This is a genomic window from [Clostridium] ammoniilyticum (genome assembly GCF_025566905.1).
GTDB classification, from domain to species: domain Bacteria; phylum Bacillota_I; class Bacilli_A; order Erysipelotrichales; family Coprobacillaceae; genus Faecalibacillus; species Faecalibacillus intestinalis.
The window spans coordinates 57,672-115,342 of the sequence record NZ_JAOQJR010000005.1 but is presented as its reverse complement, the minus strand read 5'-3'; the positions used below and the strand labels follow the sequence as shown (position 1 = coordinate 115,342).

General features: G+C 31.5%; 61 protein-coding genes, 1 pseudogene and 1 riboswitch (2 of these 63 cut by a window edge). Of the genes and pseudogenes, 42 read left to right on the top strand and 20 right to left on the bottom strand.

Features of this window, described 5'->3' with window-relative positions; translation table 11 throughout:
- The 5 genes in view from csm4 to OCV55_RS06545 are tightly spaced (at most 2 nt apart) and all read right to left on the bottom strand, a layout consistent with a single transcriptional unit that may run on beyond the window.
- Positions 1-407 carry the beginning of a type III-A CRISPR-associated RAMP protein Csm4 gene (gene csm4, locus OCV55_RS06565; RefSeq protein WP_022002451.1) on the bottom strand. It extends 550 nt beyond the left edge of the window, so 407 of the gene's 957 nt are visible here — the first part of the coding sequence; it begins with the start codon at positions 405-407; its stop codon lies beyond the left edge, outside the window.
- Complete coding sequence (gene csm3, locus OCV55_RS06560; RefSeq protein ID WP_022002450.1) at positions 394-1,026, bottom strand: type III-A CRISPR-associated RAMP protein Csm3; 633 nt, start codon at positions 1,024-1,026, stop codon at positions 394-396. The genes csm4 and csm3 overlap by 14 nt, the downstream gene beginning before the upstream one ends.
- 2 nt (positions 1,027-1,028) lie before the next feature.
- A complete protein-coding gene (gene csm2, locus OCV55_RS06555) occupies positions 1,029-1,487 on the bottom strand; it encodes a type III-A CRISPR-associated protein Csm2 (protein WP_022002449.1) in 459 nt (152 codons plus the stop codon).
- Positions 1,488-3,815 carry a type III-A CRISPR-associated protein Cas10/Csm1 gene (cas10, locus tag OCV55_RS06550; protein ID WP_117828340.1) on the bottom strand — a complete coding sequence of 776 codons (2,328 nt, stop codon included), beginning with the start codon at positions 3,813-3,815 and terminating at the stop codon, positions 1,488-1,490.
- 1 nt (position 3,816) lies between these two features.
- A complete protein-coding gene (locus OCV55_RS06545; protein WP_147580152.1) occupies positions 3,817-5,028 on the bottom strand; it encodes a CRISPR-associated DxTHG motif protein in 1,212 nt (403 codons plus the stop codon).
- Positions 5,029-5,216: 188 nt separating this feature from the next.
- On the opposite strand from OCV55_RS06545, the gene OCV55_RS06540 reads away from it, so the two are divergent.
- Positions 5,217-6,149 (top strand): PD-(D/E)XK nuclease family transposase, encoded by a 933-nt coding sequence (locus OCV55_RS06540; RefSeq protein ID WP_022002446.1) that lies wholly within the window; start codon positions 5,217-5,219, stop codon positions 6,147-6,149.
- Positions 6,150-6,202: 53 nt separating this feature from the next.
- Positions 6,203-6,748, top strand: coding sequence for a flavin reductase family protein (locus OCV55_RS06535; RefSeq protein ID WP_032091052.1), 546 nt, complete (start codon positions 6,203-6,205; stop codon positions 6,746-6,748).
- Between the two features lie 23 nt (positions 6,749-6,771).
- On the opposite strand, the gene OCV55_RS06530 is transcribed toward OCV55_RS06535, so the two are convergent.
- A complete protein-coding gene (locus tag OCV55_RS06530) occupies positions 6,772-7,536 on the bottom strand; it encodes a zinc dependent phospholipase C family protein (protein ID WP_147580151.1) in 765 nt (254 codons plus the stop codon).
- Positions 7,536-7,883: a Spx/MgsR family RNA polymerase-binding regulatory protein gene (locus OCV55_RS06525; protein ID WP_032091050.1), complete on the bottom strand. Its 348-nt coding sequence runs from the start codon at positions 7,881-7,883 to the stop codon at positions 7,536-7,538. Before OCV55_RS06525 ends, OCV55_RS06530 begins: the two co-directional genes overlap by 1 nt.
- Before the next feature lie 100 nt (positions 7,884-7,983).
- Positions 7,984-8,157, top strand: a riboswitch (Lysine riboswitch).
- Between the two features lie 87 nt (positions 8,158-8,244).
- Between OCV55_RS06525 and OCV55_RS06520 the strand changes: the two genes are divergently transcribed.
- From OCV55_RS06520 to lysA, 4 genes are read left to right on the top strand one after another with little or no spacing between them, the layout of a single operon-like run.
- Positions 8,245-8,721, top strand: coding sequence for an ACT domain-containing protein (locus tag OCV55_RS06520; RefSeq protein WP_032091049.1), 477 nt, complete (start codon positions 8,245-8,247; stop codon positions 8,719-8,721).
- 2 nt (positions 8,722-8,723) lie between these two features.
- Complete coding sequence (gene dapA / locus OCV55_RS06515) at positions 8,724-9,617, top strand: 4-hydroxy-tetrahydrodipicolinate synthase (RefSeq protein WP_032091048.1); 894 nt, start codon at positions 8,724-8,726, stop codon at positions 9,615-9,617.
- Position 9,618: 1 nt separating this feature from the next.
- On the top strand, positions 9,619-10,362 hold the full coding sequence (gene dapB / locus OCV55_RS06510) for a 4-hydroxy-tetrahydrodipicolinate reductase (RefSeq protein ID WP_032091257.1): 744 nt from the start codon (positions 9,619-9,621) through the stop codon (positions 10,360-10,362).
- An 11-nt stretch (positions 10,363-10,373) separates the two neighbouring features.
- Positions 10,374-11,672, top strand: coding sequence for a diaminopimelate decarboxylase (gene lysA / locus OCV55_RS06505; protein WP_147580150.1), 1,299 nt, complete (start codon positions 10,374-10,376; stop codon positions 11,670-11,672).
- A 190-nt stretch (positions 11,673-11,862) separates the two neighbouring features.
- Here lysA and OCV55_RS06500 read toward each other — a convergent pair whose 3' ends face one another.
- Positions 11,863-12,882: a LacI family DNA-binding transcriptional regulator gene (locus OCV55_RS06500; protein WP_147580149.1), complete on the bottom strand. Its 1,020-nt coding sequence runs from the start codon at positions 12,880-12,882 to the stop codon at positions 11,863-11,865.
- A gap of 179 nt (positions 12,883-13,061) precedes the next feature.
- Here OCV55_RS06500 and rpe point away from each other — a divergent pair, with 179 nt between their 5' ends.
- The 5 genes from rpe (at position 13,062) to OCV55_RS06475 (ending at position 16,029) form a co-directional block, all read left to right on the top strand.
- Positions 13,062-13,715 carry a ribulose-phosphate 3-epimerase gene (gene rpe / locus OCV55_RS06495; protein ID WP_032091045.1) on the top strand — a complete coding sequence of 218 codons (654 nt, stop codon included), beginning with the start codon at positions 13,062-13,064 and terminating at the stop codon, positions 13,713-13,715.
- Positions 13,716-13,726: 11 nt separating this feature from the next.
- Positions 13,727-14,026: a PTS sugar transporter subunit IIB gene (locus tag OCV55_RS06490; protein WP_032091044.1), complete on the top strand. Its 300-nt coding sequence runs from the start codon at positions 13,727-13,729 to the stop codon at positions 14,024-14,026.
- Position 14,027: 1 nt separating this feature from the next.
- Positions 14,028-14,957, top strand: coding sequence for a DUF7916 family protein (locus OCV55_RS06485; protein ID WP_081919020.1), 930 nt, complete (start codon positions 14,028-14,030; stop codon positions 14,955-14,957).
- A 13-nt stretch (positions 14,958-14,970) separates the two neighbouring features.
- On the top strand, positions 14,971-15,426 hold the full coding sequence (gene rpiB / locus OCV55_RS06480) for a ribose 5-phosphate isomerase B (protein ID WP_032091042.1): 456 nt from the start codon (positions 14,971-14,973) through the stop codon (positions 15,424-15,426).
- 99 nt (positions 15,427-15,525) lie between these two features.
- Positions 15,526-16,029, top strand: a complete 504-nt coding sequence (locus OCV55_RS06475) for a VOC family protein (protein WP_147580148.1) — start codon at positions 15,526-15,528, stop codon at positions 16,027-16,029.
- 10 nt (positions 16,030-16,039) lie between these two features.
- On the opposite strand, the gene OCV55_RS06470 is transcribed toward OCV55_RS06475, so the two are convergent.
- Together OCV55_RS06470 and OCV55_RS06465 are read right to left on the bottom strand one after the other, a co-directional pair.
- A complete protein-coding gene (locus OCV55_RS06470) occupies positions 16,040-16,813 on the bottom strand; it encodes a MurR/RpiR family transcriptional regulator (protein WP_032091040.1) in 774 nt (257 codons plus the stop codon).
- Positions 16,814-16,920: 107 nt separating this feature from the next.
- The gene (locus tag OCV55_RS06465; RefSeq protein WP_267309854.1) at positions 16,921-17,679 is read right to left on the bottom strand and encodes an alpha/beta hydrolase; all 759 of its coding nucleotides are present in this window, start codon (positions 17,677-17,679) and stop codon (positions 16,921-16,923) included.
- A gap of 321 nt (positions 17,680-18,000) precedes the next feature.
- On the opposite strand from OCV55_RS06465, the gene OCV55_RS06460 reads away from it, so the two are divergent.
- The 9 genes from OCV55_RS06460 (at position 18,001) to OCV55_RS06420 (ending at position 27,842) form a co-directional block, all read left to right on the top strand.
- Positions 18,001-18,939 (top strand): DUF7916 family protein, encoded by a 939-nt coding sequence (locus OCV55_RS06460; RefSeq protein WP_267309847.1) that lies wholly within the window; start codon positions 18,001-18,003, stop codon positions 18,937-18,939.
- A gap of 111 nt (positions 18,940-19,050) precedes the next feature.
- A complete protein-coding gene (locus OCV55_RS06455) occupies positions 19,051-19,845 on the top strand; it encodes an HAD family hydrolase (RefSeq protein WP_267309846.1) in 795 nt (264 codons plus the stop codon).
- Positions 19,846-20,868 carry a Gfo/Idh/MocA family oxidoreductase gene (locus OCV55_RS06450; RefSeq protein WP_032091038.1) on the top strand — a complete coding sequence of 341 codons (1,023 nt, stop codon included), beginning with the start codon at positions 19,846-19,848 and terminating at the stop codon, positions 20,866-20,868. It abuts the gene before it with no gap.
- A 1-nt stretch (position 20,869) separates the two neighbouring features.
- On the top strand, positions 20,870-21,865 hold the full coding sequence (locus OCV55_RS06445; protein WP_147580145.1) for a Gfo/Idh/MocA family protein: 996 nt from the start codon (positions 20,870-20,872) through the stop codon (positions 21,863-21,865).
- Positions 21,858-22,595: an HAD family hydrolase gene (locus OCV55_RS06440; protein WP_267309845.1), complete on the top strand. Its 738-nt coding sequence runs from the start codon at positions 21,858-21,860 to the stop codon at positions 22,593-22,595. Before OCV55_RS06445 ends, OCV55_RS06440 begins: the two co-directional genes overlap by 8 nt.
- A gap of 3 nt (positions 22,596-22,598) precedes the next feature.
- The gene (locus OCV55_RS06435) at positions 22,599-24,065 is read left to right on the top strand and encodes a glycoside hydrolase family 1 protein (RefSeq protein ID WP_147580143.1); all 1,467 of its coding nucleotides are present in this window, start codon (positions 22,599-22,601) and stop codon (positions 24,063-24,065) included.
- A 214-nt stretch (positions 24,066-24,279) separates the two neighbouring features.
- On the top strand, positions 24,280-25,749 hold the full coding sequence (locus tag OCV55_RS06430) for a glycoside hydrolase family 1 protein (RefSeq protein ID WP_147580142.1): 1,470 nt from the start codon (positions 24,280-24,282) through the stop codon (positions 25,747-25,749).
- A complete protein-coding gene (locus OCV55_RS06425) occupies positions 25,749-26,375 on the top strand; it encodes a DUF4867 family protein (RefSeq protein ID WP_032091033.1) in 627 nt (208 codons plus the stop codon). The genes OCV55_RS06430 and OCV55_RS06425 overlap by 1 nt, the downstream gene beginning before the upstream one ends.
- Positions 26,376-26,387: 12 nt before the next feature.
- Complete coding sequence (locus OCV55_RS06420) at positions 26,388-27,842, top strand: glycoside hydrolase family 1 protein (RefSeq protein ID WP_147580141.1); 1,455 nt, start codon at positions 26,388-26,390, stop codon at positions 27,840-27,842.
- Positions 27,843-27,870: 28 nt separating this feature from the next.
- Here OCV55_RS06420 and OCV55_RS06415 read toward each other — a convergent pair whose 3' ends face one another.
- The 3 genes from OCV55_RS06415 to OCV55_RS06405 all read right to left on the bottom strand — a co-directional run bounded on the left by OCV55_RS06415 (position 27,871) and on the right by OCV55_RS06405 (position 30,339).
- Positions 27,871-28,074, bottom strand: coding sequence for a hypothetical protein (locus OCV55_RS06415; protein ID WP_147580140.1), 204 nt, complete (start codon positions 28,072-28,074; stop codon positions 27,871-27,873).
- 2 nt (positions 28,075-28,076) lie between these two features.
- The gene (locus tag OCV55_RS06410) at positions 28,077-28,340 is read right to left on the bottom strand and encodes a hypothetical protein (protein ID WP_147580139.1); all 264 of its coding nucleotides are present in this window, start codon (positions 28,338-28,340) and stop codon (positions 28,077-28,079) included.
- A 97-nt stretch (positions 28,341-28,437) separates the two neighbouring features.
- Positions 28,438-30,339, bottom strand: coding sequence for a BglG family transcription antiterminator (locus OCV55_RS06405; RefSeq protein WP_147580138.1), 1,902 nt, complete (start codon positions 30,337-30,339; stop codon positions 28,438-28,440).
- Between the two features lie 238 nt (positions 30,340-30,577).
- Between OCV55_RS06405 and OCV55_RS06400 the strand changes: the two genes are divergently transcribed.
- The 6 genes from OCV55_RS06400 to OCV55_RS06375 all read left to right on the top strand — a co-directional run bounded on the left by OCV55_RS06400 (position 30,578) and on the right by OCV55_RS06375 (position 37,173).
- Positions 30,578-31,606: a PTS transporter subunit EIIC gene (locus OCV55_RS06400; RefSeq protein WP_267309844.1), complete on the top strand. Its 1,029-nt coding sequence runs from the start codon at positions 30,578-30,580 to the stop codon at positions 31,604-31,606.
- Between the two features lie 201 nt (positions 31,607-31,807).
- Positions 31,808-32,047, top strand: coding sequence for a DUF6061 family protein (locus tag OCV55_RS06395; protein ID WP_006859036.1), 240 nt, complete (start codon positions 31,808-31,810; stop codon positions 32,045-32,047).
- A 249-nt stretch (positions 32,048-32,296) separates the two neighbouring features.
- Positions 32,297-32,986 carry a response regulator transcription factor gene (locus OCV55_RS06390; RefSeq protein WP_009265522.1) on the top strand — a complete coding sequence of 230 codons (690 nt, stop codon included), beginning with the start codon at positions 32,297-32,299 and terminating at the stop codon, positions 32,984-32,986.
- Entirely contained in the window at positions 32,983-34,014 is a 1,032-nt protein-coding gene (locus tag OCV55_RS06385; protein WP_006859034.1) for a sensor histidine kinase, read from the top strand. The genes OCV55_RS06390 and OCV55_RS06385 overlap by 4 nt, the downstream gene beginning before the upstream one ends.
- A gap of 151 nt (positions 34,015-34,165) precedes the next feature.
- A complete protein-coding gene (locus OCV55_RS06380) occupies positions 34,166-34,831 on the top strand; it encodes an ABC transporter ATP-binding protein (RefSeq protein ID WP_006859033.1) in 666 nt (221 codons plus the stop codon).
- Between the two features lie 14 nt (positions 34,832-34,845).
- Entirely contained in the window at positions 34,846-37,173 is a 2,328-nt protein-coding gene (locus tag OCV55_RS06375; RefSeq protein ID WP_006859032.1) for an ABC transporter permease, read from the top strand.
- A 195-nt stretch (positions 37,174-37,368) separates the two neighbouring features.
- Here the strand turns inward: OCV55_RS06375 and OCV55_RS06370 are convergent, their stop codons facing one another.
- The 4 genes from OCV55_RS06370 to OCV55_RS06355 all read right to left on the bottom strand — a co-directional run bounded on the left by OCV55_RS06370 (position 37,369) and on the right by OCV55_RS06355 (position 40,789).
- On the bottom strand, positions 37,369-38,076 hold the full coding sequence (locus tag OCV55_RS06370; protein ID WP_008394183.1) for a DUF6040 family protein: 708 nt from the start codon (positions 38,074-38,076) through the stop codon (positions 37,369-37,371).
- The gene (locus tag OCV55_RS06365; RefSeq protein WP_147580137.1) at positions 38,054-39,775 is read right to left on the bottom strand and encodes a MobA/MobL family protein; all 1,722 of its coding nucleotides are present in this window, start codon (positions 39,773-39,775) and stop codon (positions 38,054-38,056) included. Before OCV55_RS06365 ends, OCV55_RS06370 begins: the two co-directional genes overlap by 23 nt.
- A gap of 328 nt (positions 39,776-40,103) precedes the next feature.
- Positions 40,104-40,418 carry a hypothetical protein gene (locus tag OCV55_RS06360; RefSeq protein WP_005608351.1) on the bottom strand — a complete coding sequence of 105 codons (315 nt, stop codon included), beginning with the start codon at positions 40,416-40,418 and terminating at the stop codon, positions 40,104-40,106.
- 140 nt (positions 40,419-40,558) lie between these two features.
- Positions 40,559-40,789, bottom strand: a complete 231-nt coding sequence (locus OCV55_RS06355; protein ID WP_004843519.1) for a helix-turn-helix domain-containing protein — start codon at positions 40,787-40,789, stop codon at positions 40,559-40,561.
- A gap of 171 nt (positions 40,790-40,960) precedes the next feature.
- Here OCV55_RS06355 and OCV55_RS06350 point away from each other — a divergent pair, with 171 nt between their 5' ends.
- The 7 genes and pseudogenes from OCV55_RS06350 (at position 40,961) to OCV55_RS06320 (ending at position 46,881) form a co-directional block, all read left to right on the top strand.
- The gene (locus tag OCV55_RS06350; RefSeq protein ID WP_147580136.1) at positions 40,961-41,590 is read left to right on the top strand and encodes a helix-turn-helix domain-containing protein; all 630 of its coding nucleotides are present in this window, start codon (positions 40,961-40,963) and stop codon (positions 41,588-41,590) included.
- Between the two features lie 86 nt (positions 41,591-41,676).
- The gene (locus OCV55_RS06345; protein ID WP_004843517.1) at positions 41,677-42,972 is read left to right on the top strand and encodes a tyrosine-type recombinase/integrase; all 1,296 of its coding nucleotides are present in this window, start codon (positions 41,677-41,679) and stop codon (positions 42,970-42,972) included.
- A 127-nt stretch (positions 42,973-43,099) separates the two neighbouring features.
- Positions 43,100-43,498, top strand: a pseudogene (locus OCV55_RS06340) (PTS sugar transporter subunit IIC); the annotation flags it as partial.
- An 80-nt stretch (positions 43,499-43,578) separates the two neighbouring features.
- Entirely contained in the window at positions 43,579-43,998 is a 420-nt protein-coding gene (locus OCV55_RS06335) for a zinc ribbon domain-containing protein (RefSeq protein WP_147580135.1), read from the top strand.
- A gap of 12 nt (positions 43,999-44,010) precedes the next feature.
- The gene (locus tag OCV55_RS06330) at positions 44,011-44,484 is read left to right on the top strand and encodes a zinc ribbon domain-containing protein (RefSeq protein ID WP_032091028.1); all 474 of its coding nucleotides are present in this window, start codon (positions 44,011-44,013) and stop codon (positions 44,482-44,484) included.
- Positions 44,485-44,519: 35 nt separating this feature from the next.
- Positions 44,520-45,452: a type I phosphomannose isomerase catalytic subunit gene (locus OCV55_RS06325; protein WP_147580134.1), complete on the top strand. Its 933-nt coding sequence runs from the start codon at positions 44,520-44,522 to the stop codon at positions 45,450-45,452.
- Positions 45,453-45,462: 10 nt separating this feature from the next.
- A complete protein-coding gene (locus OCV55_RS06320) occupies positions 45,463-46,881 on the top strand; it encodes a glycoside hydrolase family 1 protein (RefSeq protein ID WP_147580133.1) in 1,419 nt (472 codons plus the stop codon).
- A gap of 32 nt (positions 46,882-46,913) precedes the next feature.
- Here the strand turns inward: OCV55_RS06320 and OCV55_RS06315 are convergent, their stop codons facing one another.
- Positions 46,914-47,204, bottom strand: coding sequence for a hypothetical protein (locus OCV55_RS06315; protein ID WP_032091025.1), 291 nt, complete (start codon positions 47,202-47,204; stop codon positions 46,914-46,916).
- Between the two features lie 95 nt (positions 47,205-47,299).
- On the opposite strand from OCV55_RS06315, the gene OCV55_RS06310 reads away from it, so the two are divergent.
- The 5 genes from OCV55_RS06310 (at position 47,300) to hypB (OCV55_RS06290) (ending at position 52,558) form a co-directional block, all read left to right on the top strand.
- Positions 47,300-47,899, top strand: a complete 600-nt coding sequence (locus tag OCV55_RS06310) for a pyridoxamine 5'-phosphate oxidase family protein (RefSeq protein ID WP_267309842.1) — start codon at positions 47,300-47,302, stop codon at positions 47,897-47,899.
- Between the two features lie 184 nt (positions 47,900-48,083).
- Complete coding sequence (locus OCV55_RS06305; RefSeq protein ID WP_267309841.1) at positions 48,084-50,891, top strand: FAD-dependent oxidoreductase; 2,808 nt, start codon at positions 48,084-48,086, stop codon at positions 50,889-50,891.
- 1 nt (position 50,892) lies between these two features.
- Positions 50,893-51,252 (top strand): hydrogenase maturation nickel metallochaperone HypA, encoded by a 360-nt coding sequence (locus tag OCV55_RS06300; RefSeq protein WP_147580132.1) that lies wholly within the window; start codon positions 50,893-50,895, stop codon positions 51,250-51,252.
- The gene (hypB, locus tag OCV55_RS06295; protein ID WP_394802856.1) at positions 51,233-51,895 is read left to right on the top strand and encodes a hydrogenase nickel incorporation protein HypB; all 663 of its coding nucleotides are present in this window, start codon (positions 51,233-51,235) and stop codon (positions 51,893-51,895) included. The genes OCV55_RS06300 and hypB (OCV55_RS06295) overlap by 20 nt, the downstream gene beginning before the upstream one ends.
- A complete protein-coding gene (gene hypB, locus OCV55_RS06290) occupies positions 51,896-52,558 on the top strand; it encodes a hydrogenase nickel incorporation protein HypB (RefSeq protein WP_147580130.1) in 663 nt (220 codons plus the stop codon).
- 28 nt (positions 52,559-52,586) lie between these two features.
- Here the strand turns inward: hypB (OCV55_RS06290) and OCV55_RS06285 are convergent, their stop codons facing one another.
- Entirely contained in the window at positions 52,587-53,474 is an 888-nt protein-coding gene (locus OCV55_RS06285) for a LysR family transcriptional regulator (protein ID WP_032091021.1), read from the bottom strand.
- A 126-nt stretch (positions 53,475-53,600) separates the two neighbouring features.
- On the opposite strand from OCV55_RS06285, the gene OCV55_RS06280 reads away from it, so the two are divergent.
- Both OCV55_RS06280 and OCV55_RS06275 read left to right on the top strand, forming a co-directional pair.
- Complete coding sequence (locus OCV55_RS06280) at positions 53,601-54,536, top strand: AEC family transporter (protein ID WP_147580129.1); 936 nt, start codon at positions 53,601-53,603, stop codon at positions 54,534-54,536.
- A 66-nt stretch (positions 54,537-54,602) separates the two neighbouring features.
- Positions 54,603-56,066, top strand: coding sequence for a family 1 glycosylhydrolase (locus OCV55_RS06275; protein WP_032091019.1), 1,464 nt, complete (start codon positions 54,603-54,605; stop codon positions 56,064-56,066).
- A gap of 364 nt (positions 56,067-56,430) precedes the next feature.
- Here the strand turns inward: OCV55_RS06275 and OCV55_RS06270 are convergent, their stop codons facing one another.
- The gene (locus tag OCV55_RS06270; RefSeq protein ID WP_022000677.1) at positions 56,431-57,111 is read right to left on the bottom strand and encodes a GTP pyrophosphokinase; all 681 of its coding nucleotides are present in this window, start codon (positions 57,109-57,111) and stop codon (positions 56,431-56,433) included.
- Positions 57,112-57,174: 63 nt separating this feature from the next.
- Here OCV55_RS06270 and OCV55_RS06265 point away from each other — a divergent pair, with 63 nt between their 5' ends.
- The gene (locus tag OCV55_RS06265) at positions 57,175-57,537 is read left to right on the top strand and encodes a hypothetical protein (protein ID WP_032091018.1); all 363 of its coding nucleotides are present in this window, start codon (positions 57,175-57,177) and stop codon (positions 57,535-57,537) included.
- A gap of 63 nt (positions 57,538-57,600) precedes the next feature.
- Positions 57,601-57,671, top strand: partial view of an AAA family ATPase gene (locus OCV55_RS06260; protein WP_147580128.1) — the 5' end (the start) only. The gene runs 1,852 nt beyond the window's last position; the window shows 71 of its 1,923 coding nt (coding positions 1-71); it begins with the start codon at positions 57,601-57,603; the stop codon falls past the right edge of the window.

Sequence of the window (57,671 nt, the reverse complement as noted above, 5' to 3'; positions counted from 1 at the left end):
TAGTTTTTAATGTTTATTTTTTTATTAAGTAAATCATCACGCATTTTATTGAAATCAGATTTAATAATATAGTCATTAAAAATAGATTCTGTAGTATAATTTATTTTTTTATAATTTTTTAATGTTTGTAAGTAAGATAATTGATCAATACTTTTTTCTTTTAAAATATTATGATTTATATAATCTATATCAAAAATGTTATAGTGAACCATTGGTAACATATTCAATGGAAACATGGATGAATGTATAAAAAGAGGTTGATTATTAAATGAACTAATATAATTATTTAAAGCTTCTTCTCCTTGTGTATTTACTATAATATTACATATTGCTCCAAAAATAGTTTGAGCATTTGGAATATTGGTAATAGTTGATAATGGTTTAAAAACTAACTTATATTCCTTCATTGTTATTCAACTCTTCCATTTCTATTTGGATACGCCCATATCCTCGTGATCCACTACCACCAATATAATTATAATTAAGTAAATTTACACCAGTTTCTAAGTATTTATAAAGTGTTTGATAATCATCGTTATCAAATTCAAGCAAGTCTATGTAACCAATAAATTTACTACCAGCAGGAACACGTTCAATAAATCGTGGAGCATCAGCCGTCCCTTTAAATCTATTAATTTTATTTTCAGCTTTAATTTCAGTATATGTATGCTCACCTAAATATGTTTGTAATTCGATTTTACTAGATTCTGTTAAAACAGCATCTCTAAAGATAGCTCTAGTCATTTGTGGTATGTCATTTGTATTTGGCTCAAATAAGCTTAATAATTGATTATGCTCAGGCACAGGTTTTAATTCGTTATTTATAAATGTTCCATATTTAAATTCTAAAAGAGAACGAATTTTTCCTTTTAAAGTACTGCCAGGTATATAGGGTTCACCAGTTAGAGGATTTTTAATAACTTGTGAATCTGCACCTCCAATATCAAAAGTATCATCTCCACCAGTTATATGCATTCCTGACAATAATTCAATTTTTAGTTGTATTCTATGAGTCTTTTTTAACATTTTTATTTCTCCTTTTTATTTTGATTTAATACTTTATGGTAAGCAATAATACTTGTAAAAATTTGGTCTAATATTTCAATATCTTTTGGTGATTGAATAGCTTTTTCATTAATATGTTGATAGACAAAATTATATAATTCTTGAAGTCCTTTATTTCTACCTGTGTTATAAGCAGTTAAGGGAACAATGTAATAAAGTTTATTTCTAGCATCAATAAATTTATTTGGATTACGTTTTACGATTGTTACAGATTCTTTTAAGACATTTAGAATTTTTCTTAATTGATGTGGTGCTATATCTCCCATTTTATTTGCTATTTTGTAGGCTATTCCAGTATCAAGAAATATTTCAGCAGGATTAGTGTATTTTTCTGATAATGGGATAGTTATTTTTTCGGGCATATTATTTCTTTCTTTTGGTGGTTTGTTTGGTAATCTATGTTGTTTAGTGTTATAACTCATTTAATTAACCTCCCTTGTAAATAAGATAACGAGTTTCATAATAGTTACTTGTTTGTTAATTTCTTCGTCTGTTTTTAGAGTTGTTAAATCTTGTAATATTTTTTTTCTTAAAGTCTCATGGCTATTATCGATTTGTCTATATAGTGAATATTGAATAATAGGAATTGTTGAATAGTATTCATCTAGTGTTTTATTATCCATATGGGACATAATGTTATAAAATCCAGTACGAGATAATGGATTTGTTTTATCATTTAAATAACCACGATAAGTCTCTATTTTATTTAAAATATTTGGTAATTCTTCGAATGAAAAAGTACTGTTCATAATTGTAATAGCATTTTTTGAGCGGTTATCTTTTACATAAGATTTTGAGGCTTCTAATGCATTATCTGCCATTTTAATTCCAAAACGTATAGGTTTTTTAGGATTTTGAATATGTATACCAGCTGATAATGTTATATTAGGATTTTGAACAAATTCTTTAAATTCAATATGTATTTTATTGGCTAATTGTAGAATTCCATAAATTGGTCCTAAAATAACAAGATCATCTCCTCCAGCATAATTAATATAAAAGATGTTTTCGTTTTTATTTTGTAGTTTTTTACTTAAATCAAGACAAATTTGTTTTAATTTGTATCCAAAGAATAATTCTATAAATCTACTTAAAGTTAAATATTTTGATAAAGAACGTTGCAATGTTACATCATTATTTTTTCCTTGTTTAAGTCCAAAAGCAAAGATTGCTCCAAGATTATCGACATCCATTTTAAGAACTCCTAATTTTTCATCACCATAAGATTTATCTAATGTTTTTGTAATATTTTCAAAATTTAAAATAGTATTATTTTCTTTTGGAACAAGGTTAGCAAGAAGTTTAACATTTCCAGCTTCAAAATGATTAACAGCATCTATATAATAAAAGTCATTTTTATTAATTAATTCATGAGGTATTTTTTCAAAAAAGTAAATTTTTATAAAACCTAAATCCATTAAACAATTATTATAATCTAAATTAGAGTATAGGATAGTGAATTTATCGTGTTTTGTGTAATAATCAGATATATTTAGAATGTCTAAGCAATTTTGACATTTATGATCTTTTTTTACATAATTTTGACCACATAATTCACAAATTTCTTTATCTTCTAAATGTTCAACACAGAAATCATTATTAATTAAAGGATAGAATTTTTTTAATTTATATTCCTCTAATTTTGTTTTTAATGCAAGGGCCTTTTCTGTTTTGAAATTACTTAATTCAAACTTATCAACTTTCTCAATTGCGTAAACAACAGATAATGAAGTATTAAATCTTTTATAAAGTTCTTTTGTTATAGTATTGAATGTATTATGAATGATTTTTTCAGTATCATCTAAATAAGGTAATAAGAGTAATGCTCCTCCACCAGTATTGAAAATGATATTAGCTTGTGTAAGTTTAAATTTATCTAATATTGTATATGTAATGGCATTAGTAATAAGAGTAACAAATGCTGAACGTCCTCTTAAAGATTTGGCAATATTAGTTTTAGTTTTAGATCCTTCGGTAATTTTATAAATAAAACTTTGAATACCAGAGACATCAAATTCTAACATATAAAAGTTATTACAATTATTTTGTGATAAACAGCTTGCAATAGCTGTTGTAAGTTTTAAATGATCAAATAAACTTACAGTTTGATTATTTGTTTCATATGTAGAAGAAGGAATCAAGGTTGTATATTTATAAAGTAAAGAATACATACGATGATATTTATAGGGCGTTGGTTTACCAATTAATAAATTATCGAATTTTATTTCTTCAATAAATTGAGTGAATAGTTTTTTATATTCCTCAATACTTTCAATTGTATTTTGTTCAATATTATTTCTACACGGGTTCATACATTGATCTATGCTAGTTAATTTGAACTTTGAATCATAAATTGTTTGTCCAAAATCTATATTTCCCATAATAGATGATAGTCTAGACGTAATGTATTGATATCTAGTTTTTTTATGATTTTCCTCAAAATCAAAGTTTTCATCATTTCTATCAATTTTAGAAGCAATTCGATCAGCATCACGAATAATACTATCAAATTCATCAACCTCATTAATATGATGTCCACTAGATGCTTTTTCTAGCTGATCATTCAAATGAAGATAATCATGAAAAAATTTTGCAGTATATCCACTATGAATATGTGTATGATAGCCATTTGCATGTATTGGAGTAGATGCAATTTCTTGTGAGTTTAGTAAAGAAATCTTTGTAGTTCTTTGATAAAATTTCCCAATATCATGAAGCAAAGCTGCATAAGCAATATTTAAATTATTCATTTTAGCCCTCCTTTATAAATTTTTCTACACTATCAAGGCATTTTAAAATTATCTTATTCACATCTACATTTTGTTTAATTTTACCACCATGATTAACAACATTTCTTATTTTTAAATAAAAATCATTTATGCTATCTTTATCAAGAATGTCAGTGTTTTTTGAGAGATTATTATTTTTATTACGAATTTTTACTATATAATCTTTTGAATTTATATTCTTAGATGAATTTCGTATATTTAAAAAGAATAAAAGATCTGTTGATAAGTCATAAAAATCAGATTCTTTAGCAATTTTATTTAATAAATCTTCTTTGAAAGAATTACTTTCTGGAAAATAGTAATAATGCACAAGTTCTTCCCTAATTAGTTGATCTGTAAATGTAATAGCTGTTTGTAAAGAATTATGTTTAAGTAAAAGCTTGATAAATTTGATTTTTTTAATAGCATCATTTTTTTCTATATAAATATTTGACAATTTTTTTTGTATACTTTTGAGATAGGGTGTAAGAAGAATATATTTATCTTTTTCTTTTAATATAGACTGACAAAAATTATAAATTTGAGAAATAGAATGAACACAACTATCAAATTCGCAATAATCTAGCATGTGATTAAATTGAGTTATACCTTTTAGTAAATTACTTATTTTAATATCATCAAAATCATATAAGTATGTATTTGATATCTTTAAAAATTGATCAAATGTCATTAATGCAGAAGCAATTTTTGAATTATTATATTGATTAATTAAATCTATAATTAATCCTTCATTAGTTTCACGATTATAATTACCATAGAATAGATGCTTTAATTGTTTTTTAGTTGATACTTCTAAATAATTAGATATCATTGTCACTGAAATTGGAATATTTCTAAAACTATGTGTAACATCAATAATAAAATCTTCTTTTAATACTTCATTCATTTTTTGTAGAATTTCTTCAATTTTTACGAATTCATTTATAGTTATAAATTTAATATCTATATTAAATTTAGTTTTTATTTCATTTTTAATGTTTCTAGCACCTAGACTATATGACTTCTCGGTACAAAATACAAATACTTCAGAAATATCTGATTGAAATTTTTCAATGATAGCGCTCTGAACGTACTTAGAAGCATGAATTTCTTCTTTGTTATCTTCAAAAGAATAAAGCGCCTCTTCATAGCCTTCCGGAAGAGTACCAACTCCTAAAAAAGTAAAGTATTGCATAACTAATCGCCTCCTTATATATTATTATACCATATATAAAACTGTATATTGAAAACACTTTCATATAAATTCTATAGTGATATTTTTAATAAAATACTGAATTAAACAATTAAAAATAAAAAAATTCATTTTTTAAAAGAAATTTTGACTTTTAGTGTCTATATATATACTGAAAGGAGAATTTTATAATGGAAAAGATAAGACCTAGAATTGCCGATTTTAAAAATGATCTTGTATTTAAGTATCTATTATCCAATATGAAAGATGTTCAGTGTTACTATCTATTAAAACTCATCATCGAAGAGATTGCACATATCAAAACTCAAGAAATTACAGTCTTAAACTCTGAACTTAATCCCAGTCATATAAGTGATAAAGATATGATTTTGGATGTTCAGGTAAAAACAGAAGATGGGGAACTGATTGATATAGAAATGCAGAATACAAAGTTTTCTAGAGAAATCTATCATCGTTTTCAAGCTTATGAATCTCGCATGCTTGATCATCAAGTCAATCGAGGAGATAAGAAATATAGTGAAAATCTACATAAAGTAGTAACTATTCTTTTTATCGATGATATTGATAAAGACAATCTTGAATTGATAGATGCTTATATGCCTAGAAATAGACATGGATATGTAAGAAGGTTTAATTTAATAGAAAGCTACTTTGTACAACTTCCTTTTATTAAAGTCATTGAAAAAGAAAGAGGAATTAAAAGCTTTAGTAAATCAGAAATCTTAATCTACATCTTATATCAAGGACTTACCCATGATATAATGACCTTAGATAATGAGGTGGTAACAATCATGAAAGATAAACTTGAACAATTCAATGAAGATGAAGGACTTGTTTTAGCAGCAGAGAAAAGACAACTCGTTAAAATTCAACATTACCAAGAAGAACAAAGAATTCGTAAAGAATCATTAGAAGAAGGAAAAGCTGAAGGAGAATTATTAAAAGCTAAAGAAAATACTATTGCGCTTTTTAAAAGTAAATTTTCCCAAGAACATGATGAAATATTAGAAAATTTGACACTTGAAAAATACAATCTAATTTTTGATGCATTAATCAATGATCAGGATTTAGAGAGAATTAAAGAAATTATAAGTCGAGATTAATAAAGCTTGGGTTTTATCTATGGTATAATATAAGAATCAGGAGAAATATCTATATGAGAAAAGATTTAGGAGATAAAATGCAATTTATGCCTTTACCTGTTTTAATGCTTGCAACATATGATCAAGATGGTAAGGCCAATGTCATGAATGCTGCGTGGGGTGGTGTTTATGATTATAATCAAGTTTATGTATCACTTTCTAAACATAAAACAACAGATAATTTAGAATTAAAGAAAGCTTTTACTTTATCTTTTGCGACAAAGAAAACGGAAAAGATTTCTGATTATTTTGGTGTTGTTTCTGGAAATAAAGAAGATAAGATTGAAAAAAGTGGTGTCCATGTAACACCTTCAAAATATGTAGATGCACCAATTATTGAAGAATATCCACTTACTTTAGAATGTACTGTTGAATCTTTTGAAGATGGAAACTTAATTGGAAATGTTGTGAATGTTTCTATTGATGAAGATTATTTAGATGAAAATGGTAAGATAGATGTAGATAAAATGGAAATTATTGCTTTTGATATGGTCAATAATACGTATCGTGTTTTAGGAGAAAATGTTGGTAAAGCTTTCAAAGATGGTTTTGATTTATAAAAAATAGTGCATCATTTGATGCACTATTTGTAGTTGTGATAGTAGCGTTCTGGTAAAGGAGCGTGTTTTTTATAGTTTTGAATATATAAAGGAATATAAATAAGAGCTTCTTTTAAGGTTTGTTGGTAGATCTTATCAAGAATATCATTATATTTTTCCATTTCTTTATTATGATGGTAGTTAATAATTAAACCTTGGAGTTTATGAAAATTGAATGTGAGATGGAAACATCCATAAATAAGCCCCCTTTTTAAAAAGCTAGGGGCTTTTAATAAATGATCAATTCTTTTTAATCCTTTAAGAGCTTTTTTAATATCTAAATAAGATAGTTCAGGGAAAAAGGATTGAATAGTACATATTTCTTTTTCTTTAAAGCGAATATGTTCATAGATTTCTTTATGTAATGGATCTTGATGATTTCTTTTTAAAAGAAGACGATCGTAATCGGATTCTATTTCAAAATGATCCATATTTGTATTTTTAATCATCCTTTTAATATAAGGGTGCATTTGACTATCTAATAAATAATGACAAATAAAACCAAGAATATAAGCAAGTTGTGCTTCACTTTGAATAATATCTTGTGCCTTTTCAAAGAAAGTATTGGCTTTTTCTTGATGCATCTTTCTTGCTATTTTATTCCATCTTTCATAAAAGAAAATATCTGGACCATGAAGACCAATTAAAAAACAATTTTCATTTCTAAGTAATAAATCTTTAATATTTTGATCATCAAGATGTTTATAAACATCTTTACCAAAACAATAATGTGTATATCCAGCAGGCATTAGAGAAGTTCCTTATATTGTTCTTCTTTAAAACCAACAAGAACTTTGTCTTTCGTTTCAAGTATAGGTCTTTTAACAAGCATTCCATTAGTAGAAAGCAGTTCTAATTGTTCTTCTTCACTTAAAGTCGGTAAAATATCTTTTAAATGTTTTTCTTTATAAAGATTACCTGATGTATTAAAGAATCTTTTAAGTGGTAATCCACTCTTTAAATAAAGTGCTTTTAATTCTTCTTTATTTAGTTTTTCTTCAACGATATGTCTTTCATCAAACTCAATTTGATGATCCGTTAAGAATTTTTTAGCTTTTTTACATGTAGAACATTTTGGATAACAAATAAATAACATAAATATCCCTCCTGTTTCCATCATATCAAAATTATCGTTAAATGAAAAATAATAAGGCTTATTATTGTATACTATTTAAAGATGTGATAAAATCTATTCAAATAAAGATAGAGGCGCAAGATGTTATGAGATTATTATTATTTGATGCAACAAGGTAATGAAGGAGGAGCACTTGCCGAAAGATTGTATCTATTGCATGAGGTATAATCTTGGGTGTCTAGGGAAGACCTATTCAACTGTCATTATCTAAAGGTAATGGGGAGCTATCATTGATAACGAATTTTTTGTTGCAATGATACTCATTGCAATTTTTTATTTGTCACTTTTTATATGAGGATGAATAAAATATAGGGAGGAAATTATGAACGATATTATTGAAGCTATAAGTTGTGAAAGAGAAATCATTCAACTTAAGTTATTAAATGTACCAAAACATCCTAAAATGATTGCGAAAATCTTTTCTATATTAAAAGATGAAGAAATTAATGTAGACATGATTTCACAAGTTACTGTTGATGATTTTGTTCAAATTGAAATTACATTAGATCAAGAATTCCAATTAAAACTAAATCAAGCAATCATGAAATTAAAAGATGAATTTAAACAAATTCAAATTTATCAAATTAGAAAATACGCTAAAGTTGCTGTTGGGGGAAAATTGGTGGAAACAACACCAGGTTTAGCAGCTGAAGTATTTGATGTCTTAGGACAAGCTAATATTCATTTTTATCAAATTACGACAAGTAAAAGAACAATTTCTTTAGTTATTGATAAAAAGAATTTAGATCAAGCAATTCAATTATTAAAAGAAAGATTTCATATCGAGGAGGATAAATAAATATGACAATTTTTGAAGGAAGTGCAGTTGCACTTGTATTACCAATGTTTGATAACGGAGACATTGATTTTGAAGGATTTAAAAAACAAGTTCAAAGAATGATTGATGGTGGTGTACAAGCTTTACTTGTAAATGGAACAACAGGTGAAACAGCAACCATTACAATTGAAGATGAATTTAAATTATTAGATCTAACATTAGAACTTGCGAAAGGAACAGGGGTTAAAGTTATTTGTGGAGCTGGTTCAAATGATACACAAACAGCTTTAAAGAAAGCACGTTATGCTAAAGAAAAAGGGGCAGATGCGATTCTTGTTGTAACACCTTACTACAATAAAACAAGTCAAAGAGGTTTAATTCAACATTATACAACAATTGCTGATGCTGTTGATATTCCAATGATTTTATACAATGTACCAGGAAGAACAGGATTAAATATTTCAGTTGATACCGTTGTTGAACTTGCTAAACATAAAAATATTCAAGCAATGAAAGATGCCACTGATAATATTGCTTATGCCATGGAAGTCTTAGCGAAAACAGCTGATTTAGACTTTGATTTATATTCAGGATGTGATGATAATATCCTTCCATTTATGGCAGCTGGAGGAAAAGGAGTTATTTCTGTTACTTCTAACTTATATCCAGAAGCGGTAGAAAAATTAACACAATTAATTTTAAAAGGAAATATTAAAGAAGCACAACCATTAGCTTATGCTTTAGATCCTATTTCACGTTTATTATTTATTGATGTAAACCCAATTATGCCTAAAGCAGCTCTTGCTAAAATGGGAGTATGTGGAGAACATTTAAGATTACCATTAATTACAACAACTGATGAAAATAAAAAAGCATTATTTGATGCAATGGATGAATTCGAAAAATTGGGGTATTAGGATGAAAGTATTATTATATGGATATGGTTTGATGGGTAAGAAAGTTGCTCATCAATTAAGAGAAAAAGATGAGTTTGATTTAATTGGTGTGGTTTCTTATGAATTTGATGAAAAAGCACCAGAAGCAATGTATAGTAATTTAACAGAAGTCCAAGATCGTGCGGATGTGATTATTGATTTTTCACATCCAAACAATCTTGATGATATTTTAGCTTACGCTAAAAAGAATAAAACAAAAGTTGTTTTCGCAACAACTGGTTTTTCTAAGGAACAATTAGATAAGATTGAAGAAGCTTCTAAAGAAATTGCTATCTTCCAATCTTATAATACAAGCTTTGGAATTCAAATGGTGACAAAAATTTTAAGACAAGTTGCTAAAGAATTCTATGATAATGGTTATGATATTGAAATCTTAGAAAAACATCATAATCAAAAAATTGATGCACCATCAGGTACAGCAAAACTTTTATATGAAGTAATGGAAGATGAAATTCAAGGAACAACACCTGTTTATGATCGTAGTTCACTTCATGAAAAAAGAAAAAAAGAAGAAATTGGTATTCAAGCCCTTCGTGGTGGAACAATTTTTGGTGAACATGAAATTATGTTTGCAGGATTAGATGAAATTATTGAAATTAAACATACGGCTTTATCAAAAGATGTTTTTGTTCAAGGTGCTTTGGCTGCAGCTAAAGCTTTACAAGATAAAGAAGCTGGTTTATTTACATTAAAAACACTTTATTAGGGAGAAAAGAAATGGTTTTACAAACTGAATTTGCACAAATTAAGGGAAATGATTTATACATAGATGATGTGAAAGCAACTGATTTAGTAAAACAATATGGGTCACCACTCTATGTTATGTCAGAAGGGCATATTAGAAAACAATTTAATACATTAAAAACAAAAATGATTGATAAATATGAAAATACATTACCATTATTTGCTTCAAAATCATTTTCGTGTAAAGCAATCTATAAATTAGCTATGGAATATGGAGTAGGAATTGATTGTGTTAGTGCAGGAGAAATCTCTGTTGCTTTAAAAGCAGGATTTGATCCTAAAAAAATCTATTTCCATGGAAATAATAAATTACCTTCAGAAATTCAATACGCATTAGAAAATGGTGTAGAAAACTTTGTTATTGATAACTTCTATGAAATTGAACTTGTTGAAGAAATTGCTTCAAAATTAAATGTCATGGTCAATGGTTTAGTCAGAATCACACCAGGTGTTTATGCGGGTGGACATGATTATATCCGTGTTGGAGCCAAAGATACAAAATTTGGTTTTTCAAGTCATGATAATACATACTTAAAAGCAATTAAAAAAGTTATTGATGCACCACATATCAACTTTGATGGAATTCATTGTCACGTAGGTAGTCAAATTGAAGAAATTCAAGCTTATGTACTTGCAATGAATAAATTTGTAGATATCGCTTATGAAATCTATGATATCTTTGGAATCGTTATTAATAAATTAAATGCTGGTGGTGGTTTTGGTATCCAATATACAGCAAGTGATCACCCACTAGAATTTGATGATGTTGTTTCAACGATCATGGATATCATCTATAAAGGTTTCGATAAAAGAGATATGAAAAGACCAATGGTCTTAGTAGAACCAGGACGTTATTGTGTAGGTAATGCTGGAATTACTTTATATACAGTAGGTTCTTATAAATATATTAGAGATATTAGAGATTATATTAGTGTCGATGGTGGAATGACAGATAACATTCGTTCATCATTATATAATGCTAAATACGATGCTGTTATTGCTAATAAAGCAGGAGAAGAAGCAAATCATTTAGTAACAGTTGCTGGTAAAAACTGTGAATCAGGAGATATTTTGATTAAAGATATTATGTTACAAGATCCTCAACCAGGTGATATTCTTGCAATGTTCTCTACAGGAGCATATCATTATTCAATGTCTTCTAACTACAACCAATTACCAAAACCTGCTGTTGTCTTTACATACCAAGGTCATTCTAAAGAAGTTATTCGTAGACAAACTTTTGATGATTTAGTAGCTTATGATGTAGATTAAAAATATATAAATAGCCCCAAGGTTCATAACCAAGGGGTTTTTTGTTTTTATGACTATAAAGTGTACGGTGATAGAATCAAAGGCATATTATAAAATAATTTTTATAATATGCCGAGATGACCGCCGAAAGGCTTTAGAAAGGTGGTATTTAACAAGAATTTATACAAAAAAAGATCTTCTAAAAAGACCTTTATTTTGCTGTTGATTCTCTACGAACAACTTCGATAGGTAATATATATCTTTTTTGTAATTCTTCCGTATTTTCATTATTCATCAAATTAAGCAATAAATCACAAGCAGTTTTCGCAAGTGCTGGTGTATTTTGTTTGATTGTTGAAAGTGATGGATGAGATGTAGAAGCGATAAAGATATCATCAAAACCAATCAATTTAACTTCTTCAGGAACTTTAATATTATTTTCTTGTAACGCTACAAGTGCACCATAAGCTCTCCAGTCATTTGTCGCAAAAATCCCATCAAAAGGAATTCCACTTTTAATCAGTTTGTCGATTGCTTGTCTTGCTCCTTCGTAGTTTGCTTGATTAGCGTCTACAAGTATTTGTAATTCTTCTTTTGGTTCAAGATGATGATCTTTTAAGGCATCTAGATATCCTTTAAGACGTTGTCTGTTTACAGACAATGATTTATTTCTTGATAAAATCACAATATTCTTACATCCTTGATTAATTAATTCTTCAGTTGCTTGATAACCACCAGAATAGTGATTAGATTCTACATAATAAGCTTCACTATGATCTTTAGGCTTACGGTCAATACATACAATAGGAATATCTCTGCTTAAAAAATGAGTAGGTATTTCTTCAATTCCAGAAATACATATAATTCCATCTACCATTTTTGAATCAAGAGATTTAAAATAAGCAATCTCTTTTTTTTCATCTTGAGATGTATTACAAATAAAAACAGAATAATTATTATCAAAAAAATGTTTCTCAATTGCTAAAGCTAATTGAGAAAACCATGCATTATCTATATTAGGAACAATTAAACCAATTGTTTTAGACTTTGATGTTCTTAGACTTTTTGCTGCAATATTTGTTGTATATCCATATTCTTTAATAAGTGCTTCTACTTTTTCTTTTGTTTCTTTTGAAAAACGGCCATTATTATTAATTACCCTTGAAACAGTGGCTACGGAAACATTTGCCATTTTCGCAATTTCTTTAATTGAAATACTTTTTTGGGCCATAAAAGAACCTCCCTTACATTAAAATTATAAAGGAAAATGCTCTATTATTCAATGAAATTAAGGATTTAAGGTAACGGCACAACATATGCCATATATTTGTGTGGAAACGTTTACTCAAACTTCTTATAATGAAATTACAAAAAGATAGGAAAACGTTTACCTATAAAAGGAGAAGTTATATGGAAAAGTTATTATGTCCAAGTATGATGTGTGCAGATTTTGCATCACTTAAAACAGAAATAGAAAATCTAGAAAAAGGTGGAATCGATATCTTTCATTTAGATGTCATGGATGGAAGTTATGTACCAAACTTTGGAATGGGACTACAAGATATTGAATATATCTGCAAGACAGCCACAAAACCATGTGATGTTCATCTAATGATTGAAGAACCAGCAAAATATGTAGAAAAGTTTGCTAAACTAGGAGCGAAAATCATCTATATTCATCCAGAAACAGATCCACATGCCTGTAGAACATTACAAATGATCAAGGATGCAGGAGCGAAAGCAGGGATTGCAATCAATCCAGGAACAAGCTTTGAAACAGTAAAAGACTTACTTCATTTATGTGATTATGTCATGTTGATGAGTGTCAATCCAGGATTTGCAGGACAAAAATATTTAGATTTTGTAACACCAAAATTTAAAAAGTTTGTAGAAGAAGCAAAGAACTATGGAGGATATGATGTCATGATTGATGGAGCATGTTCGCCAGAGAAAATAGAAATGTTGTCTAAGATAGGAGTTAAGGGATTTATATTAGGAACAAGTGCATTATTTGGAAAAGGAAGAAGTTATCAAGAAATTATTGAAGAATTAAGACAATTATAGGGAAATGATTTATGAACATTTTATTAGTATGTGCAGCGGGTATGTCAACAAGTTTACTTGTTAATAGAATGAACGAAGCAGCAGCTGCAAAAGGTATTGAATTACATATTGAAGCTCATCCAGTAGGAAGTATTGATCAATATGGTGATAGTGCAGATGTTATTTTACTTGGACCTCAAGTAAGATATGAACTAAAAAATGTAAAAGGTAAATACTCAGGTAAACCTGTAGAAATCATTAATATGCAAGATTATGGAATGATGAATGGAGCTAAAGTTTTAGACTTTGCTTTAGAATTAGGTGGAAAATAAGATGGTAACACGTTTAATAAGTGCGACGGGTGATGAAATTAAAGAAATGTCACCAATGGATTTAAAAGAATCAATTTTTAAATCTGAAGGTCGTGTGGTGATGGGACAACATTTACTATTTGCAGGTCCTGGATTAGTAAGAGGTGTTACAAATAGTGAATTAATGTTTGCTTTTGGGGCAGATATGGTTATGCTCAACACTTTTGATCTAGATGATTTAGATAATAATCCAGGGTTATGTGGTTTATCTTTTCAAGAATTAAAAGAAAAATGTAGAAGACCAATTGGTATTTATTTAGGATGTCCTAAAGCAGGAAGCGAAGATGGTGGAAAAAAAGCTTTATACCGTCGAGAAGGAATGCTTGCAAGTGATGAACATGTCAAAAAATGTATTGAACTTGGTGCTGATTTTATAGTTTTAGGTGGGAATCCAGGAAGTGGAACATCTATTAAAGATGTTGTTGAAACTGCCAAAAGAATCAAACAAAAATATAAAGATAAAATCTTTGTTTTTGCTGGAAAATGGGAAGATGGTATTAATGAAAAAGTTTTAGGTGACCCACTTGCAAATTATGATGCAAAAGAAATTATTAAAGAATTAATTGATGCAGGGGTTGACTGTATTGATTTACCTGCTCCAGGTTCTCGACATGGCATCAGTGTAGATATGATTCGTGAACTTGTAGAATATATACATTCATATAAACCGGGTACACTTGCAATGACCTTCCTTAACAGTTCGGTAGAATGTGCAGACCCAGATACAATTCGTTTAATAGCTTTAAAAATGAAAGAAACTGGAGCAGATATTCATGCTATTGGTGATGGTGGATTTAGTGGATGTACATCTCCTGAAAATATTCATCAATTATCAGTCTCTTTAAAAGGAAGACATTATACGTATTTTAGAATGGCAAGCGTCAATAGATAGAAGGAGAAGAGAAATGAAAATAGGAATTGGAAATGATCATGTAGCAGTAGAATACAAAAAAGAAATCAAAAAATATATAGAAGAAAAATATGGATATGAAGTAGTCAACTATGGAACAGATAGTACAGAAAGATTCAACTATCCAGTATCAGGAGAAGCAGTAGCAAATGCGGTTGTAAGTGGAGAAGTGGATAAAGGAATCGTTATCTGTGGAACAGGAGTAGGGATCTCACTAGCGGCAAATAAAGTCAATGGAATTAGATGTGTAACATGTAGCGAACCATATAGTGCACTTTTATCAAGACAACATAACAATACAAATATGTTGGCCTTTGGAGCAAGAGTTGTAGGAATTGAACTTGCAAAAATGATCGTCGATGCATGGCTTTCAGGAGAATATGAAGGTGGAAGACATCAAGTACGAATTGATATGTTAAAAGAAATCGAAGAAAAACAAAAAAATAAATAATTAATTAGTTAGAAATAGCATTATTTATAACATGCACCGATATTTTCCTCTCTTAAATATCACATAAATAATGCTATTTTTATTTAAAGGAGAATCTTTATGAAATTTAATGAAATAATGCATCTTTCATTTTATACAGATCAAATGTATGAAATGAGAGATTTCTATGAAAATAAATTAGGTTTGAAAGCTAAAATTATAATGCGTTATGAAGCATATAAAGGAAAAAAAGATAGAGGTGCTTGGGCTCAAAGAGCTGAAACAAATCCTAAAGATATTGCCTATATCTTCATTGAATTAGCGCCAGGACAATATTTAGAACTATTTCCTAAAGCAGATCATCAATTAGAACATGAAGTACCTGATACCCGTTTAGGTTATTCACATTTTGCGTTAATGGTAGATGATATTCATGAAACTCGTGAAGAATTAGTTAAAGCAGGTATTGAAATTGATATTGAACCAAATAAGGGACAATCTGAAACATGGCAAATGTGGATTCATGATCCTGATGGTAATAAATTTGAAATTATGCAATATACAGATAAATCATTACAACATCATGGTAATATTGAAGAAGATCAAAAAAAATATGGTAAATAACCATATTTTTTTATTTAATCTTTTTAAAATATAAAGAAGTATATAAAACATCAAAAATAAAATGAATAGAAAGACCATAGAGCATAATACTATGAGGTAAATGATGACTATAAGCGTCAATATAAAGGTTTTCATTACAAACAAGTTCTAAGTCTTGAGATAATCTACCAGTTAACCCAATCACGCGAATTCTTTTTTTTCTTAAAGCATAAGCAGCATCAATCATTGTTTTATTACTTCCAGAATGACTTACAACAAAAGCAAGTGTTTCTTGGGGATTAATATGTTCTAAGTAAACAGTATTGATGGTATTGAATACTTGTGCTCGAATACCTATCGAATTGAGTTTTAAAGCGATTGTTTGGACTTCTGAATAGTTGTTATCATTTGCATAAAAATCTATTTGTTTTGCTTGTAGCATATAGTTAACAGTTCTAATAAAAGTATCTGTTTTTGTTAGTTTTTGTGTCTCGGTGAAAACATGTTGATAAATAAGAGGCAATGTATCTAAGATTTCACTTACATGACTATCCTTTGTAATTCTTTTATGTTTTGTTTCAGCTGCCATATTTTGTTCTTGAATAAAGGTAAGCTGAAAATCAAAATATCCAGAAAATCCTAACTTTTTAATAAAACGATTCATAGTAGGTGGACTAACAAAGATCTTTTCTGATAATTCTTTCGCATTTAAAATCATTACTTCTTTAGGATGACGATCAATATAATCAACAATATTTTGTTCTTGTGGTGTTAATTTAACATTTTCAATTAAATCTTGAATCATTAGTAGCACACTCCTTCTATGGGATTCCATTATTATAACTCTATAATAACATGTTTTAGCAAAATGAGATAACGTTTTCTCTTTTAGTGAAAAATAGCTCGTTTGAGCTATTTTTTTATATGTTCTTTTAAAAATTGATACGTGATTTCTAATACTTGGTTATTCCAAAAAGCGGCACCACCATGATCTGCATGTTCTACACAATAGAAAGTAACATCTTTGTTATTTTCTTTTAAAGTGTTATATAATAGAACACTTTGACCAAAAGGAACAAGACGATCTTTGTTACCATGAATCATTAAGATAGATGGTGTGTTAACATCCTTTTTAATATATGGTAACGGAGAAGCTTGATAGGCTTCTTGTTTGTGTTCTAAAACATTGACACCACCAAGTAATAAACCTTCTGGACTTGGAGGAGTTACATGGTCTTGTATAGATGGTTCATTTTGCATTTCACTTACAAGAGTTGGTCCATAGAAATCAAATATTCCTTGAATGGATGAAGCATATTTGAATTCTTCAAGTTCTAAAATATTTTGATTAGCAGTGATTCCAGTCATGATAGCTGTATGCCCTCCTGAAGAATCCCCACCTAAAAAGATATTTTTTGTATCGATTTGATAATCTTGATGACGTTCAATTAAAAAGGAAATAGCTGTTTTAGTATCTTCAATTTGTGCTGGAAAAGGAGCGATACTTGTATCTCGATATTGTACGATTGCGACTACAAACCCTTTTTTTGCAATATTTGATAAAGGAATAATATGTTCAATTACATTTTGTTTTTTCCAAGCACTTCCTTGAATATAAACAAGTAGTGGATATTTTTCATTAGATTCAAGTTGTTTTTTGGGAACAAGAATATTGAGATAAAGTGGAATTTCACGTCTTACATACTCAATATTATAAAGAGCTCTTATTGCTATATTATCAAAATCAGCAGTATGTAATGAATACCTTCATTTTTTATTAGAAATGGGAAAATCTTTTAATTCTTTGTATTCTGGTTTGATCATTTTAAGTTTCTCCTTAATAAATTAATTATAAAAATAATCGTTTATTTAAACAAGGATGAAATTGAATTTCATAAGATAGAATTTTAAATGAAATTTGATTCTAAAAAAAGAAATATTCATTGAGAAAAAGAAAGATATTTTTTATGCTTTAATCAAGGAGAGATAATTATGATGAAATTAAATGATAATGTTACAAGATTAATTAGTGCAAAAGCAAGCCAAGTGAGCACATATAATGGAAGACAATTAAAAGAAGCTATTTTTAAATCAGAAGGAAGAGTATTAATGGGACAAACTTATTTAAAGAATCCTATTCTATTTCCAAATTGTACAAGTACAGAATTGATGTTTGCCTTTGGAGGAGATATGGTTTTATTAAATGGGTTTGATTTTAGAAATCCACAAACTTGTCCGGGACTTCAAGGGTTTGATTATCAAGGAATCAAAGATTTAGTAGGTGGAAGACCGGTAGGAATCTATATGGGATGTCCTAAAGAAGGATTGGATTTAACAAGTGATTATCTATATGACTTGGCAGGTATGATTTGTACCGAAGAAAATCTAAAAAAATGTAAAGATTGGGGAGTTTCATTTATTATATTAGGAGGAAATCCAGGAAGTGGAACATCTATTAAAGATGTTGTACGCTGGACTAAAAAAGCTAGAGAAATTTGTGGTGAAGATATGTTGATTTTTGCTGGTAAATGGGAAGATGGTGTTGTAGAAAAAGTATTAGGAGATCCATTAGCTGATTATGATGCTAAAGAAATCATTGATCAATTAATTAAAAACGGAGCTGATATCATTGATTTCCCTGCACCAGGATCAAGACATGGAATTACCGTAGAGAGAATTAGAGAATTAATTGAATATACACATCGAAAAGGTGCGCTTGCAATGAGCTTTTTAAATAGTAATGTTGAAGCTGCAGATCGAGATACTATTAGAGAAGTGACATTGCTTATGAAACAAACAGGTTGTGATGTTCATGCAATTGGTGATGGAGGTTTTGGTGGTGGAACATGGCCAGAAAACATCTATCAAATGTCAGTAACATTAAAAGGTAAAGCTTATACTTGGGCACAAATGGCCACACCTAGAAGATAATGAAATTCAATTTCATGTTTAAAAGAAATCTTGTGAAAACGGATTTCTTTTTTTTATCTTTGAATATTTGGGTAAACGTTTCCTTATATAATGAGGACAAGGAGGTTACTTATGATTCATTTACTAGCAACAGATATGGATGGAACATTATTGAATAGTCAAAAAAAGTTTGATAATGAATTTTTTGAAGTTTTACAAAAAGTATTAGAAAAAGAAATGTATTTTGTGATTGCAAGTGGGAATCAATTCTATCATTTATACAATCAATTTTTGCCTTACAGCGATGAGCTTTACTTTATTAGTGAAAATGGTTCATTTATTACAAAAGGTAAAAAAGAACTTTATTCATTTATTATGGATAAACAAGATGTTCAAACAATTTATAACATCTTAAAACAATATCCAAAAATTATGCCAGTCATTGGAGGAAAAGAAAAATCATACATTCCTCAACAATATCTTTCTTTTAAAGAAGAAATAGAACGACATTATGATGAATATGTATTTATAAACGATATTCATGAAATTAAAGAAGGAATTCTTAAGTTTTCTATACATGATCCACAACATCATGTTGAAAAATATGTAGAACTTATCAAAAAAGAATTACCAGCTCATTTAAAAATCATGACATCAGGAAATGAATGGATGGATATTCAACATGAGACCATCAATAAAGGGTTTGGAATACATTTTTTAATGAATACTTTACATCTTACAAAAGAAGAGTGTGCAGTATTTGGTGATCAAATGAATGATTATGAGTTATTTCAAAATGTTCATTATAGCTATGCTATGAAAAATGCGATTCAGCCACTTAAAGAGATAGCTTTTCAAGTGATTGATTCGAATGATGAAGCAGGAGTAACAAGGAAAATAAAAGAAATCTTGAAAGGAGAACTTTAAATGTTAGTAGTAGCTTATATTGGATTTGGAAACAGTGTGTGTAGATATCATCTACCTTATGTAGGAAGAAGAAAGGATACGATCAAGGTCAAATATATCTATCGAAGAATGGAAGACCGTGTAGGAGATGAAGAAAGAGAAACATGGTATCCAGATATAACTTTTACAAGTGATATCGATGAAGTAATGAACGATGAAGAAGTGAATTTGATCGTTGTAAATACGCCAGATCAATTTCATACATATTATACAAAGATGGCCATTGAACATGGAAAGAACTGTCTATGTGAAAAACCATTTGCCATGTCAGTTGAAGAAGCAAAAGAAGTCTTTGATCTAGCCAAAGAAAAAGGTGTCGTTGTCATGGCAAATCAAAACAGACGATTTGATGCAGATATGAGAACAGTGAGAAAAGTCATTGAAACAGGAGTCTTAGGGGAACTTTTAGAAATCGAATCACATTATGATTATTATCGACCATCAATTGCTGATAGAAAAGGACTAGGGATGTTGTATGGATTACAAGTACATCCAATCGATCAAATCGTAGGAGAATTTGGTGTACCAGATAAAGTCGTATGTGACTGTAGAAGCTATGACAATCCAGGAAATTCAGATGACTATTCAGATATCGATTTATACTATGGAAAGATGAAAGCAATTGTAAAAACAAACTTCTATGTCAAATTAGAATATCCTAGATTTATAGTACATGGAAGAAAAGGAAGCTTCATCATGCCACAATTAGGACATCAAAGTGCGTTGAAGGCAAAACCGGGACCAGTAGAAATTAGTTTTGAACCCTTACCAGAAAAATATTGGGGAACATTGTGTTATGTAGATGAAAATGGAGAAGATGTGACAAAGAAAGTACCAGTAGAAATTCAAGATTATGGAATGATCTATGATAATCTCTATGAAGTGATCTTCAATCATGGAGAAAAGGTAGTGGCAGATGAAGAAGTATTAGAAGTATTAAGAATACTAGAACAAGCAACAGAAGTTGCTAAGGAGGCTAAATAACATGCGTTTAGGTATCGCAGGGGCAGGAATGATTGTTCGAGGTTTGTTTACTTTTATTCATGAAGTAGAAGGTGTGGAATTAGAAGCGATTGCTTCTACGGAAAAATCGATTGATAAAGTAAGAAAACTGGCGAAAGAAAATCATGTAAAAAAGGCCTATTTAAATTATGATGAGTTATTAAATGATGAAGGTATTGATGTCATGTATATCGCAACACCTAATCATCTTCATTATCAAATGTGTAAACAAGCATTAGAAAGAGGAAAACATGTTATTTGTGAAAAACCTTTTACTTCAAGAGTTGAAGAATTAGAAGAATTAAGTCAACTAGCAAAAGAAAAAAATTTATTTTTATTGGAAGCTATTTCTACACAATATTTACCTAATGTTTTAAAGATAAAAGAAAAATTATCTGAATTAGGAAAGATTAAAATTGTAACAGCGAATTATTCACAATATTCTTCTAGATATAATGCATTTAAAGAAGGAATTATTCAACCTGCTTTTGATTATACAAAATCAGGTGGAGCCTTAATGGATTTAAATATTTATAATATTCATTTAATGGTTGCTTTATTTGGTAAACCATTAAAAGTAAATTATATGGCAAATATTGAAAAGAATATTGATACTTCAGGAATCATTACTTTAGATTATGGAAGTTTTAAAGCTGTATGTATTGGTGCAAAAGATTGTAAAGCACCAATTGCGACAAGTATTCAAGGAGATCAAGGATGTATTAGTATTCAAACACCTGCTAATGTTTTAAAAGGTTTTAAGGTTTTATATAATGATCAAAGAGAAGAAGAGTTTGATTTACAAGGTGATACACATCGCATGATTTATGAATTTAAAGAATTCGTTAAGATGATTGAAAATAAAGATTTTGATAAAGCAAATGAAATGATGGGAAAAAGCTTGATAGCGATGGATATTGCGACAAAAGCAAGGATGAGTGCTGGTGTTCATTTTAAAGCAGATGAAGCCTATGAGTAAAATATTATTTAGTGATTTTGATGGAACCCTCTTTTTTAAAGAGGGATTCCATCAAGAAGATATAGAAGCTATCCAAACTTTTCAAGAAGCAGGTAATAAATTTGCTTTATGTACAGGAAGACCACTGGGTGGTGTACTTGCTTTAATGGAAGGCAAAATCAAACCAGATTATCATGTTCTATGTACAGGAGGACTTGTTTTAGATAAGGATTATCATGTTGTTTATGGACAAGAGATTCCTTTTTATTTAGTAAAAGAAGTTTGCCAAAAATATGAAAATGAAACAATTACTGGGCCACATTGTTTAGATAAAGATTATTTATATTTTGCACATGTTCCAAGTGATGCACCAAGTTATATTAAGCAATTTGATTCAATTGATGAATTTAAAGATCGTAAGATTTATAGTTTTTCATTAATTGAATCTAAAAGAGCTAAAGAAATAACTGATGAAATCAATAAATATTATCCTTCGTTGCATGCTTTTCAAAATGTAAATGCAATTGATGTTGTTAAAAAGGGATGTAGTAAAGGACAAGGAATTTTAAAATTAGAAGAATTAATCAATGATGAAACAGCAGGAATAGGTGATAGTTATAATGATTTAGAAATGTTTAAAGTTGTTGATCATTCATTTACATTTAAAACATCACCGAAAGATATCCAACAACAAACATCGTTTGTTGTTTCATCAGTAAAAGAAGCAATAGAAATATTAAAGGAGGATTAGAAAATGGGATTTCCAAAAGGATTTTTATGGGGTGGTTCAATTAGTGCTGCTCAAATTGAAGGCGGATGGAATGAAGGAGGAAAGTCTCCAGTATTAGTTGATTATTGTACAGCAGGATCAACAAAAGAAAGAAGACAAATTTGGTATTTAGATAAAGATGGTAAAAGAGTACATCGTAATTGGGAAGCTGTTGACGAATTAGAAGAAGGATGCAAGTTTGCCTTCTTTGATGATTTGCATTATACAAATCATGTAGCAAGTGACTTCTATCATCGTTATAAAGAAGATTTAGCGTTATTTAAAGAAATGGGATATACAACATTTAATACATCCATTTCATGGGCAAGAATTTATCCACATGGAATTAAAGGTGGAATCAATCAAGAAGGTGTTGAATTCTACCGAGATGTTTTTAAGACAGCTAAAGAATATGGGATGGATCCTGTTATTACATTATATAAATATGACGAACCAGTTTCGCTTTTAGAACAACATGGTGGATGGCGTAATCGTGCTATGATCGATGAATTTGTTGAATTTGCAAGAGTATGTTTTACAGAATATAAAGATTATGTTAATAAGTGGATGACATTTAATGAAATCAATATCATTATGCCAAGAGATGGTCAAAAAACAGAAAAAAATCAAAGAAATTTAATTTATTTACACAACCAATTAGTAGCTGCTGCAAGAGCAACTATTGTTGCACATGAAATTGATTCAAATCTTAAAGTAGGGTGTATGATTTGTGGAAATATGTCTTATCCATTAACACCAGATCCATTAGATGCTATTGCTCGTTATGAAAACTTCCAAGATTTCTTCTGTTATAGTGCTGATACACAAATGAGAGGATATTATCCACCATTTGCTAAAAGAATTTGGGGAAAATATGGTATTACACCAGAAATTACAGAACAAGATAAAGAAGATTTAATGAATGGTAAATCAGACTTCATTGGTTTTTCATATTATGCTTCAGGTGTTGTCACAACACATAAAGTTGAAGAAAATGATCATACTGCAGGAAATGTTTTAGGAACAGTTAAAAATCCTTATTTAAAAGCAAATGCATGGGGATGGCAAATCGATCCAGTTGGGTTTAGACATTTAATGCATTTAATTAATGATCGTTATAATGCACCAATGTTTGATGTGGAAAATGGTATTGGTTTAATTGAAACTGAAGGTGAAGATGGTATTTGTCATGATCCTGCACGTATTGAATATCATCGTGAACATATTAAAGAAATGAAAAAAGCTATTGAAGAAGGTGTTAATCTATTTGGTTATACAACTTGGGGATGTATTGATCTTGTTTCTGCAGGAACAGGACAAATGGATAAAAAATATGGATTTATTTATGTAGATATGGATGATCAAGGAAATGGTGATTTACATCGTTCAAGAAAAGATTCATTCTATTGGTATAAAAAGGTTATCGCTTCTAATGGAGAAGATCTCGATTAACAAGCTCATTTGAGCTTGTTTTTATAATGATTATTAGAAATCAATAAAAAAAAGTCACATATTATGACAAGTGTTTGTGTAGAAAAAAAAGATAAATCATTATAGTATATAAGCAGAGATGAGAAAACGTTTACACTCTATTTGTTATTTAAGTTTGTAACGTTAACAATAAATAGGTTAAATGATAGATTATAAAATAAAGGAGGAATAAAAAATGAGTTTTCCAAAAGGATTTTTATGGGGTGGAGATATCAGTGCTAACCAATGTGAAGGTGGTTGGGACGAAGGTGGAAAATCTCCAAATATGACAGATTATCATACTGGAGGAAATGTGAATGAACCACGTATGGCAACTTATATTATGCCAGATGGAACTTATGGTAAAACACCAGCAATGATTGAAAATTGTAATTTACCAGAAGGTGCTAAATTAGCAATTAATCCTGATGAATTTTATCCTAATCATAAAGCAACAGATTTTTATCATCATTATAAAGAAGATATTGCGATGTTTGCAGAATTAGGATTTAAAGCATTTAATATGACATTATCATGGGCAAGAATTTTCCCTAAAGGAATTAAAGCAGGAATTAATCCAGAAGGGGTAGAATTTTATCATAATGTATTTAAAGAATGCTTGAAATATGGAATAGAACCATTAGTTCATTTATATAAATATGATATGCCTGCTTTCTATATTGAAGAATTAGGTGGTTGGAAAAATAGAGTTTTAATTGATGAATTTGTTGAATTTGGGAAAGCATCTATTGATGAATTCCAAGAAGTTACTTATTGGTCAACATTCAACGAAATCAATGCTGCTCAATTCTCTATCTTGGATTCAAGCAATCAAGAAGAAGTACAAAGACAATATCAAGTATTACATAACCAATTAGTAGCGAGCGCAAAAGTAGTTAAATACTTACATGATAACTATCCAAATAAAAAAATCGGATGTATGCAAGCAGGTATTTTCACACATGCATTAACATGTGATCCAGAAGATGAACTTGCTAATCAAAAAGAAATGCAAACAAACTTCTGGTATGCTGGAGATGTCTTTGTAAGAGGATATTATCCAAGTTATGCTAAACATTTATGGAAAGAATTAAATATCACATTAGATATTACAGAAGAAGATACAAAAGCTTTAAAAGAAGGTACTGTAGATTTCTTTGAATTCTCTTATTATTTCTCAAATTGTGTAACAACACATTTAGATGGTGAAGAAGCAACAGGAAACTTAAATTTCATGTCAAAGAAAAATCCATATTTAAAAGAATCTGATTGGGGATGGGCTATTGATCCAAAAGGATTAAAATTCTTTATGCATGAAATTTATGATAGATATCAAATTCCTCTTATGAACTGTGAAAATGGTTTAGGTGCCTTTGATATATTAGAAGAAGATGGAAGAGTTCATGATCAATATCGCATTGATTACATGAGAGAACATGTTAAAGCTATGAGTGAAGGTATTGATGAAGGTGTCGACTTAATGGGATACACTTGGTGGGGATGTATTGATCTTGTTTCAGCAAGTACTGGTGAAATTAGAAAACGTTATGGATTTATTTATGTAGATGTTGATGATTTTGGTAATGGAACATATAAACGTTATAAGAAAGATTCATTTGAATATTGTAAAAAGGTTTACACTTCAAATGGTGAAGATTTAGACTAATGTTAGAAAAGATAAGAACATTAAATCCTGATTACCAAATTCATGAACTTGATGATTCGTTTAATGAATATGGACGCATCATCAAACAAGATATGCAAGAAGCTATTGCGTATGCTTCAACCTATCAAAATATAAATGCTTATGATACAAGTGTCCAAGCATTAGAAGAAATGCCATGTATGCAAGGTTTAATTAATGATGTTTATGGTTATTTAGATGTCATGGCAGGAGTCGTTACTGGTAAAAATAAAGTATTAAATGGTTTAGAGTATCATCAATGCAGTGAAACAATCATTGCCGTAACAGACTACATTCTTGCACTTGGAAAAAGACAAGATATGGTTGGAAATGATTATGATATAGAAAAGTGTGAACTTTTCTATATACCAAAAGGAACAGTTGTGGAGCTTTATGCAACAACATTACACTATACACCAATAACAGTAAAAAATTCCTTTAAAACAATCTGTTTATTGTTAAGAGGAACAGGAGACAGTTGTCAAAGAAGAGGAATCTTAAAGAAAAAGAATAAATGGTTTATAGCACATAAAGACAATGTAGAAAAAGTACAAGCAGGAGATTATCCTGGTTTAAAAGGTAAAATGATTCATATTAAACATTTATAAGGAGGAAAGAAAATGGCAATACCTGATAAGTTTTTATGGGGTGGTTCAATTAGTGCTGCTCAATGTGAAGGAGGATGGGACGAAGGTGGAAAAAGTCCTGTTCAAGTAGATTTTGGAGATCCTGGTTCAACAACAGATAGACGTTGGATCCATTATATAAATGCAGATGGAACAAGAGGTAAAATGAGACAATTTGATCATTTACCTAAAGGGGCTAAATATCAATTATTTGATGATATTCGTTATACAAATCATGTTGGTATTGATTTTTATCATCGTTATAAAGAAGATATTGCGTTATTTGCAGAACTTGGTTTTACAACATTTAATACAACTATTTCATGGGCGAGAATTTATCCTCATGGAGTAGAAGGTGGAGTCAATCAAGAAGGTGTTGAATTCTATCGTAATGTATTTAAAGAATGTCGTAAATATGGTATTGATCCTGTCATTACTTTATATAAATATGACGAACCTGTTTATTTAGAAGAAACATATGGTGATTGGACAAATAGAGAAATGATTCATCAATTTGTTGAATTCGCAAGGGTATGTTTTAGTGAATATAAAGGTTTAGTAGATAAATGGTTAACATTTAATGAAATCAATATTTTATTACATTTTGATGTTAAAGAAGGAAAACAATTTGCTTTTGAAGAATTACACAATCAAATGGTAGCAGCAGCTAAAGCTGTTAAAGTAGCACATGAAATTGATGAAAATATTTCAGTAGGATGTATGATTGCAGGATTCTGTAGTTATCCATATACTTGTGATCCTAAAGATGTTATTGCAAATTATAAAGAATTCCAAAATAAATTTGCTTATTGTGCAGATACAATGGTAAGAGGGTATTATCCATCTTATGCTAAACGCATTTGGAAAGAAAATAATGTCACTTTAAATATCAGTGAAGAAGATAAAAAAGATTTAATGGAAGGAAAATCTGATTTCTTAGCCTATTCTTACTATATGTCTAATGTTGTAACAACTCATAAAGATGAAGGAGAAGCATTAGGTGGGGCTGGAACTTCTGCTAACTTAAAGAATCCATATTTAACAGCATCTGATTGGGGATGGCAAATCGATCCTACAGGATATGAATATTTCTTACATGTCTTAAATGACCGTTATCAAGTACCTATTTTTGATGTGGAAAATGGTTTAGGAGCTTATGATAAAGTAGAAGAAGATGGTTCTATTCATGATACTTATCGTATAGATTATCATCGCAGTCATATTAAGAGTTTAATGAAAGCCAGAGAAGAAGGTGTTAATATTTTTGGATATACTTCTTGGGCACCAATTGATTTAGTATCATTTACAACAGGACAAATGGATAAACGATATGGATTTATTTATGTAGATATGGATGATGAAGGTAAAGGAGATTTACATAGAAGTAAAAAAGATTCATTCTATTGGTATCAAAAAGCAATCAAATCTGATGGAAAAGATTTAGATTAACAAAAACAAGCTCACATCGAGCTTGTTTTTAGTATCCTCTCATACGCCAAATTTGATCTGTGCAATCTTCAATAGTAAGAGAACTTTTACTTTCAATAAAACTTAAAAAAGTACTTTCATTTAGATTTTCTTGTCTTAATGTTCCAATAATACCAGCCATGCTTATACGATCAATATTTTGTTCATTAAGAATATCTATTATTTTACTTTCTATTTGATTGAAAAAATTCATTTTTAATATCCTCCTAACTTTATATCTAAGGAATCTAATATTAATTCATAATTATTGATTTTATTATGGATGATAGGTTCATGATTTTCAACATAAATTTCATACAAATCATTATCTAAATCAACATAATAAGTATATCCATTTTGATATTTTCTTGGGTAATTAAAAACTTGAGTTCTTATTCTTTGATAAGTTAGATAATCAACGATTAAACTTTGTTTTCTTTTATCAAATAATAAAGAAAGTTGTTTTTGAATAGAGGACATTTCATAGAAGTCCTCCTAATATTATTTTCTTACAGTACATATGTTGAATCTCCTTTCAATATATATATCTGCAAAAAATTCATTTTTTCTTCTTATTTTATTTGTTTTTTAAAAGAATTGATAAAAATTCTGTATAAGGAATATGTGAAATGAGTTTATCTAAATCTTCTTTATTTTCAGAAATGTTCTTTAAAGTTGAAAATAGTGTATTATACATGACATTTTGATTATCAGCGCAAGAAAATAAGATAGCTATTTTAAATGTTTGATTTTCAACTTTCATAGGTTCTTCTAAAACAATGATTGAAATAATATTATTAGAGTTTAAAGGACGAGAAAGTCTTAATAAACCGATTTGATTTTCAAAGGTATGTACTGAACAAATGTTTTTATTCATCATATCATTCTTTTTAGAATCATTAAGATGATATACACTTTTTATAGATTGATAAAAACTTGTTGCCAGACCTTTAAGTGTTTTAACTGGAACATGTGTTTGATAAAAAGATGGATGAAAGTAATACAACATTTGTTCATCATTAAATAGATAAGATAAATAACTCTTAATACGAATAATATCATCTTGAGACATAATATAATTTACGCTGATTACAGGAATTGGTAATTGGCGATGAATCGGTGCTGTTGATAAGATTAAATCGTATTGGTCTAAGTTTTCTTCTTCTATTTCATAATAATGAATGGATTTAGTGATTACTAATTGGTCATAGAGTTCTTTTTCGATAAAATGATTAATAAATGTTTTGATAGATTCACCCATACAGTTAATGAGTAAAACCTTTTTTTGACTATATTTTTTATTATTAATTATATTGTTAAATAGAATAGTGAAATTAGTGATTTCACTTCTAGAAAGAGGAATCTTTGTATGTTTTTTTATTACTTGAGAAACAATTTGAGCAAGATAATAAGATAGAGGATAATCGTATTGAATATCTTCATATAAGGGTGTACGTATTTTTTCACCATATTTTTGTCGTATTAAAGTATATTTTAAATATAATGGAAAAACTTTATTAAAATGTTCATCATCAAAAGTAATTAAAGTTTGTTTCTTTATTTTATCAAGTATTTCGTTTTGTAAATCAATAATATCTTGATTATAAATAAAAGTAAGTCCTTTTGTAGATCTCTTACAAATCAGTTGAATCGTGATATTTTGAATTTCATACTCATCAAATTCCACATCAAAATGTTCTTTTGCATATAATGCAAGTTTTTTTGCGACAAAATACTCTGTTCTATTTTGGTAATCTTCAAAACCTTCTGTTTGATGTCCAATTAAATATCCACAAGAAATACGTGCTGCACTAATTGAAAAACTAATTAAGAAATCTATTAAACTAATATCACTGATAGATATAGCATATTCTCTTAAAATTTGAATGATTTCATAATCAGGCGAATTAAAATAAGTATCTAAAAAATCAAAGTACATATCAGAAACATTTAGGTTTTTAAAAATATTGTCTACTAAACATTTTCTTTTCCCTGTTTCCGGACCACGGATATAAATTCCATAATTAGGTTTTTGGTTAAATTTTAAACCATATTTTTTAAATTCATTTTTTATTGAAACTAAATCATTCGCAATTGTGGCTCTTGAGACGACTAATTCATCAGCAAGTGTTTCCAATTTAATAAATTCCTTACTATTAATGAGACGCCCTAGAATGTAATTAGATCGTTCATCAGGTAAGGTAGGAATTAAAGAATCGTCTCCTCTGATATTATTATTAATAATATTTTGAAGTTCTGTTAAGTTTTGAGAAGATTTTCCTTCAATGTAATAACCTTGAGATGCTTTAGATAATAAATTTAAATGAAGAGAGGCGAGGATGTCTTTAACACTTCTCATTTCATCTCTTACACGTCTTCTAGAAATACCTGTTGAATTAGCAATTTCATAACTTGAAATATAGTTATCTGAAGCTAACAATAACTGAATAATCTTCATTTCATTCTTTTTTAGTTGCATTTTATCACCACCTAAATAAATTATATATGAATGTAAACGTTTTCTCAAGCGGTTTTTTAACAATTTAATTTCTTAAAATTGTGATGATATATAGGGTTTAGAGAATTTTGTAAAAAAAGTGTCATATATTATGACAATCGTTTATATCGAAAAAGAAAATAATTCAGTATAGTATATAAGTAGGCAAAGGGAAAACGTTTACATTTAGGAGGTTTTCTTAAGAAAGGGGAAGAAAAATATGTCTACAGAAAAGAAGTCCATGATGGACAAAATTCTAGAAAAAGTTGACGTAATCGCTGGACCAATGACAAAATTCGGGCAAATTCCATTTGTTCGTGCTATTGTTAATGGGATGGTTGCAGCATTACCAGTCACTATGGTTGGTTCATTATTTTTAGTTGTTTATTTATTCTGTTCAGATGGTGGATTAACTACAAAAGCTTTAATTCCATTTTTAAAACCTTGGGCTGGAGATTTAGCCCTAGTTAACAGTTTATCAATGGGTATTATGGCTGTTTACATTATTATTGCATTTGGTGCTGAATATGCAGAAATCAAAGGATTCAGTAAAACAACTGGTGCAGTTGGTGCATTCTTTGCATTCATGTTATTAAACTACAACTCAGTTGGGCAATTAGTTGTTACTGCTAAAGATGGTACTTTATCAGCAGGAGCAAGTGCTTTTGAATCTACATATTGGGGTGGTGCTGGTTTAATCACAGCAATGATCGCAGGTGCTATCGCAATTAATATTATTGATATTTGTTATAAAAAACATATTGTTATTAAATTACCAGATTCTGTACCACCAGCAATCTCTGATAGTTTCTCAGCTATTATTCCTTACTTCTTTATTACATTAATTTGTTGGGGAATTAGAACTTTAGCTGGTTTAAATATCCCAGAATTAGTTGGACAAATGTTATTACCTGTATTAGGTGCAGCTGATAATATCTTCATTTATACTTTACAACAATTCTTATCAGCATTATTATGGATTTGTGGTTTACATGGTGACAATATCACTGGTGCTGTTACTAACGTATTTGTAAATCAATGGATTGCTGATAACAACACTGCTTTCATGGCAGGTACAGCAGTTAAAGATTTACCATATGTTTGGACACCAAACTTATGTAGATTATCTCAATGGGTATCATCTTGTTGGCCAATTGCAGTTGATATTTCACATATTTTAGGAAATTTAATAACTGTTATATTTGATTATCAAATTCTTCGCAAACCCTTGAAAATACTAAGTTTGTAGCAAGTGAACTTTCCCTTACTCTTTCCCTTGTGTTACATTTTCCCATTGCTTTTCATGAACCTTAATATGGGAAAAATTAAGGGAAAGAAAATTTCATAACACAATATAACATATAACAATAACGACATGGTGAACTGATTGAAATGTTTTCGATATTTAACTCTGTAACTGATTATCAAAAGAAAATGGAGATAAGATACGATGAGAACAATTTATGCAGAATATAATATAAACCACGATAGTATTGATGTTTACACAAGTGCTGGATATATGCTTCGCATTGATTGCTGGGAAGCTGAAAAAAATTTAAAAACCACATATGGATCAGAATGTGCGCTTACTTCATTGGCTGTGGATGAGCCTTTGGAATATGCAAGATTATATCTTGATGGCAATTTACAGATGTGGGTGGATACAGAAGATTCATTAGAACTTTATTAAGCAAGAAGTGAGATAGTGTTGTAGGGAGTTTCCTGTAGTTAAAGATACCACACCCGATATGATGAACCCACGCTTATACACTACCAGCTATGATAAAAGAAAGGACAGCAATTTGACACTGCTGTCCTTTCTTTTATAAAATTGCAGTACACAGAAAAAAGCTGTAAAATGAAAAATATATTTGTCCTTGTAACAATTCTCGGACATTTGCCTGTTATACTATCTGCAAAAAGAAAAGGAAGTGATAATATGAAGCATATTTTAATTGTCGAAGATGATAATCTTTTGAATAAAACGCTTACTTATAATTTGGAATTGGACGGTTACACAATAACTTCTGTTCTGAATGCAAGGACAGCCGCTGAATCATTAAAAACAAACATTTTTGATTTGGTATTGCTGGATATAAATTTACCAGACGGAAATGGTTATGACCTATGCCGTCTTATCAAGCCAGAGCATCCTGATACAGTAGTTATATTTCTAACTGCCAACGATCAGGAAAGCAATCAGATACGGGGATATGAAGCTGGTGCAGTGGATTATATCACGAAACCTTTTTCGATTAGTGCTTTGCAGCGAAAAATCAAAGCCATGTTCGCTATGTTGGAGCATCACAAACCAGCTAAGGATATTTACGAGGATGGTAGCTTGTTTCTGGATTTTTCGGAACAATTTGCAAGTTTGAACGGGAAACCATTAGCACTTTCTGCGATGGAATATAAAATGTTGAACCTATTTCTTAAAAATCCGAAGCAGGTACTTACTCGCCAACAATTTTTAGAAAAACTGTGGGATGTTGATGAAAAATATGTAGATGAACATACCCTTACTACTTCTATCAGCCGTATTCGCAGTAAGATTGAAGCGGATGGCGACACATATATCAAAACGGTTTATGGTATGGGGTATCAATGGACAGGAGGCGAAAAGAAATGAATCTGAATAACCTTTCTGCTAAGAAAATTTGTAGACTGGTTAGTGCTGGCATGGTTTTCTCTATGCTGGTAATTACCGGTATTTTCGGCGGTATAATGCAGGATATACGAATTTTTATAGTGGGTGGAACATTGACACTCTGTGCGTTTTTCTGGATTTGGCTATTGGTGCTGATTTTTGGAAAACGCCTTTCTCATTTTACTTCTAATTTGTGCCGGACGCTGGACAACATGATTGATGGAAACGAGGAATTACAAAAGTCAAATGATAGTGAAACTCTTTTTGCCCGTATCAACCACCGCTTAATTCGGTTGTATGAGATTATGCAGAAAAACCGGCACAAGGTAGACATGGAACGACAGGAGCTTCAAATGCTGATTTCTGATATTTCACATCAAGTTAAAACGCCTGTCAGCAATTTGCAAATGGTAACGGACACACTTTTAACAAAGCCTGTTTCAGAAGAAGAACGGATGGACTTTTTACAAGGCATACGTAGTCAGACTGATAAACTGGATTTTCTGTTCCAAGCACTGGTTAAAACGTCCCGGTTGGAAACCGGAGCAATACGATTAGAAAAGAAAGACAGCAGCTTATTCCATACGCTTGCACAAGCCATGAGCAGTATTGTATATGCCGCAGAGAAAAAAGAAATTGCTGTATCCGTGGATTGCCCGGAAAATTTGATAATCTCCCATGACAGCAAGTGGACAAGCGAAGCCCTTTTCAATCTGCTGGACAATGCAGTAAAATACACTCCGTCAGGTGGAAAGATTTCTGTATCAGTGGTTCAGTGGGAAATGTACGTAGAGGTCAAAGTGACCGACACCGGCAAGGGCATTTCAGAAAGCAATCAGGCTGCCATCTTCCGGCGCTTCTATCGTGAGGAAGAAGTACACGATCAACAGGGTGTGGGAATAGGTTTGTATTTGGCTCGTGAGATTGTAACAAGGCAAGGGGGCTATATCAAGGTTGTTTCAGAGCTGAGGCAAGGCTCAGAATTTTCTATTATGCTTCCTGTAAGGTAAGATATAACCACTTTTTTTGAAATGTCCGAGCGTTGTAACATTTCACTCTGATTTTCGATAAAAATTTTTTCTATCTCGGACATTTGTGTAACATTTGTGGTTTACAATGGCTTTATCAACAGATAGAAAGCCTTGAAAGGAGCATTTGAATATGAGCATTTTACAAACAATCGACTTAAAGAAGTATTACGGCACAGAACCAAATATTACTCGTGCCCTTAATGGTGTAAATTTTACTGTGGAACAGGGAGAATTTGTTGCCGTAGTTGGAACTTCCGGCAGCGGTAAGTCTACATTGCTTCACATGATGGGAGGACTTGATACCCCCACTTCCGGCAGCGTGATTGTACGGGGAGAAGAACTCGCAAAAAAGAATGATGATGAATTGACAATTTTCCGCCGTCGTAACATCGGATTTATCTTCCAAAATTATAATCTGGTTCCGATTTTGAATGTATATGAAAATATCGTCCTGCCTGTGGAACTGGATGGCGATACAGTAGACCAGAAATTTATGGACGAAGTTGTGTATATGTTGGCTTTAGAAGATAAACTGGAAAATATGCCGAACAATCTTTCAGGCGGTCAACAGCAACGTGTAGCGATTGCACGAGCTTTAATTACGAAGCCTGCGATTATCCTTGCTGATGAACCGACCGGAAATCTTGATAGCAAGACCAGTGCAGATGTGTTAGGGCTTTTGAAGCATACCAGCGGAGAATTTAATCAGACCATTGTAATGATTACTCACAACAACGAGATCGCTCAACTCGCAGACCGCATTGTACGGATTGAAGATGGTAAAATTGTTGGCTAAAGGAGGTGGGAATTATGAATTATCCTTTTGAAAATGATACCAGTGCAGTAATTAAAAAATTAGCACGAAAAAGTGTGCGTTTTGATAAGAAGAAAAACTTATTTTGCCTTTCGGCAATTATTGTAGCCGTTGCTATGATAATGATGTCGTTGCTCACAGTGCAAAATATCATTTATCAAAATCAGAAAGAAATCGAAGGATTACATCAAGGGATTTTCTTTGACATTACGCAGGACAGTAAAGAAAAGTTGTTAGCAAACGAAGAAGTAAAAAGTGTAGGACTTTCCTGTAATATCAAAACAGTGAAAGAAAATTCTAAAGAACTGTCTCTGATTTATTATGATGATGACATGCTTAGTTTGATTCCTGCCTTTGACGGAAAATATCCAGAGAAAGCAAGTGAAATTGCTGTTACAGATGCCTTTTTTGCCAGTGAAAATAAGTCTCCGGAAATCAACGCCATAGTTCAGTTGAATCTGGATGGTACTTTGAAGAATTATACTATTGTTGGTATTTATCATGATAAAACTTCTACCGCTTATCCTGTTTTTGTTTCACTTGAAAAATGCCGGGAATTACGTGGAAATAACCTGCTTAATGGATATGTTTGGCTTGAAAATGCAGATACCCTTACAAAAGACGAAGCAACAGAAATATTATCTCAAATTTCAGAGGAGACTGGACTGAATAATTGGACAGTCAGCAGTTACTATGATTATGTAAATACAACTTTGTCCTTCAGTAATTATGCGGTATATGGTGTAGTTGCTGCCATTTTGTTTTTAGCTGCCGCACTTGTAATTTACAGCATTTTCTATATTTCGGTTGGACAAAAAGTTGCTGAGTTCGGACAGCTTCGGACAATAGGGGCAAGTAAAAAGCAAATTTATAAAATAGTTCTTAAACAGGGTTATATGCTTGCAGTTCCGGGGATTTTAATTGGTAGTATCATGGGAACGATCATCAGCTATTGTCTGCAATCAAAAGGCTGGTCAGTATTTGCATTTATTGTTTCTCTATGTGGCGCATGCCTTTTTGGAATACTGCTTGTTTATATTAGTGTTCGTAAACCAGCAAAAATTGCAGCGAATACTTCTCCAATTTCCGCCCTGAAAAATCCAGTGGGAATTGTAAATTACCGCACTCACAAAAGACATCGTATTACGCCTGTATATTTAGCGAAAATCAGCTTTTCCAGAAACAGAAAAAAATCTCTATTGACCATTTTATCATTGGGACTGTGCGGAGTTATATTTTTCCTTGCAGCAAGTTATCAGAGTTCTTTTAATGCCGAGAGTATGGCTCGTTATTGGGATATGAAGTACGGAGATTTCAAAATCAGCATTGATTTAGAAAACGAAAGTGAAAATTTGGATGCTCTCTTGCAGAAAGAATATTTTTCTGATTATGTAAAGCGTGTTGGAGATATAGAGGGAGTTAGCAATATATTTACTTATGCTACCGTACCAGTTGATTTCTCAACAGACAATGATATTTCAGATAGCACCTTGATGCTCGGCTATAATGAAAAGGATTTGGCGTCGCTAAATGCAGCGGTTTTGTCTGGAAATATTACTGATGATACAGAATTAGTTGTAAGTGATCCCGAACGTATTTATGATGTTTACCATTGGAAACCTCAAATTGGGGATACTGTGACCTTTAATTTCAAAAATCATAGTGGTAAAACAATAACAAAAGCATTCAAAATTGGTGCAATCACTTCCAGCAATGATGGAATGGGTGGCTATATTTTCAGAATGCCGGAAAATATGCTCAAAGAACTTGCAGGTTATGACTGTACATACGCAATCGAAATACAAGCAGAAGCTGAATATCAGGAGATAATCGAGCAAGAACTCAAATTACTCGTTTCTGACAATAGGGATGTTCGCTTACAAACCCTTCAAGATTTTATTGTAGAACACCAATCAGACAATCGTGCAGGTTTTACATTAGCTTATGCGATTGCAGCCATCTTGTGGATATTTGCGGTCATCAATCAAATCAATCTTACTGTGACAAATCTTTTATCACAGAAACAGGAAATGGGCACACTAAAATCTATTGGTATGACAAATAAGCAGTTGAAGCAAGCATTTATGATGGAAGGTCTTTTTACTACTTTGATTGCATTGCTTATAACTGCTGTTGTTGGAATCCCCGGCGGATATGCAATCGGTATATTTTTGAAAAATGCAGGCATGTCTACGGGATTTGTATTTCCGGTTGTTGCTTTTACTCTTTTTGCTGTTGCTATGTTTATGCTTGAAAGTTTGATGACAATATTGCTTATTCATTCATGGAAGAAGCAATCTGTTATTGCAATAATGCGAAATTGATGATAGAAAGCTTTTCATATCTCGGTCAGCTCCACAATTACATTACTCTGCTGATACAGCCAGTCCGTAAATTCTTTCGGGCTGGCTGTTCCTGTTTTTACAGCCTTTTTTCTCTGTAATACTTCTTTTCATACAGTAAATTTTCACTAGGCTGGTATGGAGTAATTTTACTGTCTATACAGTAAGTTGAAAATACTAATATGGTCTTTTTTCTAACCAAACTTTAAGATAACATCTAATTCCAACATATGCGCCCTGCGAAAGTACGAAAAGCAATAGAAGATTTACTGACAGTACTTTTTTGATTGATTCTCCAAAATAAATGACAATAGCAACACTTGTCAGTATCATTAGTAGAGTAATAACATCCCAACAGTTTTTCTTATATAATTCTATAACCTTTATTTCTATCAGTATCGCCAGCATCCCTGTTCCTGCCATACATATTCCTACAATCAATATTAGCAATAACCAATATACCATTCCGGCTATAAAAGCATTTGGAATTTTTGTACTAATCTGTGCCGCAGAATGCCCGGCATCAATCGTCCATCCGACAAAGGTTTGTATGAATGATGCTAAATCATTGAAGAATGATTTACAATCGACAAGGAACATATCTGACTGTACTGCCTGAAAAAGAGTGGTTGTCAACGAATACCATGCAAGAAGGAACAAGGTTGTTTGGAACATTACCGTTTTTGCTTTATACTGTCCTGCAAGTCGCTCTTTTTGTGTTTCGTATTTTGCTTTTGCATTCTGATAGGCTGTCCGGTTACAGGCTTCACATTTTTCATAGAGTACCGGCTTTTCTACCGGTATTTCTACGATTTTCTGATGTGTCCGGGCATAATCCCGTTCCTGTGTTAAATAGCATATTTTATCTTGACATTCCTCTATCATGACGTTTGCGCTTCGCAACTTCTCTTTCTCGATCCGCAATGCTCTGTCTGCCAGCTTCAAGTCGTTCTTTAATGCTTGAATATTCCCGGCTCTGTTCTCTTTGTTTAATTTCTCGTTCAAGGTCAGAGATTCGCTGAGCTGCGTCTTCAGTTCCACGATAAGCTGTTCTTTCTGTTCTAGTTCTTCTTGTATCTCCTCGGTCAAGAGCAGAAGTTCTTCCAACTGTTCGGCGTTCTTTGATTCTCTGGATTCGTTCATCTATATCACGTCCTTTCTCTATCTGCTGTTCCAGTTCAGCAATTCGGTGTTCTGTTTCAGTAATAAACTGTTTTCGCTGTTCAGCTTCTGTGCCAATTTCTGCCATTGCTGATTTTCGTTTTCCAAAAGCTCTATCTTCGTTTTCTGTTCTTCCATCTTGGAAAGCAGTTCCTCGGTATTTGGCAAAATGTTGAGCAGCTCGGATAACTCGTTGTTTAATTTTTGTAATTTCTGATTCTGTTTTTGCATAAGAGAGAGTTGAGTGTCCCGGTTCTGCATTTCCAGAATCATTTCTGCCATTAGGTTCTGCTGTTCTTCGATTTGACCAATCATGGATTCCATTAAGGGTATAATTTCCCGGCTTTCTTCTAATGTCATTTAATCGCTCCTTCCATAATGATAATGCACCCGATACTTTCCCAAAGGTGTTTAGTATCTTTTGCAATAACGTGTTTTGTTGTTTTATGATTTGATTTTCCGCTACTTTCCACGAACCTTTTATTTCCTGCCCGGCAAGAAACTTTTGTTCAATCTTTCTTGCGTCAGCACCTTCATGGATGGTAGGAATCTGGAGTTTTCCCTGCTTTTCGTAAGAACGGTGATCGACCTGATTATGCAAAGGCAGATGTTCATTACACACCTTTGCCCACTCGCTCCGCCACAGTTCACAGTTTTTTGGATTGTTCCATCCCGTAGCATCGGTCAGTACCCGTTTCCATTGCAGGCGGTTTCTTGCTCCAATCTTCTGGATTCCGTTTTCATCTAATACAGGGATACGGATTCCATGACGGTCAGGGTTTTTCTTATCCTGCCACCAGTTCGGATGGGATTCATCAATCACGATATTTCCGCTTTTATCTCTGACAAAATCCCAATCTTTGACTTCTTTCTTCCCCCAAGAATGATCCGGGTTAAAAGGGCGCATTGTCAGAAGCAGATGGACATGAGGATTGCCATCCCCTTTGTCGTGGATACTCCAATCAGCACACATTCCCTTATCCACAAATGTTTTTTTGATATAGTCGGCTGTATATTGAATCTGTTCCTGTCTGCTCCATTCTTTGGGGAGGGCAAATTCAAATGACCTGCCAAGTTGGGCATCTGCACTTTTTTCAATCTTCAATACCTCATTCCATAACCGTTGTTTCTGAAATGTGATTTTAAATTTTTCTAAAGCAGCTTCTTTATCTTCTGACCTTTTGTATCGGACAGATTTTTGAAAGCGTTTTATATTTTCTTCTGGTACTATCTGCCATTCAGGAGGTGCGTTTTCGCACATCATCAGACTGGTGTAGACCACTTCTTTTTTAGAAGTGTAATAACTGATTCGCCCGGTTTCCTCGTTTTTCATCACATCCCCATTGAGATATGCGGAAGCGGAGATAACAGATTTCCCTTTACTTCGTCCGACTATTTTGATTGTGTAATGAAAAATCGCCATGTCTGGATTCCCCCTTTCTGCACATCCGGCATAGATTTCCGGCAACATTGCTTTCAGTTTTAGAAAAAGCAGTATTGCCGGAACGCCCTCTGCGTAAGAGTGCCCTGCGCATAGCAGCCTGCATGGAATGCGCCCCTCTGGCGAAGAGTGCCTCCTGCGGCATGAGCAGGTCTGGCTGAAAGCCCCGCCGACGGAACGAGCCCGGCAAGCGTGAGCGAAGACCGGTTGCCACTTGTGGCAAACTTATTGGGACGACCTCTGGTTGTCCATAAGTGCGCCCTTCATGAAAAAGCAATGAAGGGAATGAAAAACTCATCCCCCCCCGCCATTACACTTCCTCCATATCGGTATGTGTTTCTTTCTGCATTGCCTTTGAAAAAAATTTCCCATTGGCTTCCTGCTTTTTCAGAAAACCAATCAGCTTTGGGATGTCCTCTTCCTCGATAGGCGCACCGAGAACGGATTCCACCGCACCGCCAACCTGACAGAGCCTATGGGTTCGTTTTTTACTTTCTTCGGCTTTCTTTCGTTTCAGAAGTTCTTTCTTCTGTGCTGCATATCGTTTTGCTTTTTCAAGGCTTTCCTGTTCCTTCTTTTCCATTTCAAGCATTCGTTCTTCATAACTTTTTGTTGATTTTGCCATGATTACATTCCCCTTTCTTTTACAAACATAAGTTCTCGGTTGCGTATCAGAAGAAGCACATGGTATAATCTTCTTGCGTGTAGGTATATCATGGCTTCGGTCTGATAGAACCTTTGGCGGTTTCTTTGGAAGCCGCCTTTTTAATTTGCCGCAGTTCTTGTTACGGCTTTTACATTTCCTCTATCCCTCAAATCACGACCTTCATTCGCTTCCATAAACATTTCCAGAATATCGGTTTTAATCAGGACTTTGCGACCAACCTTTAATACTGGAAGTTTCTTCCATTCTACAAGCTGTCTTAAGGTGTTTCTGCCGATTCCCGTATAGTCAGCAGCTTCTTCGATGGATAATGCAATTTTTCTTTGCGTCATATAATCACCTCCTTATAAATTGCATTATGCAATTCTTGTGATGTAAGTATATCCTTTTCATATCTTTTTGTCAAGCGTTACGAAATATTAAAAATAATTTTTAAGTTGCATATTGCAATTACAGAAAAACAATGCTATAATTCATACATACCGAAAAAGGAGGCAGTCAGCATGAAAGATAAAGAACTACGCAAGCTGATAGGCAGCAGAGTAAAACAGCGCCGTCTGGAATTGAATCTGACACAGCCTTATGTCGCAGAAAAGATGGGTGTTACCGCTTCTACAATCCTGCGTTATGAGAATGGTTCGATTGACAATACGAAAAAAATGGTGCTGGAAGGTCTTTCGGAAGCACTCCATGTATCTGTGGAATGGCTCAAAGGGGAAACAGATGAATATGAAACCGACATTACGGATAAGAGAGAGTTACAGATTCGTGATGCGATGGGAGATATTCTGGAACAGTTACCGCTTGCCCTTACCAAAGAAGAAGATGCTTTTTCAAAAGATTTATTACTGCTGATGTTAAAACAATATGGTCTGTTTTTGGATTCCTTCCAGTTCGCCTGCAAAAACTTCAAGGGGAATGCTGGTCAGACGGATATTGCCAAAACAATAGGGTTTGAATCGAATGATGAATATAATGAGATTATGTTCTTAAGGGAAATCACTCACACCATCAATGCTTTTAATGAGATGGCAGACATCGTAAGGCTCTATTCCAAGAAACCCAAAACAGCAGAGCAAAGGCTTGCAAATCTTTTATCAGAAGTCTTATACGAAGATTCCGAATCGGTATAGTAAGACAGCCGGAGTTATGATATACTTACACGCACGAAGCATTTCATCAGTTCCGATTGTCTAATATCGAAAGGAGACATACGATTATGGCAAAAGGATCTGTAAGAAAAAAAGGAAAGAAATGGTACTACCGCTTCTATGTAGAGGACGCAAGCGGCAATCTTGTTCAGAAAGAATGCGTTGGAACAGAAAGCAAAAGTGAAACTGAAAAACTGCTCCGTCAGGCAATGGATGATTATGAGAAAAAGAAATTTGTTGCCAAAGCGGAAAATCTCACAGTCGGACAACTTTTGGATGTGTGGGCAGAGGAGGAATTAAAAACAGGTACGCTCAGCAATGGTACTGTGGAGAATTACCTCGGAACAATCCGAAATATTAAGAAACATCCGCTGGCAGAACGGAAACTGAAAAATGTAACCTCTGAGCATTTGCAATCCTTTTTTGATTTGCTTTCCTTCGGGGGAGTTCATCCCGACGGAAAAGAGAGAAAGGGTTACAGCAAAGATTACATCCATTCTTTTTCCGCAGTCATGCAGCAGTCCTTCCGCTTTGCAGTATTTCCAAAACAGTATATTACGTTCAATCCCATGCAGTATATTAAACTGCGGTATCAGACGGATGAAGTGGATTTGTTTTCCGATGAGGATATGGACGGAAATGTCCAACCAATTTCACGAGAAGATTATGAAAGATTGCTTGCTTATCTGCAAAAAAAGAACCCAGCCGCAATACTTCCAATCCAGATAGCCTATTATGCCGGGCTTCGTATTGGAGAAGCCTGCGGTTTGGCATGGCAGGACGTAAATCTGGAAGAACAATGCCTTACCATAAGACGCAGCATCCGATATGATGGCTCAAAGCGCAAATATATCATCGGACCAACCAAGCGGAAAAAAGTAAGGGTTGTTGATTTTGGAGATACACTGGTAGAGATTTTCCGTAATGCCCGGAAAGAGCAGTTAAAAAATCGAATGCAGTACGGAGAACTTTATCACACGAACTACTACAAAGAGGTCAAAGAGAAAAACAGAGTGTACTACGAATATTATTGCTTAGACAGAACAGAGGAAGTCCCGGCAGATTATAAAGAAATTTCTTTCGTCTGTTTAAGACCGGATGGTTGTCTGGAACTTCCAACTACTTTGGGAACTGTTTGCAGAAAGGTGGCAAAAACATTAGAGGGATTTGAAGGCTTTCATTTCCACCAGTTACGTCACACCTATACAAGCAACCTTTTAGCAAATGGAGCAGCCCCAAAAGATGTGCAGGAATTGTTAGGACACTCAGATGTCAGTACCACAATGAATGTCTATGCTCACTCCACAAGAGATGCTAAACGAAAATCGGTTAGGCTTCTTGATAAAGTGGTAGGCAATGATTAAAGAAATTCCCTTATTTCCCTTGTAATTATCTCATAAGGGCAAAAATAAGGGAAACTACATATCATTTCACTAATGGACAGGCGGGAAAGCCTATAAAATGGGGAAAGTTAGAGAGATAATTATATAAATTCTAGTTTATATGTTTATGTCAAGCAAGAAATTACCTCATTTAAAACCTTTAGCTACAATCTGTTTACCACCAGCAGTATTCTGTATCATTGAACCAATTATGTTTGGTTTACCAGTAGTTATGAATGGTTTCTTATTAGTTCCATTTATCTTAACTCATACACTTACAGGTGCGTTTACTTATTGGTTAACAAGTATTGGATTTGTTGGTAAAATGTATATGAACTTACCTTGGGCTACACCTTCACCAATTTTAGGTTACTTAGCTGCAGGTGGGTCAATCGGTGGCGCTGTTATCGTATTCATCAACTTTGCAATTGGTATGGTTATTTTCTATCCATTCTGGAAATCATATGAAAAAGCTGAAGTTGCTAAATTTAATGGCGAAACTGCTTAATTAAATAATTGAATAATTTAAAGAAGGCTAAGTGCCAAATTGGCCTCAAGCCTTCTTTTTAATAAAAGGAGGAACTAGTTATGGAATGTCCATATTGTCATAAAGAAATACCACAAGATTCAGCATTTTGTTATCATTGTGGAAAAGAACTTAACGGAGAAAAGAAAGAGATTAAAGAATCTAAAAAATTAAAGAAAAATCCAAGAAAAAATTCTTTTGCAAAACTAGGAATCCTCCTCTTTTTTATAGCTTTAATTGGTTTAGATTTTATTGGAGGAACAGTTGTTAATGCTGTTGGTGGAAATGTCAAACTACCATATATTATAAGTTCATTGCTTTATGCAGGTGCTTTGGTTTGTGGTGTGATGTCCTTAAAAGTTGATAAAGATGATCAAAAGAAAGGATATGCACCTACTGGAAATAAGAGTTATGCTTATATTTCAATCTTTTTAAGTATTTTTGTTGCGTTAGTCAATATTTCACAAATTATTTTAAAGTAGGAGAATTAGATTATGTATTGTAGAAAATGTGGTGCAGAAATAAAGGAAACGTCAAAGTTTTGTGATAGTTGTGGATGTGAAGTTGTTAAAGTTAAACAAGTAAGTTATGCTGAAAAATACAATGAAAATAAAAAGAAAAATAAAAATCAAACACAATCATTGAAAGAGCAAGAACGCATGATGAAACATAAAGATGAAAAGAATCCTTACATTGCAGCATCTTTGGTTGCAACTGTTGTAGCTTTAGTGTTGGCTATGTTTCCATGGAATTTATTAGGGAGCGGTATTGGTACAAGTTTACCTATGAGAATAGTTGTTGTGGTATTTGCTTTATTAGCGGATTACCATGTGACAAAAGCGAAACAAGTGAATAATTTAATATTTAGTAAATATGGATTTAGGATTAAATCAAATGTTGTATCGATGGTTAATATTTTATCTGTATTTGTAACAATTATGGGCATGTTCGCTTTGTTTACTATTTAGGCGAAATATGCCTTTTTTAAAGGAGTGAAGATAAAATGGGTGTTTTGTTTTTTAAAGCGATTCCTAGACCAGCAATTTGGGGTCATACAAAAGTAAGAGATTTCTTTGGGTATGATGATTTTCCTGAAGGAATAGGTCAATCATGGTCTTTTAGTGCTCAAGATGGTGAAGGTTTATCTACTGTTTGTATAAATGGTGAATTCAAAGGAAAAACTCTAAAAGAATTATGGGAAAAACATCAAGAATTATTTGGACATCCAGGTGAGGATTTCCCAGTAATTATTTCTTTAGTTGGACCAGAAGATGATTTGAGTATTCAAGTTCATCCTGATGATGAGCATGCTCAAAAAATTGGTTATAAACGAGGAAAGAATGAAGCGTGGTTTTTTATTGAATCAGATCCAGGGGCTTCTATTGTTTATGGGCAAAAGACAAAGAATAAAGAAGAGCTTCAAGAAATGATCAATCAAGATAAATGGGACGATATTTATAAAAAATATCCTGTAGCTGATGGTGATTTTGTTTATTTACCAGCAGGTTGTCTACATGCTATGGGTAAAGGGAATGTTGTTTATGAAATTCAACAATCTACGGATGTGACGTATCGTTTTTATGATTATCATAGAAAAGATAAAGATGGAAATGAAAGAGAATTACATTTAAAACAGGCAATTGATTGTTTATCTTTCGATAAGAATATCGATAAAAATGATGTTCATCCAGTTGTTAAAGTTCATGAAAATATGAAAGAAACAACATTTATTTCAAATGATTCATTTACAGTTTCTCAATTGCTTGTTATTGGCAAATGTCAATATAAATGCGATAATTATCAACTTGCTACAGTTGTAAAAGGTAGTGGAAAAGTAGACGAATATGACGTTAAAGTAGGAGATAATTTTTTGATTCCTACAAATACATCAATTGAACTTGATGGTCAAATGATGATTATGATGACAACAAAGTAAGGAGAATTGTATGAAAAAAGAATTTTTATGGGGAGGCGCTTTAAGTAACGTTCAAGCTGAAGGTGGTTATTTAGAAGATGGTAAAGGTTTGAATGTCTATGATACTTTAGTCGTAACTCCAGAACCAGGAATTAAACCTATGTTTTGTACAACAGATGTAGCAACGGATCATTACCATCATTGGAAAGAAGATATTGATTATATGGCAGAAATGGGGTTTAAAGCATATCGATTTTCTGTTGTTTGGTCAAGAATCCATCCATTGGGAAATGAAGAAAAACCAAATGAAAAAGGATTAGATTTTTATGATAAGATGGTTGATTATTTATTAGAAAAAGGAATCGAACCAGTTGTATCTCTTGTTCATTTTGATATGCCAGATTATCTATTAAATCATTATAATGGGTTTATGAATAAAGAAGTCATTGAATTTTATGCAAGACATGTTGAAAGTATTGTAGAAAGATTTAAAGGAAAAGTTAAATATTATATTACTTATAATGAAATCAATCTAGCAATCCATATGTCAGATTTAGTTTCTGGTGCAAGATTACCAGAAGGTATGACGAAACAAGAAATGTTTGTACATTTAAATGTGAATGTGCAAGTAGCTCATGCAAGAGCTGTTGAAGTTATCAAACGTGTTGATCCCCAAGCACAAGTTGGAGGAATGATTGGACATGCACCATTTTATCCACTTACATGTAAAGCAGATGATATTTTAGCAGCAGATTTCAAAAATAAAATGCATAATTACTTTGTTTATGACACAATGTGTAATGGTGAACTTCCTCAATACTTTATGCAATACGCTAAAAATAGAAATATTGAGTTGAATATGTCTCAAGAAGAAAAAGATGTGATTAAAGATGCTTCTAAAAAATTAGATTATCTTGCTTTTTCATATTATCGTAGTAATGTTATTTCTTCTTTTGAAGATATAAAAGATCAAAATGAATTAGAAGATGCACTTATTTTTGATCAACGATCTTTAAAAAATCCTTATTATGATGCTAATGAATGGGGATGGCAAATTGATGCTGATGGATTAAGATATTCACTTGTTGATTTTTATCATCGTTATCATAAACCGCTTTTTATTGTAGAAAATGGTATAGGAATTGATGAAACAATGAAAGATGGAAAAGTTTATGATGATGAACGGATTGCTTATTATCAAAAACATATTAAAGCGATTAATACAGCCGTAGAACATGATGGTGTGGATTTAATGGGATATCTTGCATGGAGTCCAATTGATTTTTTAAGTAGTCATAAGGAAATTAGAAAAAGATATGGTTTTGTATATGTAGATCGTGATTTTGAAGATTTAAAGGAATTAAAACGTTATCCTAAGAAGTCATTTTATTGGTATAAGAAAGTGATAGAATCACAAGGGAAAGATTTAGAAAATGATATAGATTATTAACGGGCTTATTTGCCCGTTTTATCTTTTTGTCATCATTTTAATCCAAGCAGTACTCCAAATTCAATTTCATCTTCATAATCATCAAAGTCATTATAATAGAATAAATCATATTCTTTATTTGATGATGTATGTAGATAACCATAAGTATAATTTTCCATATCTAATTGAAGAAACACAGTATAGTTAGAAAGATTCATTTGTTTAAGAAGTAATTGGATTTCTTCTTCATCTTTATTAGTAGATAAACAATGTATTTGATCATCTTTTAAATTAAATGGATTATTTTGATAATAGGGTTTGATTTGTATTTTTAATGTATTCATATGACACCTCAAAAATATTATAAGATATTATTCATTTATTGAAAGTCATTTGAAAATAAAACAAAACAAAGTATAGTGTAATTGAGGTGAATGAAATGAGACGATTTGAAAGAGAAGTAGTCGATTATAAATTAATAGAAGCTATGCTTCAAGAAATGAATATTATTAATGTGGGAATGAATGATGAAGATGGTTTTCCTTATGTTGTGCCAATGAGTTTTGGGTTTGAGATGACAGATACGCATTTGAATGTATATACACATTTTATGAAAGTAGGAAAAAAAGTAGAATTACTTAAGAAAGATCCAAGAGTATGTATTGAATTTAGTATCTTTAATGATTTTCCTGATAAGAAATATAAAGGACATTATCATAATTATCGTAGTGTGATTGCGAAAGGAAAAATGAAGATGTTGGATTATAAAGATGATCCAGAAACATGGGAAAAAGGTTATAATTTGCTTTATATATGTAATGATCGTGCTATTAAACCATTGAGTGAAAGAAAAGTTATTCCAGGTATATATATTGGTGTTATTGAATGTGATTTAAAAGATGTGACTGCAAAATCAGAGTTTCCACTTAGAAGTGTAGAAGATGTTTCATTTTTAAATGTTTATGAACAAGAAGATGATGAAGTACCATTTGATATTTCTGATATTATTGCTGATAGAAAAGCAAGAAGAGATAAATAGGAGCTTAAAAGTCTCCTTTTATTTTTAGGCAAAAGAAACAAAATGTTTGAATTTATGTGGAAAAATAATCGTTTTTTCAATAAATGTTTCTAAACAATATCTTAATATTTAGGATTCATGTATAATGAAATTGATATATTGTTTTTGATTTAAAACAATTTTATTGGAGAAAGGAATATAAAAAATGAGTATGAAAAAATATGAGGAGTGGAATGCAAACCATAAGCATGACAATCCTCCAAGAGAGAAAATTGTTAAATTAGGAAGAAAGATTACTGATGTTGCCGGACACATTTTCGGTGGTGTCAAAGTTGAAGATCCTGAATATTGGGGATTGGCTGAAATTGTCAGTGATGAAATGGCAGATATTGCTTTAGCAATGAAAAAGCGTACCCCTTATACATTTAAAGAAATGTGTGATTTATGTAAGGTTTCAAAAGATCAAGAAGAGCATTTCCAAAAAACTTTAGATGAAATGAGTTATTTAGGATTGTTAGAATATGATTATGGTTATCATTATGATCATCATGGACGCACAGCGCCACAAAGTGAAAGAAGATATATTCTACCAATGTTTGTACCTGGAAGTGCTGAATTATTTAATATGGAAGAATTACCAGATCGTTCAAATCCTCGTCTAGAAGATCATCCTGATGTCGCGGCATTTTTTGAACGTATGACTTATATTCCTCTTGCCGGTATTACACAAATGGTTCCACCTGGAGGGGCAGGAGTAGGAATGCATGTTATTCCTGTAGAAAAAGCTATTTCAATGGAAAATGAAGCTATTGATATTGAAAAGCTTTCTTACTGGTTAGAAAAATATGAAGGTAAAATTGGTGTAGGAAGATGCTCTTGTCGAGCTTCAAGAAAAGCCATTGATGATGGTTGTGCTGATGATGATTTTGGTTGGTGTATTGGTGTTGGTGACTTTGCTGATTATTGTAGAGAAACAGGTAAAGGACATGATATTACTAAAGAAGAAGCCTTAGCTATTTTAAAACGTGCGGAAGATAATGGTTTTGTTCATCAAATTACGAATATTGATGGAGAAAATAAAATATTTGGTATTTGTAACTGTAATGTTGAAATTTGTAATGCTTTAAGAACATCACAATTATTTAATACCCCAAATATGTCACGTTCTGCTTACGTTGCTCATGTAGAAAAAGATAAATGTGTAGCTTGTGGTAGATGTGTGGAATATTGTCCAGCAGGGGCTGTACGATTAGGACAAAAATTATGTAAAAAAGATGGTACAGAAGTACAATATCCAAAACAAGAATTACCTGATGCTGTTAAATGGGGACCAGAAAAATATGATTTTAACTATCGTGATAATAATAGAATTAATACCCATGAAACAGGAACTGCTCCTTGTAAAAGTGCTTGTCCTGCACACATTGCTGTTCAAGGATATATTAAAATGGCCTCTCAAGGAAGATACAAAGATGCTTTGGCTTTAATTAAAAAACAAAATCCATTCCCAGCAGTATGTGGAGCGGTATGTAATAGAAGATGTGAAGATGCGTGTACACGTGGTAAAATTGATGAAGCTTTATCAATTGATGCCATTAAAAGATTTATTGCCAAACAAGATTTAAATGCTGATACAAGATATATTCCACCTGTAGTTATTCCAGCAAGTATTCATATGGATCATTTTGCTGAAAAGATTGCGATTATTGGTGGGGGACCTGCTGGTTTAACAGCAGCTTTCTATCTTGCACAAACAGGATATCGTCCTACTGTTTTTGAAAAGAACGAACATCCAGGAGGAATGTTACGTTATGGTATTCCATCTTATAAATTAGAAAAAGATGTTCTAGATGCTGAAATAGATGTCGCAAAAGAAATGGGTGTAGAAATCAAAACAGGAATTGAAGTAGGAAAAGATGTAACAATTCAACAATTAAGAGAACAAGGGTATCAAGCGTTCTATATTGCCATTGGTTGCAGTGCGGGTAGCTTACCTGATATTAAAAATATAAATTCACAAGGTGTAATGACAGCGATTGATTATTTACATGAATCTAACTGTGGAAATATACCGTTTGATGGTAAAGTCGTTGTCGTTGGTGGTGGAAATGTGGCCATCGATGCTTCTCGTGTATCATCAAGAAATAAAGCAAGTCAAGTACAACAATTCTGTTTAGAACAAGAAGTAGATATGCCAGCTTCTAATGAAGAAATTGCAGAAGCAAGAGAAGATGGTGTAACGATTCATTGTGGATGGGGACCTCAAGAAATAATTGAAACAAATGGTGAAGTAAGTGCTATTGTTTTCAAAAAATGTGTTTCCGTATTTAATGATGAAGGTAAATTTGCGCCAGTTTATGATGAAAATACAACAGTTACAGTTGATTGTGAACGTGTTATCTTTGCCATCGGTCAACGTAGCGTTTGGGGAGATTTATTAAAAGGTGAAGATGTGAAGTTTAATGGACCAGCCATTGAATTAAATAAAGTCACTTTCCAATCAAGTGTTGAAGATATCTTTGCAGGTGGAGATGTTTATACAGGACCTAAATTCGCTATTGACGCAATTGCACAAGGAAAGATTGCAGCTGAATCATTACATCGTTATGTTCATCATGGACATATGGAAACAGGACGTAATCGTTGGGAATTTAAACCACTTGATACAGATGATATTTTAGTGGAAAGTTATGATCGAGGACCTAAACAAGTAGAAGGTATTAATTCAAAAGTAACTGATAAGTTTAAAGATAATGTTTTAGCACTTACAGAAGAACAAATCAAAAAAGAAACATCAAGATGTTTAGGTTGTGGTGCAACAATTGTTGATGCTAATAAATGTATTGGTTGTGGTATTTGTACAACAAAATGTGATTTTGATGCTATTAAATTACATCGTGATCATCCTGAATGTTCAACAATGACAGTAGCTGAAGATAAATTTAAAGCAATTATTCCTTATCAATTAAAACGTGTAAAAAATATTATTTTAAAGAAAAAGGTAGAACATTAAGATGCATGAATTAGGAGTAACCTTTTATGTTGTAAGAGATGTAAAAAAAGTAGCTGAAGAAAACAATGTAAAAAAAATAGATTATGTGACACTAGAAATTGGAGAAGTTTCTGGTGTCATTCATGATCAATTAGTAGATTGTTGGAACTGGGCAAGAAAAAAAGAAGCTGTGACAGAACATGCAAAAATCTATATTGAAACATTAGAAGCGATTACTTATTGTGAAGATTGTAAAGGACAATATAGAACCATTGATTATGGGAAAAAATGTCCTTATTGTCATAGTGAACATACTTATTTACTCAAAGGAAATGAGTTTAATATTAAGGAGATTGGTATTTATGAAGATTGTGGAACTTAAACAAAATATCTTTAAAGAAAATGAAGTCACTGCAGATAAAATACGTGATGAATTTAAAAAACAAGGAAAATTAATGATCAATGTGATGTCTTCACCGGGATCAGGGAAAACCACAACACTTCTTCGTACCATTGAAAGATTAAAAGATACTTGTTGTATTGGTGTTATGGAATGTGACATAGATGCCAGTGTTGATGCTCAAACCATTGAAGAAGGGGGCGCTAAGGCCATTCAACTTCATACAGGTGGAATGTGTCATATGGATGCAGCAATGACACAACAAGGTTTAAATGAAATGGAGATTGATGATGTTGATCTTATTTTCATTGAAAATGTTGGAAATCTTGTATGTCCGGCAGAATTTGATACCGGTGCAGGAATCAATATAACGATCTTATCAGTTCCTGAAGGGGATGATAAACCTGCAAAATATCCTCTTGTTTATACTGTATCTGATGTTGTTTTAATTAATAAAGTAGATGCTTTAGCAGTCTTTGATTTTGATAAAGAGTTGGTTGAAAAAAGAATTCATACTTTAAATCCAAAAGCACAAATCTTTTATATTTCTGCTAAAAAAGATGAAGGATTTGAACCTTGGATCAATTATTTAAAAGAAAAAATGAAAGAATGGGAGGGAAAATAGATGTCAAAAGTAAGAGTCATAGAAGTTCATGAAAATGTCTTTAACGCTAATAATCTAGCAGCTGATGAACTTCGTGAAAGATTATCTGAAAAAAAGGTAACCATGCTTAATGTGATGTCTTCACCAGGTTCTGGAAAAACAACCCTTCTTTCAGATGTCATCAATAGAATTAAAGACCAATATAAAATAGGTGTTATGGATGTTGATATTGAAACATCTTTAGATGCTCAAAAGGTTGCGGATAAAACAGGTGTTCCTTCTATTCAAATTCATAATGGAGGTTTATGTCATATTGATGCAGAAATGACAACAAGAGCTATCGATGAATTTGGGGTCGATGATTTTGATCTTCTTTTTCTAGAAAATATAGGAAATCTTGTCTGTCCTGCAGAATTTGATACGGGGGCCCATAAAAACCTTATGATTTTATCAGTTCCTGAAGGAGACGACAAACCATTAAAATATCCTTTAATGTTTAGTGTTTGTGATCTTGTATTGATTTCTAAAATAGATACATTAGATTATTTTGATTTTGATATTGAAAAAGCAAAAGAAAATATCAAAAACTTAAATCCTAATGCAACAATTCTTTGTGTCAGCGCTAAAAGTGGTGAAGGCATGGATGAGTTTGTAGATTGGCTTAAAGAAACAATAACTAACTAAAAAGCAGTGATGAAATGAAGTCATTTCATCAACTGCTTTTTTTAATTTCTTCATTAAGTATTTCTAAAAAGATTTCAATAGCTTTAGGAAAAACTTTATATTTTTTCCAAACAAGATGACTCCTTAAAGTAAGAGGAGGATTTAAAGGTTTAAAACAAATAGGACTATCATTTGATTCATTATAAAGATGCTTTAATGTTAAAACATAACCAACATTTTCTTCACACATCAGTTTAGCGTTATAAAATAAATTATAAGTTGCTACGACATTTAAAGCTCTTTGATTACCACCAAGCCAACCACTAATACCATTTTTTACCATTTCTTGATTAGAAATAATCATCGGCTTATCTAACAAATCTTTAGGTGAGATTGTATCAAGTTTGGCTAGTTCGCTGTCTTTTTTCATGAGAACACCCCACGTATCAAGAGTCGGTAATGTAAGATAATCATACTTTGATAAATCGGCAGGACCAGTTACAATTCCTAAATCAAAAATACCTTGATCAAGTTGTTCTTCAACATATTGAGCATTTCCACTATAAATATGAAACCTAATATCAGGATGGTGTTGTTGGGTTTTACTGATTGCTTTCATGACAATACGATTTGCTTCACTTTCACTACAACCAAGATAAATATCACCACTAATATATTTATTAATATTCTTTAAATAAGAATCTGTACGATTTACTAAACTAATAATTTGTTTTGCTTGTTCCTTAAATAATCTGCCTTCTTCTGTTAAAGATAAAGAACGCGTTGTACGATTAAATAATGTTATCTGATATTCTTCTTCTAAATCTTTAATTTGTTTAGAAAGTGCAGGTTGTGAGACATTGAGTACTTTAGCGGCCTTGGAGAAACTTTGTTCCTGTGCAACTGTTAAAAAGTATTTTAAAACACGTATTTCCATAAAATCACCTCTAGTAAGAGTATATCACTACTTATAAATAAAAGTAATAAATATATATAATATATAAGTATTTGTAATTATAAATAATGAACTATACAATACAAATGAAAAAAAAGGAGGTTATTTATGAATGCATTATCAACATTGTTTCCTGTGTTTTTTATGATTATATTAGGTATGATTGCTCGTATAAAAGGCTTTATTAGTCCTGCACAAAAAGAAGGAGCCAATCATATTGTCTTTAATGTATTATTTCCAATACTTATTTTCAATGTTTTATTTACTGCTAAGATAGAATCATCAGCTATTTTGATTGTTTTATATGTTTTAATTGCTTTTACACTGGCTTTGGTTTTAGGCAAATGTATTACTAAGTTTACAGGTAAGGAAGTAGGACATATTTTTCCTTATTTACTAACTACTTGTGAAGGTGGAAATGTTGCATTACCTCTTTATACTTCTATTGTAGGAGTTGCTTATGCCAGTAATACAGTTATTTTTGATATTGCTGGAACAGTGATTGCTTTTATTATTATTCCTGTTTTAGTTGCCAAAGCTACATCAGGTAATACCAGTACTAAAGAATTATTAAAGACGATTTTTACGAATTCTTTTGTAATTGCAGTGATGTTAGGAGTTGTCTTAAATCTTTTAGGTGTCTATGACTTGTTAAGTCAAACTGCTTTTATTGATCTTTATACAAATACAATTCAACAAGCAACAGCTCCTATTGTGAGTCTTATTTTATTGATTATTGGTTATAATTTAAAAATCAATAAAGATACTTTAGGATCATTACTAAAGCTTGTAGGTGTAAGAATTGTCTTCTATATTTTTGTTATTGCAGGATTCTTTGTCTTCTTCCCACATTTAATGGCAGATAAGATCTATATGATGGCTGTTCTCATTTATTTCATGTGTCCAACTGGATTTGCGATGCCAATGTTGATTTCACCACTTAATAAAAGTGAAGAAGATGAAGACTTTACGGCTGCTTTCATTTCATTATTTATGGTAATTACATTGATTGTTTATACATGTGTGGTTTTATTTATTGCATAGAATGAAAATTTAATACATAAGACATAAAAATATTTTATAATAAAAATAATTTAAGGAGGAAAATCAATGAAATTTAGTGAAGATTTTTATTGGGGTGGTGCAGTAGCTGCTAACCAATGTGAAGGTGCTTGGAACGTGGATGGACGTGGAATGGCACGTACAGATGTAACGACAGGTGGAACAGTAAATACACCGCGTATGGTTACTTTTATTGATAAAGATGGGAATAAACAAAAATTACCTAACCATGGATTTAAATTACCAGAAGGAGCTCATTTTGCTGTATTTGATGATGAACTTTATCCAAACCATGATGGTATTGATTTCTATCATCATTATAAAGAAGACATTGCTTTACTTAAAGAAATGGGATTTAAGATGTTTAGATTATCAATCTCTTGGTCAAGAATTTATCCAACAGGAGAAGAAGAAAAACCAAATCAAGCTGGTTTAGATTTTTATCGTAATGTTTTTACAGAACTTAGAAATGCAGGTATTGAACCACTTGTTTCTATTTGGCATTTTGATACACCACTTGCTTTAGAAGAAAAATATGGAGATTGGTTAGATCGTAAATATATTGCCCTTTATGAAAAATACGTAACAACAATCTTTAATGAATACAAAGGACTTGTTAAATACTGGTTAACATTCAATGAAATCAATAATACAATCAATTTCTTACCAGATAATGCCAGTGATGAAGCATATCAAGAAGCTTATCAACATTTACATTATCAATTTGTCGCAAGTGCAAGAGCAGTACAAATTGGACATGAAATTGATCCTGAAAATAAAATTGGATGTATGATTTGTGGTATTACTTATTATCCATTAACATCTGATCCAGAAGATATCTTATTCAATCGTTCTAAATGGGAAAAAGGTATCTTCTATTGTGGAGATGTTCAATGTAAAGGTAAATATCCAACATTTACAAAACGTTTATGGAAGGAACATAATGTTCAATTAGATATTACTGAACAAGATTTAGAAGAACTTAAAAAAGGAACAGTAGATATGTATACTTTCTCTTATTACATGTCACAAGCTGTTACTACTCATAAAAATGATGATACAGTAAGTGGTAATATGTCATTTGGTGTACGTAACCCATATTTAGAATATTCTGATTGGGGATGGGCACTTGATCCTAAAGGATTAAGATATTATTTAGAAATGATTTATGATCGTTATGAAAAACCATTAATGGTTGTAGAAAATGGTTTAGGTGCTTATGATACTGTAGAAGAAGATGGAAGTATTCATGATAATTATCGTATTGAATACTATCGTGCACATATTGAAGAAATGGCTAAAGCTATTGAAAATGGTGTAGACCTTATTGGTTATACAACTTGGGGATGTATCGATTTAGTTTCTGCAGGTACTGGAGAAATGAGAAAACGTTATGGTTTCATTTATGTTGATAAACATGATGATGGAACTGGAACGATGGCAAGAAGTAAAAAAGATTCTTTCTATTGGTATAAAAAAGTCATTGCTTCTCAAGGAGAAGATTTAGACTAACATAGTGAGAACTATTCAATTGAATAGTTCTTTTCTATTTAATAATCGTTTTAATTAATTGCATCATAATTTCCTTATCTTCAGGTCTTGAACTCGCTACTAGGATAGTAAGTGTTGCAAGAGCATCATTATTAATTCTTTCCATGCCATTTTTATAAAGAGCGTTATTCATGTTTAAAAAGTATAAAAAGATGGTTGCACCAATTTAGACGTGGTTTTTATTTAAGAAACAATTTTTGCTTCTTTAAACGATAGTAACATGGTATTTTTAGGTTATCATTGGACAGATTGTCCACTGGTATTAAGCATAATAAAAACACTACGTAGATGTAGTGTTTCAAGATAAATTTTTAACTATTATATTTTAGATTTTGTGATGACCAAAGACTTCATTATGTATATCTTCCATTTCATAATCAATATCTGTAATGCTTTTAGCACAATCTGATAAACGATTACGAATATCATCGGAAATTTCTTTATCATTTTTATAACGTAAATGATGTTCTAATGTTGCCCAAAAGTCCATCGCAATAGTACGAATTTGTATTTCTACAGGAACCATTACTTTTTCATTCGCTAAATAAACAGGAACTTCTACAACAAGATGTAAACTACGATAACCATTTTCTTTAGGATTTTTAATATAATCTTTAATCTTTAATAAATGAATATCATCTTGTCTTAAAAGAAGATCAGACATACGATAAATATCTTTAATATAATGACAAATCACACGTATACCAGCAATATCTTCAATATTTCCTTTGATTGATGAAACTTCTACAGGAAGATTTCTTCTTTTCATTTTTTCAACAACACTATGGGGAGATTTTAAACGCCATTCCATATGATGAATAGGATTATGATCAAAACGATGATGAAATTCATCATCTAAAATTTCTAATTTTGTTCTTACTTCCTTAATACCTGCTAAATACTTTTGTTCAACGTTGACATATTCATGATAAAAATCTAAATGATCTTTCGCAAAGAAAAAATCATTCATTTCACTTTTTATTTCTTTTTGCATGATACGACTCATAAAAGTTCACTCCTTATGTTTATTTTTATTATAAACGAACATAATGAACTTGAGGTGAAGTTTATGAAAAAAATCATTATTTTTCTTTTAATTATGATGAATTTAACAAGCGTTTGTGCAGTAAATGAAACACCAAGATATAAGATCATTGGTTCTTCTTATCAACAAGAAGATATTGATGAAATGTACAAAGTAAAAGATCAACTTCTTTTAAATTATAAAAAATGGGTCAAAGGTGTTGATGATGTTTATCAAGTTTTAGCAGATCATCAAGATGATTTTAATGCAAAATATTATAATGGTCTTTATACGATTGTATTAGGTGAAGGTAAAGGTAAATCTTTAGAAGGAAAGTTACAAGTTTCTTATTGTACATCAAGTAAAGAAATTAAAAAGAAATCTTGGTTGATTAAGATGTTTTCTTAATGGTGTGTACTAATAATTATTAAGTTTGTACATACTATTATAAGGAAAGAGGTGAAGTCATTGTTGAGAGAATTTGATGAACAAGCACAAAAGGCGATTGTGGTAGCTGAAAGTTTATCTTTTGATTTTGGTCA

Excerpts from the sequence above, each read along its gene's own strand:
- OCV55_RS06450 (WP_032091038.1), top strand. The coding sequence starts at position 19,846 with ATGTTAGTAGTAGCTTATATTGGATTTGGAAACAGTGTGTGTAGATAT.
- lysA (WP_147580150.1), top strand. The coding sequence starts at position 10,374 with ATGGTTTTACAAACTGAATTTGCACAAATTAAGGGAAATGATTTATAC.
- OCV55_RS06350 (WP_147580136.1), top strand. The coding sequence starts at position 40,961 with ATGAAAGATAAAGAACTACGCAAGCTGATAGGCAGCAGAGTAAAACAG.
- OCV55_RS06385 (WP_006859034.1), top strand. The coding sequence starts at position 32,983 with ATGAATCTGAATAACCTTTCTGCTAAGAAAATTTGTAGACTGGTTAGT.
- hypB (WP_147580130.1), top strand. The coding sequence starts at position 51,896 with ATGTCAAAAGTAAGAGTCATAGAAGTTCATGAAAATGTCTTTAACGCT.
- OCV55_RS06370 (WP_008394183.1), bottom strand. The coding sequence starts at position 38,076 with ATGATAGAGGAATGTCAAGATAAAATATGCTATTTAACACAGGAACGG.
- OCV55_RS06375 (WP_006859032.1), top strand. The coding sequence starts at position 34,846 with ATGAATTATCCTTTTGAAAATGATACCAGTGCAGTAATTAAAAAATTA.
- rpiB (WP_032091042.1), top strand. The coding sequence starts at position 14,971 with ATGAAAATAGGAATTGGAAATGATCATGTAGCAGTAGAATACAAAAAA.
- OCV55_RS06485 (WP_081919020.1), top strand. The coding sequence starts at position 14,028 with ATGGTAACACGTTTAATAAGTGCGACGGGTGATGAAATTAAAGAAATG.
- OCV55_RS06400 (WP_267309844.1), top strand. The coding sequence starts at position 30,578 with ATGTCTACAGAAAAGAAGTCCATGATGGACAAAATTCTAGAAAAAGTT.
- OCV55_RS06360 (WP_005608351.1), bottom strand. The coding sequence starts at position 40,418 with ATGGCAAAATCAACAAAAAGTTATGAAGAACGAATGCTTGAAATGGAA.
- OCV55_RS06280 (WP_147580129.1), top strand. The coding sequence starts at position 53,601 with ATGAATGCATTATCAACATTGTTTCCTGTGTTTTTTATGATTATATTA.
- dapA (WP_032091048.1), top strand. The coding sequence starts at position 8,724 with ATGACAATTTTTGAAGGAAGTGCAGTTGCACTTGTATTACCAATGTTT.
- OCV55_RS06325 (WP_147580134.1), top strand. The coding sequence starts at position 44,520 with ATGGGTGTTTTGTTTTTTAAAGCGATTCCTAGACCAGCAATTTGGGGT.
- OCV55_RS06345 (WP_004843517.1), top strand. The coding sequence starts at position 41,677 with ATGGCAAAAGGATCTGTAAGAAAAAAAGGAAAGAAATGGTACTACCGC.
- OCV55_RS06425 (WP_032091033.1), top strand. The coding sequence starts at position 25,749 with ATGTTAGAAAAGATAAGAACATTAAATCCTGATTACCAAATTCATGAA.
- OCV55_RS06470 (WP_032091040.1), bottom strand. The coding sequence starts at position 16,813 with ATGATTCAAGATTTAATTGAAAATGTTAAATTAACACCACAAGAACAA.
- OCV55_RS06395 (WP_006859036.1), top strand. The coding sequence starts at position 31,808 with ATGAGAACAATTTATGCAGAATATAATATAAACCACGATAGTATTGAT.
- OCV55_RS06265 (WP_032091018.1), top strand. The coding sequence starts at position 57,175 with ATGAAAAAAATCATTATTTTTCTTTTAATTATGATGAATTTAACAAGC.
- hypB (WP_394802856.1), top strand. The coding sequence starts at position 51,233 with ATGAAGATTGTGGAACTTAAACAAAATATCTTTAAAGAAAATGAAGTC.
- OCV55_RS06535 (WP_032091052.1), top strand. The coding sequence starts at position 6,203 with ATGAGAAAAGATTTAGGAGATAAAATGCAATTTATGCCTTTACCTGTT.
- OCV55_RS06305 (WP_267309841.1), top strand. The coding sequence starts at position 48,084 with ATGAGTATGAAAAAATATGAGGAGTGGAATGCAAACCATAAGCATGAC.
- OCV55_RS06315 (WP_032091025.1), bottom strand. The coding sequence starts at position 47,204 with ATGAATACATTAAAAATACAAATCAAACCCTATTATCAAAATAATCCA.
- OCV55_RS06500 (WP_147580149.1), bottom strand. The coding sequence starts at position 12,882 with ATGGCCCAAAAAAGTATTTCAATTAAAGAAATTGCGAAAATGGCAAAT.
- OCV55_RS06355 (WP_004843519.1), bottom strand. The coding sequence starts at position 40,789 with ATGACGCAAAGAAAAATTGCATTATCCATCGAAGAAGCTGCTGACTAT.
- OCV55_RS06475 (WP_147580148.1), top strand. The coding sequence starts at position 15,526 with ATGAAATTTAATGAAATAATGCATCTTTCATTTTATACAGATCAAATG.
- OCV55_RS06460 (WP_267309847.1), top strand. The coding sequence starts at position 18,001 with ATGATGAAATTAAATGATAATGTTACAAGATTAATTAGTGCAAAAGCA.
- csm2 (WP_022002449.1), bottom strand. The coding sequence starts at position 1,487 with ATGAGTTATAACACTAAACAACATAGATTACCAAACAAACCACCAAAA.
- OCV55_RS06415 (WP_147580140.1), bottom strand. The coding sequence starts at position 28,074 with ATGAATTTTTTCAATCAAATAGAAAGTAAAATAATAGATATTCTTAAT.
- cas10 (WP_117828340.1), bottom strand. The coding sequence starts at position 3,815 with ATGAATAATTTAAATATTGCTTATGCAGCTTTGCTTCATGATATTGGG.
- OCV55_RS06520 (WP_032091049.1), top strand. The coding sequence starts at position 8,245 with ATGAACGATATTATTGAAGCTATAAGTTGTGAAAGAGAAATCATTCAA.
- OCV55_RS06435 (WP_147580143.1), top strand. The coding sequence starts at position 22,599 with ATGGGATTTCCAAAAGGATTTTTATGGGGTGGTTCAATTAGTGCTGCT.
- OCV55_RS06335 (WP_147580135.1), top strand. The coding sequence starts at position 43,579 with ATGGAATGTCCATATTGTCATAAAGAAATACCACAAGATTCAGCATTT.
- OCV55_RS06285 (WP_032091021.1), bottom strand. The coding sequence starts at position 53,474 with ATGGAAATACGTGTTTTAAAATACTTTTTAACAGTTGCACAGGAACAA.
- OCV55_RS06410 (WP_147580139.1), bottom strand. The coding sequence starts at position 28,340 with ATGTCCTCTATTCAAAAACAACTTTCTTTATTATTTGATAAAAGAAAA.
- OCV55_RS06380 (WP_006859033.1), top strand. The coding sequence starts at position 34,166 with ATGAGCATTTTACAAACAATCGACTTAAAGAAGTATTACGGCACAGAA.
- OCV55_RS06320 (WP_147580133.1), top strand. The coding sequence starts at position 45,463 with ATGAAAAAAGAATTTTTATGGGGAGGCGCTTTAAGTAACGTTCAAGCT.
- OCV55_RS06525 (WP_032091050.1), bottom strand. The coding sequence starts at position 7,883 with ATGTTATTTATTTGTTATCCAAAATGTTCTACATGTAAAAAAGCTAAA.
- OCV55_RS06545 (WP_147580152.1), bottom strand. The coding sequence starts at position 5,028 with ATGCAATACTTTACTTTTTTAGGAGTTGGTACTCTTCCGGAAGGCTAT.
- OCV55_RS06275 (WP_032091019.1), top strand. The coding sequence starts at position 54,603 with ATGAAATTTAGTGAAGATTTTTATTGGGGTGGTGCAGTAGCTGCTAAC.
- OCV55_RS06310 (WP_267309842.1), top strand. The coding sequence starts at position 47,300 with ATGAGACGATTTGAAAGAGAAGTAGTCGATTATAAATTAATAGAAGCT.
- OCV55_RS06420 (WP_147580141.1), top strand. The coding sequence starts at position 26,388 with ATGGCAATACCTGATAAGTTTTTATGGGGTGGTTCAATTAGTGCTGCT.
- OCV55_RS06300 (WP_147580132.1), top strand. The coding sequence starts at position 50,893 with ATGCATGAATTAGGAGTAACCTTTTATGTTGTAAGAGATGTAAAAAAA.
- OCV55_RS06270 (WP_022000677.1), bottom strand. The coding sequence starts at position 57,111 with ATGAGTCGTATCATGCAAAAAGAAATAAAAAGTGAAATGAATGATTTT.
- OCV55_RS06530 (WP_147580151.1), bottom strand. The coding sequence starts at position 7,536 with ATGCCTGCTGGATATACACATTATTGTTTTGGTAAAGATGTTTATAAA.
- OCV55_RS06405 (WP_147580138.1), bottom strand. The coding sequence starts at position 30,339 with ATGCAACTAAAAAAGAATGAAATGAAGATTATTCAGTTATTGTTAGCT.
- OCV55_RS06430 (WP_147580142.1), top strand. The coding sequence starts at position 24,280 with ATGAGTTTTCCAAAAGGATTTTTATGGGGTGGAGATATCAGTGCTAAC.
- OCV55_RS06540 (WP_022002446.1), top strand. The coding sequence starts at position 5,217 with ATGGAAAAGATAAGACCTAGAATTGCCGATTTTAAAAATGATCTTGTA.
- OCV55_RS06445 (WP_147580145.1), top strand. The coding sequence starts at position 20,870 with ATGCGTTTAGGTATCGCAGGGGCAGGAATGATTGTTCGAGGTTTGTTT.
- OCV55_RS06440 (WP_267309845.1), top strand. The coding sequence starts at position 21,858 with ATGAGTAAAATATTATTTAGTGATTTTGATGGAACCCTCTTTTTTAAA.
- dapB (WP_032091257.1), top strand. The coding sequence starts at position 9,619 with ATGAAAGTATTATTATATGGATATGGTTTGATGGGTAAGAAAGTTGCT.
- csm3 (WP_022002450.1), bottom strand. The coding sequence starts at position 1,026 with ATGTTAAAAAAGACTCATAGAATACAACTAAAAATTGAATTATTGTCA.
- OCV55_RS06390 (WP_009265522.1), top strand. The coding sequence starts at position 32,297 with ATGAAGCATATTTTAATTGTCGAAGATGATAATCTTTTGAATAAAACG.
- OCV55_RS06490 (WP_032091044.1), top strand. The coding sequence starts at position 13,727 with ATGAACATTTTATTAGTATGTGCAGCGGGTATGTCAACAAGTTTACTT.
- OCV55_RS06455 (WP_267309846.1), top strand. The coding sequence starts at position 19,051 with ATGATTCATTTACTAGCAACAGATATGGATGGAACATTATTGAATAGT.
- OCV55_RS06330 (WP_032091028.1), top strand. The coding sequence starts at position 44,011 with ATGTATTGTAGAAAATGTGGTGCAGAAATAAAGGAAACGTCAAAGTTT.
- rpe (WP_032091045.1), top strand. The coding sequence starts at position 13,062 with ATGGAAAAGTTATTATGTCCAAGTATGATGTGTGCAGATTTTGCATCA.
- OCV55_RS06365 (WP_147580137.1), bottom strand. The coding sequence starts at position 39,775 with ATGGCGATTTTTCATTACACAATCAAAATAGTCGGACGAAGTAAAGGG.